The sequence below is a fragment of the Sphaerothrix gracilis Ecp01 genome (genome assembly GCF_030405905.1).
GTDB lineage: Bacteria > Cyanobacteriota > Cyanobacteriia > Phormidesmidales > Phormidesmidaceae > Sphaerothrix > Sphaerothrix gracilis.
Genome location: NZ_JASATW010000008.1, coordinates 115344 through 173014 on the forward strand (window position 1 = coordinate 115344; position 57671 = coordinate 173014).

The following is a 57671-nucleotide window of genomic DNA, read 5'->3' on the forward strand; positions in this document are numbered from 1 at the left end:
GGCTTTGATCAAAAAACTTATTTAAATGGGCACTCTGTATGAGGTGAGTACAGATGTTGCGCAAAATCAGTTTATCTGTTCTGCTCCTTTAGATCTAATCTTCTGACATCAAAGATCTCCGTGATTTGAAATTCTTATGATTAAGGACAAAGCTTAGGTGTACGAAAATATGGGTCAAATTGCACAGTGCAGGAGCTTAGAGTTAATGTAATCAGGATAGATGTTAAGGCTTGATGCTCACTCTACGAACGGCTATCGATTGACTAATGGGTAAAGCCTCTCCTAAGTCAGGATGTGAGGGAGTGCACTTTTAGAACCCGTTAGAGCGGCGACCGACAGCAAAAGCCTACTGTTACTCGGTCCCGTCAGATGCACTCACATAGATAGATTGGCTGCGCTCCGGATAACTAGATTGACGACTGACAGCAATGTTTTTCTCCAAGATGAGCTTTAATAATGACAACCTGTTCGCTGAGTTTCATCTACTCTAATCCCTTGACAGATTGACTGCGTAATTACCGCCGTGCTTATTGAATTTGGGCAATGAAAAGAATTTTAGTCATAGAAGATGAACCTCAGGTTCGGGCCAATATTCAGGAAATTCTCGAACTCAATGATTTTGCTGTAATTACGGCAAACGATGGTAGGGCAGGCATACAGGTTGCCAAGCAAGAACAACCGGCCATCATCATCTGTGACCTTATGATGCCGGAGCTAGACGGATTTGAAGTTTTAGCCGCCCTGCGCCAGCAGCCTGAAACGGCCCTCGTGCCTCTTATCTTTCTCACGGCTCGCAGCGATCGCGCTGATATGCGCCGTGGGATGGAGTTGGGCGCAGACGACTATCTAACTAAGCCCTTTGAGCCATCTGAACTGCTGCGAGCCGTAGTGGCACGTTTGGAAAAGCAAGCGTCCTTGGTTCAGCACTACAGCGAGCAGGTAACAGCGGCCAAGAATCAGCTAGACTATGCCATGCATCACCATGCCATTACCGATCTGCCCAACTGGCTGGCGCTGCAGAAAGATTTCACCCAGTTGCAGAGCCAAGATCAACACGGTTCCCTGGCTCTCATCATCTTTCACATTCGCGAATTTAATGCAATTCGCACCAGTTTAGGGCAGACTTTTAGCGGCTTGCTGCTGAAAGATATTGCTTTTAGGATTCAGAGCTGCTGTCAAGCCTCAAAATTCAATATTCAATCTGTAAGCCATATCGAAGCGGATCTATTCAGCGTTCTATTAGATAATCAGCAGCAGGCTCAGCAGTTAGCTGAAAAGCTGCTAGCAGAGTTAAAGAAGCCCTATGACATCAACAATCATCACATCTCAATTGAGATACTGGTTGGACTGGCGGCTCACACGCAGGAAAGCGATGGCTTAGAGGCTTTGGTACGTCAAGCTGAGTCGGCAATTGCTCAGACAGCTAATTCAACCGTCGAGGCCGGCCAAAATGGCTCAAATTACTCCAGCTTGCTATCGACTCCGTTTTCTTTAGTTGACTATCTCAAATATGCGCTTGAAAAAGACGAATTTACCATTCACTATCAGCCCCAGGTCGATCTAAGGTCAGGGCATATCATTGGCGCAGAAGCCCTGTTGCGCTGGCACAATCCAGAGTTGGGCATGGTTTCCCCAGCCCAGTTCATTCCAGTCGCCGAAGAAAGCAATCTCATTGTGCCAATTGGGGAGTGGGTTTTAAGTACCGTTTGTGCTCAGCTCAAGCAGTGGCAGTCACAGAAGCTCAAGCCAATTACAATTGCCATCAATCTCTCGGCTCAGCAGTTCAAGCAGCCCGACCTTGTAAGCAAAATTTGCCAGTTTCTGGGGGAAAATGATCTCGACCCATATTTTTTAGATATAGAGCTAACAGAGAGTCTCTTAGTTAAAGACATTGATCTGACACTGAAGACTCTACATCAGCTCAAAGAGCTGGGAATCAACGTAGCAGTAGACGACTTTGGTACAGGATATTCTTCTCTAAGCTATCTGCAACGATTTCCCTTTGACACCTTGAAAATTGATCAGTGCTTTGTTCGCAATATTAACAGTAATTCTGGCAATATGGCTATTGTCAAAGCCATTATTCAAATGGCCCACAGCCTAAATCTCTCAACTATTGCTGAAGGCGTAGAAACGCCTGAAGAACTGGCCTTTTTAAGAAAAAATAGCTGTGAAGCCATTCAAGGCTATCTTTTCAGCCCTCCTTTAATGGCCAGTAGCTTTGAAAAAATGCTGCTTGCTGAGGCGTCCTAAAAGCGAGTGCAGTGCAGCTCTTCTCGCAAAACCGCGACGTCGCAGAAATTAGCTTTAATCCTATTTGGTGAATCCTCTTGTTTGCAACAGTCGCTTGCGGCGCTGACGGGCGATCGCCTGCAGATCGACGCTCCGATCGGTTTCATCGACAATTTCGCCCGTCAGCACCTCTAGCACATCTTCTAAAGTGACGACGCCGGAGACCCCTCCATACTCATCGACTACGACCATCAGATGCTCTCGGTTCGCCTGAAAGGTCTTGAGCAAACGATCGGCCCGCTCAACCTCAGGCACAAAATGAGCCGGACGCGCCAGTCTAGCCGCTGACTGCTCGCCTTGCCCCTGCACGAGCGCGGTCAAAAGCTCATACTTCAGCGCCACCCCAATTACATGGTCAATATCTGATTCAATAACTAAAATGCGGGAATGCTGCGAAGCAATAATGTCTTGCTTAAGACTAGCTAGGGCCTGATCTCCCGGAATATAGGTGAGCGCAACGCGGGGCGTCATCAGATGCTCTGCTGTCAAATCGTTGAGCCGAAAGACTCGCTGAATCATGTCGGCTTCGTCATCTTCAATCACGCCTGCCTGCAGACCCAGTTTAGCCAGCAGCTTGATTTCTGCTTCGTTGGTGATGGGGCGCTGGCTGCCCTGCGTAATGGGCGCAGTGATATGCTCTAGCAGCCAAACCAGTGGCGAAAAGAGCCAGGTGAGCCAGCGTACGGGCAGAGCTACCGTTAAGCCAATTGGCTCGGCATAGCGTTCACCGATGGTTTTAGGCACAATTTCGGCAAAGATGATGATCGTAAAGGTAAGCATTCCTGAGAAAATCCCTAGTAGGGTGTCTCCCAAAACGCTGCTTGCCATGCTGCCGATAACAATGCTGCCAACAATATTGAAAATATTGTTGAGAATCACAATAGTTGCAATTGGTCGGTTGACCTTTTCGCGGATGGCTAGCAACGCCGTAGCAGCGGGCTTCCTAGACTGAGCAATTTGTCGAGCTTTGAGAATTGAAATGGAAAGGAGAGCGGTTTCAGTCCCAGAACAGAGAGCAGATCCAATGATGACGATTAAAACCGCGATCGCAAGTTGCAGCATAATAAAGGCTATTCGTTAGTTAGCAGCTAATCTTGTCAGTCAGCACAAAATGAACATTCGTCAGGGTGAGGCACTGCTATGATTCTGCTAACTCCACTGTACGACTTTCAATCAGCGCTTTTATCTTTTCTCAATGAGTGAACCTGTTTTAGACGTTCGCAACCTCAAAGTCCAATTTCAATCTGATGACCAGGTAATTACCGCCGTCGATGACATTTCTTTTCAGGTTAACCGGGGTCAAACCTTAGGGATCGTGGGCGAATCTGGTTCTGGCAAGTCAGTAACCTCCCTAGCCGTGATGGGACTGGTGCCCAATCCCCCCGGCAAGGTTGTCAGCGGCGAAATCTGGTTTCACCCTGATGCAGCGGCAGCCGTCGATCTAAAAAGCCTACCAGAATCACAGATGCAGCGCTATCGAGGCGGTCAGGTCTCGATGATTTTTCAAGAGCCGATGAGTTCCCTAAATCCGGTCTATACCTGTGGTTTTCAGCTCATAGAGGCAATTCGGCAGCACCAGGATATTTCCAAAGCTGAGGCCCAGCAGCAGGCGATCGCCCGCTTGCAAGAAGTCAAGCTTTTGCCCAGTGACGAGGAGCTGCGCCAAAGCCTGAAACAGCAGGGTAATCTGAGTAATCACCAGATTTCTCAAGAAATAGAGCGTCGCCAGCGCACCCTGCTCAATCGCTATCCCCATGAGCTCTCTGGCGGCCAGCTCCAGCGGGTGATGATTGCGATGGCGATCGCCTGTAATCCCTCAGTGCTGATTGCTGATGAACCCACAACGGCTCTAGATGTCACCGTGCAGGCCACGATTATCGATCTGCTGCGGGAGCTGCGCGATCGCCGGGGCATGTCGCTGATTTTCATTACCCACGACTTGGGCCTGATTGCCGAAATTGCCGATCAGGTAATCGTCATGTATCAGGGCCAGATTCTAGAAGCTGGCTCGGTGTGGGAAATTTTCTCTAATCCCCAGCATCCCTACACTAAGGGACTGCTGGCCTGTCGGCCTCGCCCTGACCAACAACTCCGCTTTTTGCCCACTGTTTCCGACTTTATGGAGGTGGAGCAGACTGAAACAGGCGATCTCAAAATTAAGTCTAAGCCGCTTGAGGTGACTCAGGCCCTTAACCAGAATGCTCAGATGGAGGCAGGCGAAATGGGCGATCGCCTAGCGCGTCTAGAAAAGGAAGGCCCCTTGCTGACGGTGCAGGATCTGCGGGTAGGCTATCCCATTCGCGGCATCTTTGGTCAAACCCAGCGCTATGTGATGGCGGTCAACGGCGTTTCCTTTGAGGTTTACCGGGGAGAAACCTTTGGCCTAGTGGGAGAATCAGGCTGTGGCAAAACCACGCTAGGGCGAGCGCTGCTGCACCTGATTAAGCCCATGCAGGGGCGAGTGCTGTTTGATGGCCGCAACATCTATGACCTCAGCGCCAAGCAGCTGCGGCAGCTACGGCGCGACATGCAGATTATTTTTCAAGATCCGTTCAGCTCTCTAGATCCGCGTATCAGCATTGGTGCGGCGATCGCCGAGCCGCTGAAAATTCACGGCGTCATCAAAAGCAAGCGCAACCAGCGCGAGCGGGTTGCCTACCTTTTAGAACGGGTAGGACTGCCCTCAGACTGCATGAATCGCTTTCCCCATGAGTTCTCAGGCGGTCAGCGGCAGCGGGTTTGCATTGCCCGTGCCCTAGCGCTCAATCCTAGATTCATCATTTGCGACGAGTCGGTTTCAGCCCTGGATGTGTCCGTACAGGCTCAGGTGCTCAACCTGCTGAAAGAGCTGCAGGCTGAATTTAACCTCACCTACATTTTCATCTCCCACGATCTGGCAGTGGTGAAATTCATGAGCGATCGGATCATGGTGATGAATCAGGGCAAAATCGAAGAGCTGGGTTCGGCTGAAAAAATCTACCGCCAGCCCCAAGAAGCTTACACGCAGAAGCTAATTTCTTCCATTCCCCTTGGCAATCTAGAACGGATCAAAGAAATTCAAAGCGGGCGATCGCTAGTGAGCGGCTGAGCTGCGCTCATATCTTACCGGTCACAGGTGTCTAAGCCCCAAAAGTCTGTGACCAGAATCACAGTTTGCCTGTGATTTAATACATCTGCTTGACATATTTTTACGGGAATACTGGGTAGGCTTCCTGAAAATTTAAAACTAAAAAGCTGGTGTTCCTAACTTCTTTTAGGTGGTCAAGGTTTAACCTTGGCATTCAGCTTGGTTTGGCCTTTGGTGCCGTCACGTTACTGTTCACACTCCTACTCGGCATTGTTACGGGTCAACTAGCCCAAGCGCAAATTAAGCGAGATGTGGGACAAGAGCTGCAATATTTGGCTCACAGCATGTCGCGGGAACTAGACCAAGTCTTATTTGAGCGCTATCGAGAAATTCAGGTGATCGCCGGATTGGCGCCCTTTCGTCGGCCAGAAGCGTCCTCATCTGAGCAACAAGCCCTTCTAGAAACACTGCAAGGTAGCTATCCCGACTATTCCTGGATAGGCTTCACTGATCAACAAGGCACCGTTCAAGCCAGCACTCAGGGTCTATTACAAGGGCAAAGCGTCGCTGAACGCCCCTGGTTTCAGCAAGGACAAATTCAACCCTATTTAGGAGATGTTCACGAAGCCCAGCTTTTAGCTAAACTACTGCCTAACTCTGATTCTGAGCCTCTGCGCTTTGTAGATGTAGCTGCCCCGGTTCTAAGTCCGTCGGGCGAACTACAGGGCGTCTTGGGCGCGCACTTAAACTGGCAATGGGCTGAAAAACTCAAAGAATCTTTGCTCAATTCTCCCCACGCCCAGGGCAAAGAGCTGTTTATTCTCAGCGAGACGGGGCAGGTGCTTTTAAGCCCTGAGAATTGGGAAGAAACAGACCTCGATCTCAAAAGCATTGCTTTGGTTCAGGCGCAGCAAAGTGGTTATCAAGTTGAACCTTGGCCTAACGCTAGCGTTTACCTAACAGGTTATGCCCAGAGTCTGGGTAACCCGGACTTTCCAGGCTTACGCTGGATTATCTTAGTCCGGCAGCAAGCCAGCACGGCTTTTGCCCCCGCTTACCAACTGCGCCAGCGAATCTTGGGGAGCGGGGTTTTATTGGGAATCTGGACTGTTGCTCTGGGCTGGCTGATTGCGGTTCGCGTATCTAAGCCTATGCTCAAGCTGGCTCAGGTAGCCGACCAGATGCGCCAAGGGCAGCGAAATATCTTTATTCCCAATCTGTTGGGGACGAATGAAATTGCAAGGCTAGCAAAAGCGTTAAGCCAGCTAGGCTCAGATTTAGCTGAGCGGGAAGCCAAGCTGAAAGAAACGAACCAGAAACTGCAGCTACAGCTAAACCACAGCCTAAAAATGGAGCGATCGCTGCGTCGCGGTGAAGAACAGCTCCGGCAAGTGGTCGAAAATATCGATGATGCCCTGCTGCTGAAAGCTATTCATACTGGACAAACCTTATACGCCAATATCAGCTATAAACGGATTTCTAGCAGCCTGGCTCATAACGCAGATCAAGACTCTACGGGCTGGTTGGCATCAGTTCATGCAGAAGATCGAAGCCAGATTGCGCAGAAATTTCAGGCAGAACTTGCGGGCAAAGCGTTTTCTAGTAACGAGTATCGAGTTGTAAAATCCGACGGCTCTATTCGATGGATTTTAGATCGCTCTTTTCCGATTCGAGACGAGACAGGGCAAATCTATCGCTATGTCGTTATTAAACGAGATGTTACTGAGCAAAAGCATTCTGAAGAAGTTTTTAGAACGCTGACGGAAAGAACGGCGGCGGCGTTAGGCAAAAACTTTTTCTCTACCTTGGTTCAGTACCTATCAGAAATTTTAGAGGTTGAACATGTGCTCATTACTGAGCAAGTTGGTCAGCAGCTTGAAACCCTGGCCTATTGGTCAAACGGTAAGCTACAGCCAACTTTAATTTATCCGATTAAAGGTAATCCCTGCGATCGCGTCTTAGCAGAAGGCAGCTATATCTGCACCGAAAAGATTGCCGAAAAATTTCCTCAAAGCCCGCTTTTATCTCGTTTAGGCGCAAATGCCTATTTCGGCCTAAGCTTGACCAACACATCCGGCCAAGTTCTGGGACACCTGTGCATAGCCACCAGTCAAAAGCTGCCCCGTCCAGAACGCTATTCTAGCCTGCTACACGTCTTTGCAACGAGAGCAGCCGCAGAGCTAGAGCGGCAGCGCCTGCAAGAATGGCTCAAGTACGATGCTATGCATGACGTTCTAACCGGCTTGCCCAACCGCAACATGCTGATAGAACGCATTGAACTGGCGTTCAAGCGAATTCAGCGATATGCGAACTTCAAGTTTGCGGTGCTGTTCATCGATTTAGATCGCTTCAAGGCCGTCAACGACAGTCTAGGCCATGCGGCTGGCAACCAGTTGCTTCGAGTCATAGCAGAGAGACTTAAAGAAATTACTCGACCACTAGATCTAGCCGCAAGGCTGGGTGGTGACGAATTTGTGCTCTTACTGGAAGAAATTAATAGCTATCAAGACGCCATTCAAATCGCTCAGCGCGTGCTAAAAGCCATTAGAACGCCTGCCGTCATTGAGGAAAATGAAGTCGCTATTTCCGCCAGCATTGGCATCGCTGTTGGCTCCTCTGATTATGTAGACAGCTCAGATCTGTTGCGCAATGCTGATATTGCTATGTACCGGGCGAAAGATCAGGGCAAAGACTGCTACGAGATTTTTAATCCCACTATGCATATTCGCGCCATTAAGCAGTTGCAAATGGAGAATATGCTGCGCCAAGCGATCAAACAGCAGGAGTTCTCCCTGAGATATCAGCCGATTGTCAACTTAGCCACAGAACAGCTAGTCGGCTTTGAAGCTTTAGTGCGGTGGGAGCATCCCACACGAGGCATTGTTTCTCCGACTGAGTTTATTCCCGTTGCTGAAGAAACAAATCTAATTGTGCCTTTAGGCAAATGGATCTTGCGAGAAGCGTGCCGTCAAATGGTCGCCTGGCAAACTCAGTTTCCCTTTGCTGCCTCGCTCAAAATCAGCGTTAACCTGTCTGTGAAGCAGCTACGAGAAGCCAATCTAGTTCAAGAAATTCATCAAGTCCTGACCAGTACAGGCTTACCGGGCCGCAATTTAGCCTTAGAGATCACCGAAAGTATGCTGATGCAGAATGTTGAAGCCATGGGCAGGCTACTGCAACAGCTTAAAGATTATGAAGTGCAAATTAGCATTGATGACTTTGGCACGGGTTTTTCATCCCTGAGCTATTTGCATCAGCTACCGGCAAATAACCTAAAAGTCGATCGCTCTTTTGTCAGCAACTTGTTTAAAAGCCCTAGAAACCAGAAAATTGCTGAGACCGTAATTACGCTAGCCGATCAGCTAGACATGAATGCGATCGCCGAAGGTATTGAAACTCCAGAACAGCTAGAACAGCTCAAGGCATTTGGCTGTGAACTAGGGCAAGGTTATCTATTCGATGCGCCGCTAACGGTCCAGGCTGCCACGGAAAAAATAGCCGGTGTTTTGGCGGCAGCTTAAACCAGCCAACAGCTGAGTAGAGTAGAGAAATAACCGAGGCAGCCCAATGCCGTCCGGGGCTAGGGTAGACATGGTTTGTGATGGCAAAGGAAATACATTTCTCGCTTACTGGCGATCGCTAAAAAATACCCCTGCATCAGGGGATGAACCTAATGCAGGAGGGTGCTTTTCTCTATTAGCTTTTAATAAATGCTTTGCTTGACTGCCAAGCCCAACATTGCCAGCCTATCTAAAGCCAACGGCTGCCTGCCAGACAAAAGCCAGAAGTAGAAAGAAAACCGGAATCACAGGTAGGACATCCACCAGGGGATCAAACAGAGAATAAGCCTCAGGCAACTTTGCCAAGAGCATAACCGCTTCCATAGATGACTGACCTCTTCAACACAAGATTAATAATTGCGATAGATCTTAACATGAACTGCGGGCCGAAACTTTAAGGATTTACCGCTGCAGGCTGAAGCCAATGAGCAAATTCTTCCGTAAAGCGATCGCTCAGAATGGCAGCGCGGATGCGCTGGGTGAAGCGAATCAGCTCGGTGATGTTGTGAATGGACAGCAGCGTAAACGCCAAAATCTCGTGGGCGTGGATCAGGTGGCAGAGATAAGCGCGGGTAAAATTCTGACAGGTGTAGCAAGGACAAGCCGCATCTAGCGGCGTAAAGTCTTCTCGAAAGCGCGCGTTTTTCAAGTTCCAGCGATCGCCTGCCACCAAGGCGGCTCCGTGACGAGCCAGCCGGGTCGGTATCACACAGTCAAACAGGTCAATGCCAGCGGCGATCGCCTGAGCCATCTCTCGGTACGTCCCCACCCCCATCAAATAACGGGGCTTATCCTGGGGTAACAGCGGCGTCGTTGCCTGCACAATTTTCTCAATTAGCGCTGGCGGTTCTCCTACGCTGACCCCGCCAATAGCGTAGCCCGGTAGGTCAAAAGTGGTAATGGCCTGAGCTGACGCCTGCCGCAAATCCAAATGCACCCCGCCTTGAACAATGCCAAACAGAGCCTGATTCGGTTGCTGATGAGCCTGAACGCAGCGCTCTAGCCAGCGGTGAGTGCGCTCAGTTGCTGCCGCCACCGCCGCTTTTTCTGCCGGATAGGGAGGACACTCATCAAAAGCCATAATCACATCGGCCCCCAAATGGTTCTGAATCTCCATTGAGCGCTCCGGCGTTAGATGGATCATCCGGCCATCACGCGGCGATCGAAATGTGACGCCTTCATCGGTAATGGTGCGCATTTTGCTGAGGCTAAAAACCTGAAATCCGCCAGAATCCGTCAGAATCGGCCCCGACCAAGCCATGAACTTGTGCAACCCCCCAGCCCGCGCCACAATATCTTCCCCCGGCTGCAGGTGTAGGTGATAGGTATTTGCCAACACCATTTCAGCTCCCGCTGCTTGCAGATGTGCGGGTGTCACCGTTTTGACATTTGCCAGCGTGCCTACGGGCATAAAGCGAGGCGTATGCACTGGACCATGAGGGGTTGAAAAAATGCCGGCTCGCGCTTGTGTGTGAGAACAGCAGGACTGACAGTGAAATGAAAACAAGGCTGACAAAGGGCTAAACAACGAATGCTGCAGAGTAACAAAGCAAAAGGCTGCGCTGGAAGGGCACAGCCTGCAGATGAATTAAATTAACGCAAACCTAAAGTCGAGAGCAGCCGGAAAAACTCTATGTAGAAAAGTTATCGTCATCCATGCAGACATCCCAACTGGCTGAAAGCGCTTCTGCTACCATCGCCTCTAAAGCCGCAGCATTGAGACTGCGGGCTGTTTGCTCCTGTAGCGGGTTGGAGAGGGGAAACAAGCAAAAACGGCGACTTTCTTGGACAAGCGTAAGACAAGCTTGCTGTTCGTCAGAACGGCTGAGTTCTAGGTAGTCAAAGCTTTGAACGTTGATATAAAGCGTGTGGTTGGCAACTAAAGTAGACTGCTGCGGATCGTTGAAGACTTCTAAGACATAGCCTTCGCCTTCGCTGATTTGCTCGTCGTGCTGATAGATATAGCGGACGCGACCGAGGTCATTGAGTAACCTCTGCATGTCTATTTTGTTAACGACTACACCTGTGTCTACTAGACAAGGTGCAGGTAAACTTGTGTTGCCAATGGGGTCGTAGCTCATAAATTTGTAAGAATGCGGCGGCTAAATGAACTCGGCATTCAGGATCAACAATCTGTAAACAGGTCTAAATCCACGATAATCGAATTTTGCCGTTTGATCCCCTCTAAATAGAATTTTGTTAAGTGAGATACGTCAATTGTGGCAACTTTAGCGGGATGTCGAACTCAGCCAAAACACGGAAACTCCAGCTAGTTTTATACTTTGGTGAGCCGATTAATCATCCTTATTAAATAAGGGCTAAGTAGGCGACTAAATTATTTGTAGGATGGGTAAAGCTCTCCGGGCATAGCTGTGCTAAAGCGACAGCGTAACCCATGCGGGTGTTGGTTTATGGCCTCAGGTAAGGCTACGCCAGCGTTTCTCAACCGCAACCTACATTTACTCATGTTCAACTGCGCCTACTTACTTAGCGGCTGTGCTGAATTCAAGGTTTAACGATCTGCAAGCTTAAGTCTGCCGGGCAGTTGGCACTAGCGCAGCTAGGCGGCGCCCTTGTCTTTTATACGACTCTGCCGCTGCCTCAAAACTGGCCGCTAGATTTTTTGAGGATTGCTCGGTTTGCCCCCCTGATTGGTTTGCTGATAGGAGGTGGTTTAGGACTGGTAGATTTTGGCCTCTTGCAGCTAGGGCTGCCGCTGCTGACTCGGAGCGTCCTAGTAGTGGCTATTTGGCTCGCGTTTACAGGTGGGCTGCACCTTGACGGGGCTATGGATACGGCTGATGGCCTCGCCGTTCAAGATCCTCGGAAACGATTGACGGTGATGGCGGACAGCGTTACTGGTGCTTTTGGGGCGATGACGGCGGTGGTGCTCATTGGTTTAAAGGTGGCGGCTCTCAGTGAACTCGCCTTAGACCGCTGGCTAGCCTTGATGATAGTAGCGGGCTGGGGTCGCTGGGGACAGGTCTTAGCGATCGCCCTCTATCCCTACCTCAAGCCCACGGGTAAGGGGGCGTTCCACAAGCAACACATCCGTTTTCCCTGGGATTTGTTGCCGGGACTGCTAGCCCTAACGCTTTTGGGACTGGGACAGTGGGCGATCGTCCCCGACTTAGGTTGGCAAATCCTGGCCAATCATTTGGCGGGTTTAGCGATCGCTCTGCTGACGGGGGCCTGGCTCAACTACAGGCTGGGCGGACACACCGGCGACACCTACGGGGCCGTGGTGGAGTGGACAGAAGCCCTGCTGCTCTGCTGGCTAAGTCGCGGCTAGAAAAACAAGCACTAGGATAAAGAAAGATCTCTCAATCGCTTCTATGGCACAGGTTGTCTTAATTGCCGGGTTTGAGTCTTTCAATGCCGATCTCTACCGACAGGCGGCAAAACTAGCGCGATCGCGCTGCCCGCAGCTAACGATAGACGTTTTTAGCGATCGCGATTTGACTGCCCAGCCGGAGGCCGTCGCCGCTGCCCTTGCCAGCGCTGACGTTTTCTTTGCCAGCCTCATTTTTGACTACGATCAGGTGCTCTGGCTGCGCGATCGCGTCCAGCAAATTCCCATTCGCCTGGTATTCGAGTCTGCCCTAGAGCTGATGGCGCTGACCCAGCTTGGCAAGTTTGTCATCGGCGCTAAGCCCAGGGGCATGCCCAAGCCGGTGCAGTTCATCCTCAGCAAGTTCGGCAGCGGCAAGGAAGAGGATAAGCTGGCGGGCTACCTCAGCTTTTTGAAAGTCGGCCCCAAGCTGCTGAAGTATATCCCGGCCCGCAAAGTTCAAGACCTGCGCAACTGGCTGATTGTCTATGGCTACTGGAACGCGGGCGGTACGGAAAACGTGGCGGCAATGCTGTGGTACCTGGCCCAGCAGTATTTGAGCTTAGAAGTGGGTGAAATTCCGGCGGCGATCGACATTCCGGCGATGGGGCTGCTGCATCCAGACTATCAAGGGTATTTTGAGTCGCCAGTGGCGTATTTGAACTGGTACGGGGACGCGGGGACGCGGGGATGCGGGGACGGTGGAGAAGAGGGGGGAGATAGGGACGGTAGGAGAGATGAGGAAGATAAGGGAGATAGAAGCAGCATCTTATCTACTACGCCCTCTCCGCGTCCCCGCGTCTCCCCCTCTATCCCTTCACCCTCCTCTCCCACCATTGCCCTCCTCCTCTACCGCAAGCACGTCATCACTCAGCAGCCTTACATTCCTCAGCTCATTCGCCGCTTTGAGGCAGCTGGGCTTAAACCCCTGCCGATTTTTATCAACGGGGTGGAAGGCCATGTGGCAGTGCGGGACTGGCTGACGACAACTAGCGAGCAGGCGCGGCGATCGCGAGGACAAATAGAGACCCCTTCTCTCTTACCGGAGGCCGTTCGGGTAGATGCGATCGTCTCTACTATCGGCTTTCCGCTAGTGGGCGGCCCTGCCGGGTCAATGGAAGCCGGGCGACAGGTGGAGGTGGCAAAGCGGATTTTAGCCGCTAAAAATGTGCCCTATCTTGTGGCAGCACCGCTGCTGATTCAAGATATTCACTCTTGGACGCGGCAGGGCATTGGCGGGCTACAGAGCGTGGTGCTGTACGCTCTGCCAGAGCTGGACGGAGCGATTGATACGCTGCCGCTGGGCGGACTGGTGGGCGACAAAATCTATCTGGTGCCAGAGCGCTGCGATCGCCTCACCGGACGGCTGAAAAAGTGGATTACGCTGCGGCAAAAGTCCCCAGCTGAGCGCAAAGTGGCGATTATTCTCTACGGCTTTCCCCCGGGCTACGGCGCAACGGGGACGGCGGCGCTGCTGAACGTGCCGAAGTCGCTGCTAAATTTGCTGCGATCGCTCAAAGCTCAGGGCTATAACGTCGGCAATTTACCCCAAGACGGTGAAGCCCTGATTCAGCAGGTGAAAGCGGCTGACGAAGCCTATCCTAGCCCTGACGGGACTCATGGTATGACCACTGTACCCGCTCAGCAGCTAGAAAAGTGGCTGGGCTATCTGCTCACCAGCCGGGTGAAGAATCAGTGGCAGTCCCTGACCGAAACGGGCATCAGAACCTTTGGCGATGACTACCTGCTGGGCGGCGTGCAGTTGGGTAACGTTTGGATTGGCGTCCAGCCACCCCTGGGAATTGCCGGGGATCCGATGCGGCTGATGTTTGAGCGAGATCTGACGCCCCATCCCCAGTACGCTGCTTTTTATAAGTGGCTCCAAAATGACTTTCAGGCCGATGCGATCGTTCATTTCGGTATGCACGGTACCGTGGAGTGGCTACCGGGATCACCCTTGGGCAATACGGGCTATTCCTGGTCAGACATTTTGCTGAGCAATCTGCCCAATCTCTATATCTATGCGGCTAATAATCCCTCAGAGTCAATCTTAGCCAAGCGGCGTGGCTACGGCGTGCTGATTTCTCACAACGTACCGCCCTATGGTCGGGCCGAGCTGTACAAGGAATTGGCCGCGCTGCGGGAGCTGATTCAGGAGTACCGCGAAGATCCGCAGAAAAATGCGCTGCTGCTCGACGCCATTTTGAAAAAAATTACCGACAGCGGCCTGCACACCGACTGCCCGCTGCCAGAGGCTAAACAGCTCGGCATTGAGTTTACGCCGGAAAATGCGCGCCTATTTAGCAAAGAGGTACTGAACCGCTACTTTGTACAGCTTTATGAGTATTTGCAGGTGCTGGAAAATCGCCTGTTCTCATCCGGGCTACACGTTTTGGGCGAACCGCCCAGTGCCGAGATCCTAGAGCAATATCTCAGCGCCTATTTTGGCGAGGCTCTGACCCCAGAAGCGCTGCAGGCTATTAGCCACCACGCCGTTAAAGCTGAGTTAACCGATATTCAAACAGCCGCCGAATCGATTCTCAAGCAGTTTTACCGGCAGGCCGCCGACAGCTTTAAACAGCAGGTTTTGCGGCCCAAAATCTGCGAAGCCTTTGAAATTTGCGATCGCCTGCTGCAAACCCCAGACGAGCTCACCAATCTGCTGCGGGGCCTCAACGGGGAGTACATTCCTCCTGCTCCCGGCGGTGACCTGCTGCGCGACGGGCCAGGAGTGTTGCCCACAGGCCGCAATATTCACGCCCTCGACCCTTACCGGATGCCTTCCCCCGCCGCCTATGCCAGAGGACAGGCGATCGCCCGCAAGCTAATCGAGCAGCACCAGGCAGAACACGACAATGCCTACCCAGAAACCGTAGCCGTTATGCTCTGGGGCTTAGACGCGATCAAGACGCGGGGTGAGTCTATCGGCATTTTGTTAGAGCTGGTGGGGGCCGAGCCAATTAAAGAAGGTACCGGGCGGATTGTCCGCTATGAGCTGAAGCCTTTGGCCGAACTGGGGCATCCCCGGATTGACGTGTTGGCCAACCTATCCGGCATTTTCCGCGACAGCTTTGTCAATATTTTGGAGCTGCTGGACGATCTGTTTCGCCGCGCGGCAGAAGCAGATGAACCTGTAGCGCAAAATTTCATTCGCAAACATGCTTTGGAGCTGCAGGCCCAAGGAATTGAAAATGCCTCGGCGCGGCTGTTCTCTAATCCGGCTGGCGACTATGGCTCGTTGGTGAACGATCGGGTCGTTGATTCGAGCTGGGAGTCGAGTGAGGAACTGGGCCAAACCTGGCACGATCGCAATGCCTTTAGCTATGGCCGTCAGGATAAGGGCCAAGCCCGCCCAGAAGTGCTGAAGACGCTGCTGCAAAGTACCGATCGGATTGTGCAGGAAATTGACTCGGTAGAGTATGGCCTAACCGATATTCAAGAGTATTACGCCAATACGGGCGCGCTGAAGCAGGCGGCAGAACAGCAGCGGGGGCGAAAAGTCACTGCTAGCTTTGTCGAGAGTTTTTCCCAAGACAGCACGCCCCGCAGGCTAGATGACCTGCTGCGGATGGAGTATCGCACCAAGCTGCTAAATCCCAAATGGGCCGAAGCGATGGCAGATCAAGGGTCGGGCGGGGCCTACGAAATCTCCCAGCGGATGACGGCGCTGATTGGCTGGGCCGGAACGACACGGTTTCAGGACAACTGGGTGTATGACCAAGCGGCAGAAACTTACGCCTTTGATGCCGAGATGGCGGCGCGGCTGCGGCAGGCGAACCCGGAGGCGTTTCGCAACATTGTGGGCCGGATGCTGGAGGCGCAGGGGCGAGGCTATTGGCAGGCGGATGAGGAGAAGCTGCAGAAGCTGCAAGATCTCTACGAGATGGCGGACTCAGAACTGGAGGGGGTTGAGGTGTAGCTGGGATGGATTGGTTGCGATAGAGACTGAGGCAAGATGCGGGGAAGGGGAGACGCGGGGAGACGATGAGAGGAATCAATAGCTTAATTACTCAAGCTTGTATCTTCGTACAGATCACGAATACTCATTTGGCAATCGCAACTTTTGAAAGTAAGGGTTATATCCAGTGAGCTGTATTCCGATAGTAACCACTGATTGGGTGAGGTTTTAACGTGGTGCTCAACGTGAACAGTGTATTGATCAATTAACAGATATTCCTGGAAGGCGGGAAGGGTGCGATAGGCAAGAAATTTTTCGCTGCGATCGTAGTCTTTAGTGGATTTTGACAGGACTTCAGCGATGAAGCAGGGATTGGTGAGGGTGTCAGTGCGTCCGGTTTGAAACTGGAGCGGTTGGGGCACCACCATGACGTCGGGATAAGTGTAGAGGTTGCAGGCGGGAATCCAAAGACGCTGATCGGCCACAAAGGTACGATAGGGTTTGCCGCGCAGAGCAAGCTTGAGAGCAACTAAAAGGTTCCCGGCAATTCCGTTGTGATCGGGAGTGCCGCCGGTCATGAGTTTAATGACTCCGTCCAAGAATTCATGGCGTTCGGCTGAGGCGGTTTCGAGTTCTAGATATTCTATGGCGGTGTAGGTGCGATCGGCAGCTTGAATCATGGGAGATTGCGGAAGATCGTGTATTATCAGCTACCAGGGTGCTCTTTACTTATCTTTACTTAGCCAAAAGTTTCAGGCAGGGGCTGATCAAAGTCTTAACTATTACAACTCAAGTGTTTGAATTTAGCATTGTCTCTAGCCATTCTCTCTTAACTTGATCTCCTTGTCCCTTCTTATAAACACAGAATCTTGCATATGCCAATGCTGCTGCAGAATACTCAGAACCTTTGTCAATCAACCTGAGTAGATCCTTTTGCCGATTTTTGTAGATTCTTCTAAACTCAGGATCTGTGATTTTAGAAAAATAAGTATCAAGCTCTTCTACTAATCTCCTGACTTCTGAAGCTTTATTCTTACGATCTCGGACTAGTTCCTGAGAATGGAGATGGTAAACCTCAATGGATACTTGGGCTCTTTGATATTCTCTGGTTTCTGGGTTTGATGCAGGGACAGGTTCACCATTAGGTCGAAATGTTAGAAGTTTCCAATCACCGGGATCGGTTGGATCGAGTAAATCTATATCCTCTAGTTCCCAATCATCGGTTTCTTGGCTAGCTCTGAAACTTCCAGAGACGGGAAACCGATAAGACTTTCCTCCTTTAGTACCGCCAGGTGTATTTACTCGGCGCTGATTACACCACTGACAGGAATAACGATAGTTTTTCCAGTGAAAAGCTAACCACCAGTAACCCTCATGATTGGGATCTTCGTCAACGCGATTTTTTGGACGAAAATGATCAATATCTTTATCCGAACCTGGATTCAAGCTTTCAGAATACCAGCATTTCCCATTTGAAAGAGCTGATAAGTGAGGGGCTAACCTTCTCCAAATATCAGGGCGAGACGACTTCTTTAAGCCATCGGTGATTGCATCCTTTCGCGCTTTTTTTACGCCTTGGGCATCTTTGCCGTCAGCTAAAGCTTGTTGCTCTGCTTGTTCGATTTCATTCCGCAAGTCATTAAGTGCAGCTTCTGCTGTCTCTTCCCAGTGATCTGGAATTTCTAGCCTATCGATATCAACCCAGCGCATCAGTTAGTCGCCTCTGCCTGTAACTCGGCTAATACTTCCTCAAGAACTTCACGTGATATACGATCAATTTCTTCTTTCTGCTCAGAATTGATGAAGCGAGTACCAGCCATCAAGTCTTTGTATCTTTGCCCCCAAGCCCGAACGAAGGCAGCATAGTAGGGATCGCTAAATGCCTTCTCAAATCCAGCATGTTCCAATCTCTTGTTGATCTCTTCAAGTTCCTCGGCCTCTTCCGGAGTTAGTGAACCCTCTTGAGCAACTAAACGAACCTTATTGTCTAAATCAGTCAGCGTTTCTTCATCTAAGTCGCTCCGCATCCCAAACATCTCACTTGTTAAGATGCCTGTGAAGCCTAATCCACGAGGATTGACGGTGGGTTGCTCCCATATGCATGCATCAGTTTGCCAATCGCGCTTTAAGAGATGGATTTGTTCCTTTAATAGACTCGCAATCACAAGCGGGTCGTGTGTTGACATGAGAATTTGGCTTGTTTTTTGCTCCTCTGACTCATCGCCAGGAACTTCGCTCATGACGCTGGACAGCAACTTCAAGTAATCCACGCTCCAATGTGGATTGAGATGTGTATCAGGTTCATCTAATAAAATTAAAGACTGATGTGATTTGGTAAACCGCATTAATCCTAGTACCATCAGCAACTGCTGTTCGCCCTCGCTTAGCTCATGGAATGTAATAGCTACTTGTTCTGTTTTGGTAGCTTGTACCTTGACCTGAATCTTTAGGTCATAAATCAACTCTGAAAAATCTATGCTTTCAAGGGCCAGAAAGAATGTGCGTGCATCTTGATATTCTGCTGCAAAGGCGTGCAAGCTCCGAAGGTCAGGTAGAAAGAAGTAATAATGGTCTTCGTTCTGAGAACTGTATCCTTCCCTTACATTTTGAGCGACTACCATTGGAGCGATCGAAAACCGTCGAAGCCGTTCCAGGACTCTTCGCATCACACCTCTAGCACCCCAAAAGTCGTCTGCTTTAGCTCCTGACTTTGCCCAGCGGGGCTTGCGAATCACAAACAGTGCTGACTCAAAACCAACAATTCGCAATCGCTTTTCGAGGAACTCGCTGATAGCAGGGTCTTCTTTATGGAAAAACGCTAACAAAACATACTTAGCATGATGATTCTCCGCACAAAAGAACTTTCTCTCTTCTAGCAAATTAGAAAGCGTTTTTGGATCGTCAGAGGTCGCATCTCTCAGCCTATTATAGTGCCTTTGATTCATAGGCAAGAAGTGCCCCGCTAGACGATTAGTTGGGCCTGAATAGTAGCCAAAAACAAATCTTGGCAGAGGCAGTTTACTTTTAGCTATCTTTTTGAATTCTTTGATTTCTTCTAAACCTTCCTGAAAAGTGCCAACCTTTAGGAGTGGACTTCGCATTTCTTCAGGATGCCATGTGATTTCTACTATCTGCTCCCTAATTTCATAACGCAGACAAAAACCTTTAATTGAGTTCTTATCCCATGTTTTACCATTTGACCAATCATGCAAGTCTCGAAAGATTACGACTAAAGATTCAAACAGATTAGATTTACCCGTACCGTTCCAACCCAACACGATGTCTATGCTATGTGAATCATCAAAACGGACTGTGTAGTCAACGAGGTTTTTGAATTCTTCCAGCCAAAGATAGATTAGGCGAAATCTACCGTTCTCTGATGCTGTCTCGTCTGTTATTTGGATTTCTAGCTGTTCTTCTTGCGATGGTAGGGCCTGCCGCACTTCTTCAAAGGCACTGCGAACTTCAGGGGAAACTCGCAAAGCCTCATAGAACTCTATAACTTCTTCCGGTCTAAAACCCGCTTGATCGAATAGCTTACGGATGTCTATTTCTCCTGATTTTACGAAAGTAGATGAGAGGCTTTCAAGATAATCTGTGGGAGTTGCCATAGAGACTCTATTTGTCTTTTTGACTGAACGTCGAATCGTACGCTGTGCTTTACGCTCAGCTTCTAGCTGAACTCTTTGAGCTTTAATTTTTTTAAGAAGAACAGCCGCTGGCTCATCTCCAATATTTTGGGAACAAAGTTGTCCAAGAAAAGCTTTTTTGAGCGTTGAAGATATTAGTCTCTCCACTTTAGCGAGAGTACTTTGGAGTTGATTTCCCAGGGAGTTAGTATGAGCCAGCAGAGTATTAGATTGATTAACTATTGCCCGCTGTATAGGTATATTCGGGATTGGTATTATTAGGTTTAGAAGTATTTTTTGATTTAAGTTGGTCATCGTCGAGCCAACTGCATTTGCTTCCAAAGCATTTACGATGTCCGGGCTTGATAAAACTATTTGCAAATAATCTGGCAAAATACGATTATTTACGCGGATGATCATTGAACCGCTGCCACAAAGCCACCCTTGTTCTTCTTCTCTAACTACAGCACAACGCCCCATTACTCCCCGTCGCGCAAAAACTATATCCCCTTTTTGTAAAATATATTCACGAAGTGCGTCAGCTTTTTCCTCAGAAACGGTCATCTCATTAGTTGGTACGATGCGCCCAGAATTAATATGCATAGGATTAATTACTGGCACACCGTTTTCAATGTAATCAGACTTGTGAAGTGAACTTCCAAATGGGCCTGTCTTTAAGTATATCAACCGGATTTTCTTGGCAGTATGGTACCGATGACCAATCAATTTCACCTTTAGTAATATCAGTAGTGCGTAGAAATTTAACAGAGCCCTGATCTGAAGCTCTAGTCGTCCACCCATATTGACCACCATCGCAGATACTTCCGAAAGTAGTTCTGACCCAATTTTCTGGAAGATTACTCAAATTGCAGCCTCCCAATCTTCAAGCTGTAACCCATCAACACGCTCAAACTCTCGCGTATTGTGAGTCACTAAAGTCAGATTGTTTACCACAGCGATCGCGGCAATCTGCAAATCATAAAACCCAATCGGAGTTCCTGCACTGGCCAGCTTTGCCCTAATCTCACCTGCCAACAAAGCTGCCTCATCCTGAAACGACAACGAGACAAAACAAGATAGGAATGCCTGCTGTCGCTCCAGCGTCCGTTTTGGGTTGTTGCTCCGAAACGCACCATAAAATAGTTCAGCCTTCACGACCGAGCAAACCGCAATCTCCTCAGTAGGCGTAGCCAGCAAGCGATCGCGCACCAATGATGAGCGACCATTCAGATACACCACACAGACATTGGTATCCAGCAGATAGCGCATGCTTACTCAAACGCTCCTGCCAAGTCTTCGTCTAGCGCATCCGCCACGCCCGACTCATCAATCCTGATCGGATCATCTGCACAAATGCCGTAGAGATCTGCCAGGGACAACTCGGTAAGAGTATCCAATTGAACAGCTTGGTAAATCACCATAACCTCTACATCTCGGTCAGCTAACCCGACCGGAATATCCAGATGCAAGACGCCATCTTGACCAGTTCGTTGGCGTACCTTAATGCTTTCCATCATGGCTATTACCTCCTAATCGACTTCCTCACCCAGTTCTTTCAAGATGCCGTGCAATTCCGCCAAAGCAGCCTCTAACTCAGTGATAGCTTCTTTCGCCAGAGTTGCGGGATCGGGCAGCTCTTCCTCTTCCTCTTCGCGATCGCCATTTAGCCAGGTGATATCTAAGTTATCGCCCTGCTCAGCAATCCACTCTCGCGAAAACCTGCGAAATTTTCCACTTTCCCCTTCATCTTTACGCTTGGCAAGACTGGCCGCACTCCCCAGCGGATTATCACCAAACGCTCCTTCAAACGGCTCAAAATAATCACGGGTAAGAGAGGTTCGCTTACCAAACTGAGGGGCATGGGTGCGTAAGTCATACACCCAAACTTCTTTCGTATTACCAGTCACCTTTTTGCCACGAGTAAAGAACAGCACATTGGTTTTCACTCCCTGAGCGTAAAAAATACCTGACGGTAAACGCAAAATCGTGTGGAGGTTGCATTTGTCCATCAAATCTTGACGGATCTGACGCCCCACATTACTTTCAAACAGCACATTATCCGGAAAAATGGCGGCTGCCCGTCCTCCTGGCTTCAGCCCAAGGTAAATGTGCTGCAAAAAGCACAACTGCTTGTTGCTGGTCGGAAACTCAAAATCTGGACGGTCCGGGATTCCGCCCCCCTTCTTACTGCCGAAAGGCGGATTTGTCAGAATCAGCGATGCTGGCGGCAAGGCTTGCCCTTCAGGTGACAGCGTATCTCCGCAACGCATACCCGCCTTCGCCGGATCAGACTCGATGCCGTGCAGCATTAGATTCATGCATCCCATACGAAACGTATCGGGTACAAATTCCATGCCATAGAAGGTATTAGTTTCATACTTCTTTTTCTGTGCTGGCGTCCATCTAGCAGGATTTTCGTGCTTGCGAATATAGCGATTCGCTGCAATTAGGAAGCCTGCCGTGCCTGCCGCCGGATCTTGAATCACATCCTTCAAAGTTGGGCGCATCACGTGTACCATGCTGTCGATTAGTGCCCGTGGCGTGAAATACTGTCCGGCTCCTGCCTTAGACTCATTTGCGTTTTTCTCTAGCAGTCCCTCATAGATATCACCCATGCCTTCTTGCTTGGCGTTGTACCAGTCGAGTTTATCGATTTCAGTAACGAGGGTGTTAAGGGTGTTGGCCTTTTTGATGTTAGTGCTAGCGTCAGCAAAAATCTCCTTAACAATCGCGGAGCCTTCGCTGCCCAGATGCGCTAGAAGTTTGTTGTAAAATCCAAGCTGTTCAGTGCCGTCGTAAGCCTCCAAATCATCCCATCGGTATCCCTTTGGAAGCTGATGATCGATCTCAGTCTCCTTCGCCATCTTCAAGAAAAGGAGATACGTCAGCTCAGTTACGTATTGGTGATAAACGATTGCCCCATCCTTGAGGATGTTGCAAAGATTCCAGAGTTTAGCAACAATGTCATGGGTTGTATTGTTCATAGCCCTGACATTTTACCGCTGCATGGCTTTACTTTCGCCTCGTCACAAGCATTTATCAAAGACCTGACTCGATACGAAGAGCTGAGTTTCTCAAATCTTTTTACTTGTAAGTATTTTTCGTAAGCTGCTTGATCGACGACTACATCGCCAAAGTCTGTTAAGTCACATCATTGTTAACGCGATCGCCCAAATGCGGTCATTTCCTATCTAATGCAGATTGCTGCTGCAGCGACCCGAACAATTAGCCGCACGACTCGAAGCTGAGCTGCTTTATCTGGTGTAAGCCGAAGGGTGGACAGGTACTTTCCCACTCATGCCTGCCCTGCCGCGCTTTGCACCAAACGGCAAATCCGCTGCCGCGAAGTCCAAATAATCGCGCTCAGCACCGCCAAAACTACTCCCGCCAATCCATAGGTCGCTGTCAGTCCCACCGCCTGACTCACCGGCTGACTCACAATTGGCGACAAAAACTGTCCCAAAAAGAAAAACGTCGTCAAGCCCCCCAGCGCCCGCCCGCGCAGGCTATCGGCCACCTCCGTCGCCGTCCATACGCTCAGATTCGGCATCAGCAGACCCAGACCGCACCCCGCTGGAATCAGCACTAGCAAGATCAGCCAATAATTACTCACCAAACCAATCCCCATATAGCCTAAGCCCATCAGCCCCAAGGCGATCGCCAGAATGCTGATATGGCTAAACTGCCGCTTGATCCGGCCATAGTTCATCGAAGCTAGCGCGCTGAACAAGGTTGAAAACGCGATCGCCAAGCCGCTGCGACTGGCATTTGCCCCCGTAAGCTGCTGCAGGTAAAACGGCATCTGCACCGGAATTAGATAAAAGATAATCTGCATCAGCAGCGCCGAGCCGTAGATTAAAACTAGCAGCTTGACAGGCAGTTGCGAGACACTGGCGCGATCGCCCGTTCCCTGCGCACCCAGGCGATCGCGCTGCGGCTCATACAGCGTCAGCCCCATTGTCGGCAGCAGCAGCCAGGCAAACAGATAGATTAAAAATGGTAAGCGCCAGTTCAAATCTGCCACAAAGCCGCCCACCGTCAGAAACAGCACGCCGCCAAACCCCATAAACGCCGCCTGCAATCCCATGAAGTTAGCTCGCTGATCGCCGCTGAAATAGTCGGCAATCAGCGTTGTGGCGCTCACCATCACCCCCGCCACTGCCAAGCCCAGCAGCGCCCGCCCCGCCAAAATGGCAAACAGCGAATTTAAGCCAAGCCCCGACGCGCCCGCCATACCATAGAGAACTGCCGAGCCAATCAGCAGCGGCTTGCGCCCAACACTATCTACCAGTTGCCCCGCCACAGGAGAACCCATGACAATAAACAAAGCTGGCACTGTCAGCACCAACCTGACCCAAAACTCCGCGTTAGCAACATCACTGAAGTGAGCCTGCATGGCTGGCAGTGAAGGAGCAATCGTTGCTCCAGACATCACCGTCAGGGTGCTGGCAAGCAGTAACGTCACTTTGAGAATCCAGTTATCGGCAGTTTGAGACGTAGCCATGATGGATTTCCCTAAATCTTCTCAGTCTTCTAGCTAAGCTTAGGGCAAAAGATCAATTCAGCTAGTTACATCTGCTGGAGGCGCTAAAAATATGTCTATCAACAACGCCCTTGAAGCAGCTCTACAGCATTTCTGGACAGCTCTCTATGCCAAGATCATCGCGATCGCCCTGCTCTACGGCGCGGCTGTTCATATCGGCAACATGTTGGGGCTGACGGGCACTCCCTGGCTGTCAACACCCCTACTATGGCGGATCTTAGACAGTCTATTGCTGATTTTCAACGTCGTAGCGGCAGTCGGGCTGTGGCAGGGGTTAGCTTGGTCAGTCTGGCTAGTTTTTGGTGGTATTCTGCTGCTACAGTTTGTGCCCTATACGCTATGGCGATCGCAGTTTGTACTCAAGCCAGAGGATGCCCAAACTTTGAACAGCCTGCTGGGGACAGAAGCCCTACTGCTGTTGATTTTTGCCCTTTTATTGAGCAAAAACTCTTGGGTCCGCTAAGGAGCCTCTACCTGATACAGATGAAACCCTTCACTGCGAACAATGCGAGGGCCATTAAAGCTTTTTAGTTTATGAACAGTCGGAAAAGCCGACGTATCAATCGCTTCAGTGACAACTATCAGCACTGCAGAATTTTGCTGCTGGGCCAAGCGAATCGCATCCATTAGAATATCTTCTGTTTCAACTTCAGGACTGCGAGTTGTCCAAAACGATTCAAACTGATCGCTGCCTGGATTGTAAAGCGGTTTGTTTAAGTAACCAGATAGCGTAGTCGTCGGTCGCTTTTCGTAGCCAACAACGGGTAGGGACGACAGCCCCTGGGCTTGGATAAATTCCGCCACGTCGCGGCTAGTAGAAAACGGATAGATAATGTCAACCGTATAGGCAAAGACACCTGCGATCGCCTGGGCGATCAGAAGGCTAGTGATAAAGTTTTTCTCGAGGGTCTGACTCAGCCCGCTGATACCTAGCAGCGGAGTTTGAGAAATAGCATACTTAGAAATCCAAACGCAGCCTAGAAATAAAAAGAACAGATGCCCATAATGCCTGAGCTGCGAGGGATATAAAAAACAGAGAAAAGCAATTGCGAAGCTGCCCAAGCAATAGGCAGCGAGTATAAGGCGTTTGGCAATGAATAATCTAAGACACAGAAAAAACAAAATTGTAGAGGCAATGAGGGTCACAAATCCCCCAATCTGCCAGTTTTCTATACCCCAAGTCCTAAAAAAAACGCTGATTGAGTCAAAAATATTGCTGTTCCAAAAATCAACTTTAATGTTGGGTATAGGAACATAGCTTTCCCAAATGTAATTCCAGGTTCGCGATAGATCGCGACCTATCTTTAGCCAAGCGGGTCCTGAATCATTGGCCTGATTGATGGTGCTAACGCCGGAGAAAGCGGTTCCTCGCTCAACCACATCACCGATTCCTGACCAAGCTTGCAGGGCTGACCAAAAGATAGGCACTCCAGCTAATACCCAGCCGCTAAGGATAATAAATCCGCTGATAGGAAGCTGCCACCTATGTTTATCAAATAGAGGCTTAAGCCCATAACTGCTGATTAAATCAAACGCGACCAGTAGGCCAAAGACAACGCTCAGGATAAAAGCAAATGTGCTCGAATTGGCTAAAAAAGCTAAACAGACCGAAAGCGATAGTATTTGATAATTGCGAAACTGATACAGGATACAGAATAAAAACAAAAACAAGATGCCCATTGCATAATTGCGAGCAATCAAACCATATTCATAAAGAGGATAATAGCTAAAACAAAATAGAAGCTTTTGCAGTTTTGTAAAAGGGGAGTATTTAACAAACAGGTAAACAATTCCAGTTACAATTAGCCAGTTGAAGATTTGAATAGCGGCTAAGCTCTTAGTAAAACTTTTAATTAAAAATAAGCAGAAATACCATAGAATTGGATGGCCTTCGTATTTGAAGTTTTCGTAAAAATCAGTGAGAGAGGAGCTGTCACGCACCAGTAGCCAAGCCTGTATTTCATCGCGCCACATTTCGTGATGAAATATACCGAACCCTCCTAAAATTAGAAAAACTGCGATAGGCAAAAAGTCGCGAAGCTTTAAACTCCAGCTTTTCTGTATTGCTTGAAGCCAAGTTTTTCTCATTGAGAATAACGGTTAATTAGAGAAAACTGTATTGATTTTTAGAATCCTAGCGATCGCGAATACATGAAAATCCAGTGCAATGGCGTCTTATGAATACATCCAATAGCCCTCTACAGTTATGTATACGGCAATCGCCTTGCTTTAATCTCATTGCGACTGATAGGTTTAGCGTTTCACAGAGATAAATACTATTGCTTTAGTCAAGTATGCCCGCTGCAGCTAAGGTCTGAGCATCTGCAGAGGTCATAAAAAGCTAAGCGTTCTGGTTAAAAACCCGACAGAACAGCAGCTTTCCATACCCATAAAAGCTGTAATGGGCGAACGGGTTGCTCCAGTAGTTGCAGCCAGTAATACCTAGTCCAGTTTGAGCGTATCCTAGTCAAGCTACAGGCGTACTGTCACAACACAGCGAAAATAAGGCATTAAGTAGGGTGTTGTATAGCCCGAAGGGCATAAAAGAAAAGCCCTAGCGTAACGCACCGAATACAAGAGTTTCAGCCCTTTGAAAATTTTGCTGTTTTAAACGTGTCAGTCCAGTAGATGAACGTGCTGATACACAAATAACTTTGAATAGCGACGAATAATAACCCAATTGGTTCCGCTACTAGGAAATTTTCCCTGAACGGAACCAGTCAGACATTCTGCGATCGCCGCTAAGAAGCAATAAACTCATTCCATTTTTGGACGAGGTAGACCTGCTCATCCATCGTTGAGTTCCAGACGACAATATTGCCGAAGCGTTCATCGAACGAGCCACCGTCGCGGATTGCTCCTTCTTTCTCCAGGGTTTTACCGAAGGGATCAACCATATCTTCAGCCGCAGGCTTGCCTTCATACCAGAAAGCCCATTCCGCCTCCGACATGTATTTCTTGGAGTTTTCGGGCGCAGCACTGTAGTAGCCCTGCCGTCCCAGGAAGGCTCCTACCCAGCCTTCTAGCATCCAGTTGAGATATTCGTAGGCGGCATCCAGCTCAATGCCGGAAAGATTGCGAGACAGGCCCACGCCTCCACCCCAGCCGCGATAGCCTTCTTTCAGTGGCGCATAGATACACTCGATGCCCTGAGACTTGACGGCAGTCACCGCAGGCGACCACATCGACTGCAACACCACTTCACCGGAGGTCATGAGGTTGACAGACTCATCAAAAGTCTTCCAGAAAGCTCTGAACTGACCCGCTGCCTTTTGCTGCTTCAGAATGTCAGTAATCTGATCGATTTCCGCCTGGGTCATATTGCCCTTGTCGGCAAAGGACATTAGCCCCCTGGCTTCCGCTACCATAGCCGCATCCATAATGCCGATGGAGGGAATATCCAAAATCGAGGTCTTGCCCTTAAACTCCTCGTCAAACAGCTCCCCCCAACTCTCAATCGGGCGCGTGACTAAGTCGGGACGATAGCCTAGGGTATCGGCGTTGTACTGGAAGGGAATCAGCGTCACGTACTCCGTCGGCGTCGCTGAAAACTCAGTGGAATCTGGGCCGGTGAGGTACATCACCTTGTAGGGAGCCGTTCCCTGGGAGTTTTCAACTGGCATACCATCAAATTTACCCGTGGTGAAGAAGCTGACAATCTTGTCAAAATCTCTGATTCTGCTCACTTCGACAGGCTGTAGGTTACCGGAGGGAACGACTAGCGGCAAGCTGAAATATTCACCGTCAAAGATGTCATACTGCTTGGGCTGAGTAATGGCGATTTGATTGTTCTCTTCGGTACTCAGCGCCCGCATTTCCAGCTTGAATCCCAATTCTTCCTGAGCGCGATCGCGGATCTCGTTAATCTGCGAGACGCCTGTGCCAATGAGTCGCAGGGTGACATCCTGGATTTTGTTGGCATTCACCTGAGGTCCTGGGGCTGGGTTATTAGGCGTACCTTTGGGAGCCGAACTACAGCGAGTGGCTGTGATAAAAGCCCCCGCAGCGAGGCCAGTCCGGAGCATTTGCCGACGCGAGATTTTAGTCATAGAGCTGAATAAATCGGGAACGAGTAAGTGAACAGTAGGAACAGCAAACCTGATGATAGCTGGGGCAAACAGCTAGTGAGCTAGGAAAACGCAGTCTTCAGCCGACCATTCAACTGAGACAACCTGCCCCTCGGCTAGCGGTGTCTCAATTAGGTCAGTAGTGCGAGATTTGTACAACATTTCGGCCCCGGTTTTCTCCACAATCAGGGAGACGCGGGTAATGTAGCCGGTAAACTCAATGGCGGTAATTTTAGCCGTGAGGCGATTGGTAGCAGGCATCGGCTCTGAGGTTAGCGGCAGCGATCGCAGTTGCAGATGATCCGCCCGAATGCAGCAGGCCGCCTGCGTGCCCGTCTGGGCAAAGTCGCCGCGACACAGCAGTTTTCCTAAGCCCTCCACCGCTAGCTGAATCAGGTAGCCCTGGGTATCTTTGACCACCCGGCTGACCTCTCCCTGAAAAATATTGTTATCCCCGGTAAAGTAGGCCACAAACTGAGAAATGGGCTTAGCAAAAATTTCCTGAGGCGTTCCCACCTGATCAATACGACCGTGATCCATCACCACGATCTGATCGGCTAGGGCATAAGCTTCATCCTGATTGTGGGTGACCTGAATAAAGGTCATACCAAACTGCCGCTGTAGCTTGCGCAGCTCTCCCCGCGTTTTCACCCGCAGCGACTCGTCCAAAGCACTCAGCGGCTCATCTAGCAGCAAGACCTGGGGCCGCGTCACCAAAGCCCGCGCCAAAGCCACCCGCTGCTGCTGGCCGCCGCTCAGCATATGCGGATTGCGATCGCTAAACTGACTCAGCCCCACAGTTTCCAGCATTTCCTGCACGCGCGGCTGCCGCTCAGCTTTTGACAGACCCCGCATCTTCAGGCCAAAGTCCACATTTTGCCAAACGGTTTTATGAGGAAACAGAGCATAATTCTGAAACATCATGGCCGTGTTGCGCTTGGCCGGTGGCAGGTCATTGATGCGAGTCTCCCCAATGAAAATATCCCCCTGAGTGATTTCCTCGTGACCGGCAATCATGCGCATGGTCGTTGTCTTACCGCAGCCGCTGGGTCCCAGCAGGCAGCAGTAAGATCCAGCTGGAATGTGTAGGGTCAGATTCTCTACGGCAGTCACCGGGCCGTAGCGCTTAGTCACAGACTGTAGCGTCACTCCCTTGGCCTGGACAGCAGGTAGGCCCGGTTCTGAATCAGCGACCGGGGCCGAGATTGATTTAGTCTCTTGCATAGATTGGCTCCTAGCGATCGCCCCACTCATCAAACCTCTATGGCAAACAGGCACTGCAAAGATTGAACACGAGTTAGGACTCACATACTTGACGAGGTTTCAACTAATCGCGAGATCCCCGGCTGTCGCCCCTGGATAACTGGTTCTGTTCATTCATAAAGTCTTGAACTAGAGGTTACTGTATCTCTCTATACTTTTCGAGCTGATGCGAACTGAGGATTCTTTACATCTAGATGCGATTTTCAATCTCTCCCAGTACAGTAGGGTGAATTGTCCAAAAGCTAGCTCAACTAGCCACTCATCCATTCGCCCCCGCTTTATCTAGATATGACCCGTTCTGACGATTCCAAGCTCGTATTCATCTGCGGTTCTGCCCTGCGCGGCCAGCCCGACCACCAAAATCTCCAGTCTGCTACTTTTGTCCGTCCGGCCAAAACCGCTGCTAAATATCGCCTACACTCGGTCGGCAACGGCTGGCACCCCGGCATCTATGCCACCGAGGCCAACGGTATTGCCATTCCTGGCGAACTCTACGAGATGACGGCTGAGCAGTACGAGTATTTAAAGGACAATGAGCCGCCTCACATGTATCCCGAAGCAATCGAGCTAGCAGACGGCGACAGCGCGATCGCCTTTCTCTATCCCCAAACGCTAATCGAGGAAAACAACTGGCCCGATATTTCTCACCACGGCGGCTGGGCGGCCTACAAAGCGGCAGCAGGATAGGTTCTACCTAGACTTTGGCAGGTTCAGAGGGGAGTTCTTCCCCCTGATACTCGCGGGTTGGAGCCGGGAAGCCGCAAGAGGTTCCATCGGTATAGACTACCTGATCTTCCCAGGGCAAACGATAGCTGCCGTTGACCAAGTCCTTCATATAGGTATAGGGGCAGTCTTGGGCACCACCTTTGACCGCCACGTACCCCCGGTGACCAAACTGGTAAATATTGTTTTCCACGCTCCAGTGCTGGCGGGCTTCGCGTACCAAGTCGGGGCGCACCTCGGCGGTAATGATTTCGTCTGGGCGATGGCTGCCCGTTGCCAGAGGCGTGCCGTCAAAGTTAACAATCATGCCCTCGCCCATCGAGTCAAAAGTGCCGTCCGTGCCGCACATGCAGACAGAGGCCGTCGCGATCAGGTTGCAGAAAGCATTAGCCTGGTTGGTGATCTGCCAGGAGTGGCGAATGGGAGCCGTGTAGCCCGCTGTGCGAATCATGATTTCCGCTCCCTTATAAGCACATTCTCGCGCCATTTCTGGGAACATACCGTCGTGACAAATAATCAGGGCTAGGGTGCTGCCGTTGGGCCCTTCACAGACAGGAATGCCTAAATTACCGGGTTCCCAAGGTTCGACGGGCACCCACGGGTGTAGCTTCCGGTAATACAGCTTCAGCTCTCCCTGGTCGTCAATAATCAGGCCGCTATTGTAAGGATTGCCGTGGGGGTTGTATTCCATGATGGAGAAGCAGCCCCAGATTTGATGATCGCGGCAGGCTTGGCGAAAGGCTGTGACCTCCGGCCCATCTAAGCGACACATGATGTCGGGATTGGTATCCATTGAAAGGCCGTGCAGCGCATACTCTGGAAACACCACCAGATCCATCGTCGGCATGTTGCGGCGGGCCTTAGCGACCATATCGCAAATACGCTGGGTCTGAGCCGCGAGATGCTCAGGCGTGACTACGTTGGGTAGCTGGAGCTGCACCATGCCGAGCACTACCCCATTTGGCGTTTTATTCAGACCGCCCAAACCGCTCATAGCCACTGCCTCATAAAAATCAACGGCTTCAGCAAACCATGTCTGCAGCCACAATTCTGTTATCTGCTATGCGGTAGCGATCGCCAAAAAGCGCTAATAGGTGAGCTTATCAGTCTTGTTAGCCCATTCTTTAAATGCAGCCACGGCTTTGTCCTGCATTAGCTGACTCATCGGCAGCGATCGCTCAGAAATCGGCAGCGCTATCTGCTCATAAATCGTGCCGCTGTTGAAGCCATAGTTGCTGGCATCTTCTTTGGAGTTGGCATAGTAAACCCGGTCGAGCTTGGCCCAGTAGATTGTCGCCATGCACATTGGGCAAGGTTCACAGCTCGTATACAGCTCACAGCCTTGAAGCTGCCAGTGCTGTAGCTGCTCACAGGCTTGCCGAATCGCCAGCATTTCGGCGTGGGCCGTGGGATCTTTTAGCGGCGCCACCTGATTCATGCCGCGCCCGATGATTTTCCCCTCTTTCACCACCACGGCCCCATAAGGGCCACCGTCACCGTGGCGAATACTTTCCAGCGAGAGGGCGATCGCCGCCTGCATAAACTCTGGATTGGGTTGAGGCATGGTCACACCTGAGAATTTTTTCCAGCTTACGCGGATAGTTGCTCAGAACCAAGCGCTCAGGTTGGCAGCGAGTCTATATAGGCCCGCCAGCCGCCAAACTGAGTGATTTCTAGGTGTCCAGCACAGGCGATCGCTTCTCCGATCACTCCAAGCACGATCTCGCCATCTGCCAGCTTGACCTTACCAATCGCCAGCCCCGGCGGCTCCTGCAGCAAAATTTGACCCAACCCGGCTGGGGGAACAGCCCACACCTCCACCGCGATCGCCACGCCGCCTGCTGCCACTCGCTGCATCGCCGGATACTGATCTGCGATTGACCACAACCGATAGACCGCTTCTGTTTTCGCTTCCCGTACAAACTCAGCATCAACAGCAAGCAGATTTTTATTCAGCGCTAAACCGCGCATCAGGGTGCCGTTGACAGCCAAATTGAGTCGAAGGGACATTAGCTTGGGGCGATCGCGCCAGAAAAAACACACCAGAATTAAGCCAATAGGCAGCTTCGGTAGCGATTGACTTTACAGTCACCGCAACCACGACCTCTCAGCAGTACTCATCTTTTGCAGCATACCGGGTTTGGGGCAGGCTGCGGGACTGCTTTAGGCAATACCGCAGCGCAGATCCTGGGTCAAACCCCAGCTGTAGCTAAGCGGTCTGGTACTTAAGAGCTTGGTTGTAGCAGCGATAGGCTTCATTTATCTGGCCTAGCCGGTGCAGCGCCACCCCTTTGAACAGCCAGGCTTGGGCTTGCTTAGGGGCAGTTTTCAAAGCCCGATCGCAAGCGGCCAGGGCTGAGCCAGGTTGATCTAAGTGTAGCCAGCAGACGGCTTCTGAAACGCTGGCTTCTGAAACGCTGGCGCTGAAAGCCAAGGCTCGCTGAAAACTGGCGATCGCCTCGTGATATTGGCCCAGATTTGCCAGCGCATCACCGCGCAGATACCAGATCTCCTCATCATCGGCTCCTTCACTCAGAAGTGCCTCTGCCGTGTTAAAAGCAGCCTGGTACTGCTGTAGCGCTAACAAAGCTTGAACAGAAGAATAAAGCGGATTAGAGACGCTGCGATCGCAGGCGAGAAATTTTTGCTGAAATTGCTGGGAAACTGAAGAAGTTGTAGACAATTGCTTTAAAAATTTTTGGGGCATCGGGAGCAAACACCCGGTTTTTCTAAACGCACAAATCGCTGACGAGACAGCTCTTACTAAAGAGACTGCCCGCTGATGAACCCTAATAGTTAAGGACTTAACATTCTTTAGCGATCGCTAAAGCTATTGCCTCACCTCATCCAGAATAGCGATCCTCTTATTGGTCAACTCAATCCTTTGCATAAGTTAATCATTTGGTTAAGGAGAAAGCTTTTCCCTTAACTATTTCTCTAGCTAGAGGTCATTTCTAGTACCGCTACCATTTGCCCCGCAATTTAGACGGCCATGTAAAGCAATGTTTCATTGTTGACGTCAAAACGCTTTGCCGTCTTGACAGCATCTAAAAAAAGCCGCTATTGTGTCATTCATACCCGGGGACTCCTTATTTAAGAGCAATATGTCAGATAAGCAAAAGGTCACACTCTATATTTCTCCAGACCTGCATCGTCAATTAAGGGTTCGGTCTGCCCTTGATGGAGAGGCGATGTCTGCTATAGCTGAGCGGGCCCTTGATTTTTACCTCGCCCATTCTGAAGTAGTCGATAACATTTCGGACGGCCTTGATGGTCACAGTCATCAGGTTTACAGTTGTCCGCAGTGCACCACCTCAGTTGTAGTGCGTGACGGGGACTTAGTTTCACTTGCCAGTCAGCCTGCCGTCGAGGATGAAGGACTATCTGAGGCAGTGCAGGGTTTAGTATCGAGTTCTCCCAGTTCTCATTCTCCTGACGGTGGCGAGCTTGTTCCCTGCTGAAGACGGCAGATCAGGTAAGCGTTGACCCATTGGGCGGCTAAGGTTTCACTGAAGGTCGAAATATTTCGTATCTAGTCTGAGAGTTAATCAAATTTATTCGTAGTCTAGGCGTAACTGCTACTTACGTATCAGATTTTTCCAAAATTCTCAGCTAGGTTTTCAATTAGTTGGTATTGTCTCTAGGGGCGATGGTTATGAGAGAAGAACTTAGTGTTCTAGTAAAGGCCCAGTATCCTCTAATTTATTTAGTCACATTTGAAGAAGAGCGAGCTGAGCAAACCATCGCAGCCTTGGCGCAACAGCAGCGGCCTCAGCGACGGTTCTATACCTGGACAATGACCCACGGTATTGTGGAGCACGGTCAGCCTCGCACGGCCACCCAGCACAACAACACGGTTTCTCCCGAAGCCGCTGTGGAGTGGGTCATGCGGCAGCGCGAACCCGGCATCTACGTTTTCAAGGATTTGCATCCCTTTCGAGATTCTCCAGCCGTGACCCGCTGCCTGCGCGATGCGATTAGCAGCTTTCGCGGTTCTCAGAAAACCATCATCCTTATGTCTCCGGTTCAAGAAGTCCCCATTGAGCTAGAAAAGGAGATTGTTGTACTTGACTATCCGCTGCCCAGCATGTCGGAGCTGAATCAGGTACTTTCCAAGGAGCTAGATCAGGCAAAGAGTACCAGCATATCCACCGAGGTACGAGAGAAACTGCTAAAAGCAGCCTTGGGACTCACTCGCGATGAAGCGGAGAAGGTCTACCGCAAGTCGCGCGTCATGACCGGCAAGCTCACTGAAGGCGAAGTTGATATTGTCCTTTCAGAGAAGAAGCAGCTCATTCGCCGCAATGGTATTTTAGAATACATTGAAGAGGATGAGACTATCGATTCCGTTGGCGGCATTGATATTCTCAAGCACTGGCTCAGGCAGCGTTCCAATGCTTTTTCGGAGCGGGCTAGAGAATATGGTCTGCCTCAGCCCAAAGGACTTCTAATTCTAGGGGTTCCTGGCTGCGGTAAGTCGCTAGTGGCAAAAACCACGGCGCGGCTTTGGGGGTTGCCCCTGCTGCGGCTAGACATGGGCCGGGTTTACGATGGCTCTATGGTGGGGCGATCGGAGGCCAACTTGCGTAATGCGCTAAAAACAGCGGAATCTATCTCTCCTACCCTACTGTTTATTGACGAGATTGATAAAGCGTTTGCGGGCGGAGCGGGTTCAGCTGACTCGGATGGAGGCACTTCCAGCCGTATATTTGGTTCATTCTTGACCTGGATGCAGGAAAAGACTTCCCCAGTCTTCGTCATTGCTACCGCTAACCGAGTTGAGCGACTACCGAGCGAATTCCTGCGCAAAGGGCGCTTTGACGAAATTTTCTTCGTCGATCTGCCCAATACCGAAGAGCGCAAGGAAATTTTTAGAATTCATCTGCAAAAGCGCCGTCGGGATATTTCACGCTTCGATCTCGACCAGCTCAGCAGCGTTTGTAAAGGCTTTTCGGGAGCAGAAATCGAGCAGGCTATTGTGGCCGCCATGTATGAGGCGTTTGCTCAAAACCGTGAGTTTACGCAGCTCGATATTATTGCAGCGATTAAATCGACGCTGCCGCTTTCGAAGACTATGGCAGAGCAGGTAACTGCCCTCCGGCAGTGGGCCAGCAAGCGGGCTCGCTCTGCAACTCCACCCGACGAACGGGAAGAACGCGAAATCGAATACAAGCGGATGGAGTTTTAACAGGCTTTCTCTCCTGCTCCCAACAGGAGGAAAGGCTAGCGCCAGCTAGCAGTTTGCGTCACTCAGTTCTACAGCTTTTAGCCAACGGCTGATGTGACTTGTATCAACTCTCAAACCTCGTTGTCTCTCTCAATTTCTCTACAGGAGGAAACAGAATGTCTCACTTTAGCACTTTACGCACCAAGATCACTGAGTCTGAGATTCTCAAGGCTTCTCTGCGGGATCTCGGCATTACGGTCAAGACCGAAGCTGACGTTCGTGGCTACAACGGTCAGCGGGTTCGCGCTGACATCGTTGCAGTTCTCGAAGGTGAGTACGATTTGGGCTGGTCTTGCAATGCAGACGGCTCCTATGACCTGATTGCTGATCTCTGGGGCGTTGCTAAGAAGCACAACCAGACCGAGCTAATTAACTCTATCAACCAGAAGTACGCCATTAACAAGACGCTGGCTGAAGTCAAGCGCCCTGGCCTACAGAACGCTAACGTCAAGCTGGTACTTCAGTAGTTTCCAAGCGTTCCCGACTTTTTTGGGGCTAGCCGATTGGCTAGCCCATTTTTTTGGCTGAATTCATATAGACTTGCCTTATGGTTTTACAGGTGGGGCTGGCAGCGCCACGACTCACCTCATAGCGGCTTTGTTTATGGCTATTGACTTGTCTTTGCACCAGCAGGAAAAGATTCAGACACTGATTAGAACCGCTGGTCAAAAGGCCCAGCAGTTTTCCAATCAAGAATTTCAGGTTTTTGAAAAAGGTGCTGAAGACTACGTTACCAATGTCGATCGCCTCTTAGACAAACTACTGGCCTCTGAGTTTGCGGCTCTATTTCCCCAGGACGGCATCATTACAGAGGAAAACGCGGCATCTCGTCGCATTTTCGGCCAGGAACAGCCACAGCTTTGGCTAATTGATCCCATTGATGGCACTGAAGACTTTATCCATCGCCGTCAGAACTATGCCGTTATGGTAGGGCTGCTGCGGCACTATCAGCCCGTCTGCGGTTGGGTCTATGCCCCAGCGCATCAGCGCTTTTATTGGGGCGGTCAGGGATGGGGCCTGTTTCGATCGCTCAACGGTCAGCCGCCTGAACCGCTACTGCCCCAAATGGCAGTGCTAGAACCTGAACGCTGTCCGATTATTCTGGGCGATCGCGATCAGCGGCGCTTTGGTGAGGCGATCGCGGCGCACATTCCGGCGGCTCAATTTTATTCACTCGGCAGCTTTGGCCTAAAGGTGCTTGAAGTGATTCAGGGCCGAGCTGGTCTGTATGTCTATCTCAATGGCCGAGTCAAGCTGTGGGACACGACTGGGCCAATTGCCCTAGCTAGAGCTGCCGGGCTGACCTGCTGCGATCTGACGGGTGCTCCCTTATCGTTCAGGCCAGCCGATATTGAAGCCGAGACGTTAATTCATCGTCAGGCCGTCGTCGTCGGCTGGCCTGACTGCGTCACGGCTCTACGACCCCAGATTCAGCAGGCAGTCGCCCAGGTTCTACAGTCTGAAACCGAGTCAAAATTTTAAAAAACCTGAGATTTTCCCATAAAGCTACCCAGTCTCGGCTGAGATGGGGCAACATAAGTAAGGAAGTCGCCCACCGATATCTACCGACCGTTTTTCCAAGTTCACGCTAGCCTAAATTTTTCCCATGCAGCCTGAAGCTTTCAGCGAGCTTTTTACCCTCTTTAATGCCGCCAATCCTGAAACAATTGATTGGCTCCTAACCGTCTCAACCACCCACGAATATCCGACGGGTCGGGCTGTCCTGATGGAGGATGCCTGGGGTAATGCCGTCTACTTTATAGAGTCGGGCTGGGTGAAGGTGCGTCGCCACGTTGGCGACGAGTTTGTGACGTTAGCGGTGCTTAGCAAAGGCGACTTTTTTGGCGAGATGGCCATTTTAGACGAGTCGCCGCGCTCAACCGATGTCGTTGCCTTGTCCCCCGTTAAGCTGCTCAGCATTTCCGCCCAGCGCTTTATTCAAACCCTATTTAAAGATTCGCAGCTACACCACCGCATGTTACAGCTCATGGTGCAGCGGCTCAGGCAAACAAATCTGCGCTTTCAAATTCGTCATCAGCCCCCTGCCGTCAAGCTGGCGAATACGCTGGTTATGCTCAGCGAGGCTTACGGTCAGACCACCGACCAGGGTACGGATATCTTTGATATCCCCACTGAAGACTTGGCAGATGTGACCGATATTTCAGATGACGAGACGCAAAAGATCATGCATAAGCTAACCGACAAAGGCTGGCTTCAGATCGACAACGAGCAGGGTAAGATTCATATCTACAATCTCAAGCAGCTTTCAGATTTAGCGGATAGGGGGTAAAGCAGGCTAACTTGTGCGGCTTACTAGCCAGCGCGGGGAATATCGGCTTAATTCTGTAGAGATTAAAAGGATTTAGCAGGCTTCAGAACCAGTATGGTAGCTTGTGAGCAAGTCCTGCGATCGCTTCATAGGACTGTGCTGGATTAGGACATATTTATGGCTTTGCAACCACCCCCCCCGCCCTCTATTTCGCCCCGTCAAATGACCATTGTGCGACTTGTGGCTTCGATGGCCTGGTCTGACGGCAACTTAGAAAGGAATGAGGTGGATCTGATGCTCAACCGCTTCAGCAGCCTCTTCTCAAATAGCCCCCAACAGCAACAGCAGCTTCAAGAAGAGCTGCACGCCTATTTGATCCAAAATATTCCGCTAGATGAGCTGACGCCCAAGCTAAAAACCCAGGCCGAGCGAGAACTTGTGCTGAGATTAGGGTATGAGGTGATTAGTGCTAGCGCGCGATCGCCTGGCGAAACGCCTATCAACAGTCAAGAAGCCAGAGCCTATCAGCACCTACTAGATTTGCTAGATTTGTCCCCTAGTGTTGTTAAACAAGTAGAAGCCGAAGCGGAAGCTGCGCTCAATAGCAAGACAGGCATTGTCGATCGGCTGACAGATGAGCTAAAGCAGTTTTTGCAGGGCTAGCTCTGTCAGAGCAGCAGCATTGCTGCCTGTCCCTGACGTTGATTCCAGTCAGGTACAAGGCTGCTAGGCACTCATCTCCAACATGCGCTGAATGGGCCGGAGAGCAGCGATGCGAATGTCTTCGGGCAGCGTAATTTCGGGCTGGCGATTTTTCATTGCTAAGTAGAGCTTTTCTAGCGTATTAAGCCGCATGTGGGGGCACTCGTTGCAGGCACAGTTGGTCTGGGGCGGAGCCGGAATAAACAGCTTACGGGATACCTGCTTCTGCATTTGGTGAATAATGCCAGGCTCAGTGGCGACAATAAACTGGTCTTTGGCGCTTTGCTGCACGTACTTGAGTAAGGCGGTGGTAGAACCAATAAACTGCGCCTGCCGCAGCACAGGCTCCTCGCATTCGGGGTGGGCCACGACTTCGGCCTCCGGATACTCCATCTGTAGCTGCACAATTTTCTTTTCAGAAAATGTCTCATGTACAATGCAGCTTCCCTGCCACAGCAGCAGCTCCCGCCCGGTTTGCTCCATGACATAGCGACCTAGATTGCGATCGGGAGCAAAGATGATAGGCCGCTCAGGTGGAATCTGATTGACAATTTTGACGGCGTTAGAGCTGGTACAGATAATGTCGCTCATCGCTTTGATTTCAGCCGTACAGTTGATGTAAGACACTACCCAGTGGTTGGGATGGGCAGCTTTGAACTGAGCAAATTCAGCGGGCGGGCAGCTATCTGCTAAAGAACAGCCCGCATTAAGATCAGGTAAAAGAACCAGCTTGTCGGGGTTGAGAATTTTGGCAGTCTCCGCCATAAAGTGAACCCCAGCAAACACGATGACATCGGCATCTGTGCTAGCCGCTTTTTGCGATAGCCCCAAAGAATCCCCAATGTAGTCGGCCACGTCTTGAATATCTGGCTCTTGGTAATAATGGGCCAGAATCACCGCATTCAGGTCTTTTTTCAGGGTTTCGATCGCGGCAAATAAGTCAGTCGATGAGGGGAGAGGACTCAGTTTTGGCGTTGCTGTAGTAAACACTAGATACTCGACTTTTTTGTGAAGTCCATGATTTGAACTATTTAGAATTATAGTTGTTTTCACCAAAAATGAATAGGGGGGGTTGACTGGCGAGCTAGCGACTGGTAGCAGCAAGCTGCTGATGGGGCTGGTGTATTCTTTAGACTTGCTGCTGCCAGGTTTTGTAGAGTTCCGCAACGGCGATCGCCCAGCCTGTCGCTCCCGGCTGCGGAGCGATTTGCCAGCCGCAATCCCTGAGCTGTGGATGGGGACCATCGGCTCCGGGAATGACAACGGCAATATCGACGTTTGCCAGCAGGTCGATGTCGTTGGGACTGTTGCCCAAACCAAGCGTGGTGATGGGTCGATGCGGCATAGCTGCCTGATAGAGCGCTTTGAGCTTGAGTACTGCTACCCCTTTGCCCGCCTCACTGCCAATGAGGTGAGAAAAGCGATCGCCCACGACGACCTGAAAGCCCATCTCAGCTGCGGCGGCTTCTAAATCGGCTGTGGCTACGTTTTTGGGGGTCAGAAATGGTTCGGTAAACTCGCGGGCCTTGGCTTCTTTGGCGTCCTGAGCGGATAGTCCGGTAAGCTGCTGAATCTGCTCTATGGAGAGATCGCCAAATCCTTTCAGCGGACGGCCAATAGACTGGGCTACTGCCTTCAGTCCGGCTCTGGCCATAACGTAGGCGCAACCGAGCTGTAGCAGATGGTAGCTGCCCGCAGGTTCAGCCTCCGGCGGCAGCTCAAAAGCGCCATAGTCGGCTGGGATGAAAATGCCGCTGCCGTTTTCGGTGATGAAGGGAGTTTGAAGCGAGAGCTGCTGAATTAGGGTTTCAACTTCGATGCGGGTTTTGCTGGTGACAGGAATTACCGGAATTGCTTCAGTCTTAAGCTGTTCTAGCAAAGGACAGGCCGCTGCGTAGCTGTAGGTTTCAGACTCTAGCAGGGTGCCGTCTAAATCAGTAAAAATCAGCAGCGCGGGGGAAGTAGTAGACATCGGCTTCAGCTAAACAGGAGCAGCGACCTTTTTATTATTGGGGATGAGGTCGCCCTAGATATGATTTTTAGCAAGTAAATTGACTGGCACTATGGCAATAGGACAATTCTTAAGAGTCAACCGCAAATACTGTCTCTTACCGGGGGTTTTAGCTGGGGCGCTGCTGGCTGGCTGTGGGGGAGCCGACGAAGCCGTCTCAGACGGCGCTGTCGAGCAGGCACTGGCGGCAGAGGGTCAGACCATTCTCAGTACCCTCAACCGAGCTCAAACAGCTTACTACCTAGAAACCGGAGAGTTTGCTACAGATATTGAGACACTAGATGCCAATTTACCCACCGCTACCGATCAGTATCGCTATGAAATCATGCTTACAGATCCTGGAAAAGCAGTGGCGATCGCTGTGGCCCAGCAGCCTGAGCTAGTTAGCTACACCGCAGCCGTCTATGTCGTCAGTGCCGATGGAGACACCCTAGACGGCATTTGCAAAACTGCTACGGCTTCTACAGTGCCTCCGGCAGTGCCCACTTTAGAGGCATCCCAAATTCGCTGCCCTAAAACAGCCCAGCCGATTCAGTCAGACTAAGGCTTTGAGCGAGCGCTTGCTCTAGGTTAGGACTTTGCCCTTTATCCTAGACAAAGGGAATACTGAAAGAACTTGCATGACTAGCCTGAAGCCACCATCCGCCAAAGCCACTCGCATTGCTGTTGTCGGAGATGTTCACGATCAGTGGGAAGCCGATGACGCCACCGCTCTCCAGCATCTTGGTGTCGATCTGGTGCTGCTGGTGGGAGACTTTGGCAATGAGGCTGTGGAAGTGGTGCGGGCGATCGCGGCGCTGAAGCTCCCCAAAGCCGTTGTTTTAGGCAATCACGATGCCTGGTATAGCGCCACGGAATGGGGCCGCAAAAAGTGTCCCTACGATCGCGCCCTAGAAGATCGGGTGCAGCAGCAGCTCGATTTGCTCGGAGCGGCTCACATTGGGTACGGCAAATTGGAACTGCCCCAGCTGAATCTCAGTCTGATTGGCGGTCGCCCTTTTAGCTGGGGTGGGTCTAAGTGGAAGCACGTCAGTCAGTTTTATCAAGCGCGCTACGGCATTGCAAGCTTAGAAGCTTCAACTGCCCATCTGCGATCGCAGGTAGAGCAGACCGAACATGAGCAACTGATTTTTGTGGGTCACTGCGGCCCGGCGGGGCTAGGGGCTGCGCCCGAAGACCTCTGCGGCAAAGACTGGAATCCGGTGGGCGGCGACTATGGCGATCCGGATCTGGCAGCGGCGATCGCCTCAGCACAGGAAATGGGCAAGCAGGTACCGCTCGTTACCTTCGGCCACATGCATCACCGCCTGCGTCACAACAAGGAGCGGCTGCGCCAGCGCTTAGTGCGCGATCGCTCTGGCACTGTCTATCTGAATGCCGCCAGCGTGCCCCGGATCATTAAAACGGAAACGACCTGTTTGCGGAATTTTTCCTTAGTCACGCTTGCCCAAGGCGAAGTGGTGCAAGCGGCCCTAGTGTGGATGGATGAAAATTTTGCGATCGCCTCTGAAGAGGTGCTCTATGCTCGCCCGGTTAAATCCCTCTCAGCTAGCTAATCCAGCCCGGCTTGTATAAAGCCTGGCTGCGGGTAAATTCTAGGTTTAAGCCAACAGGCTATCAGCAGAGCCTGCAATTTTAGGCTTTGGATCCTGCTAGCTGAGCCAGATGAGGCTACCAGCGGTTTTCAAATTCTAAGAGCAGACCAGAACGTTCGTTAAAGTCTTCATAGCTGGTTGTGCCCCTGAGGGTAAACTGATCGCTGATGCGGTAGCGCAGATTGAACTGGGGTGGATCGTCCGCAGTGACAATCTTCAGCAGCGAGGCTGAAAGATTATTAGAAAGGTTAAAGCCAACTTCTGCTCCCAATTCAAGACTGCCCCCGGTTTCTTGGGCCGACGAGCTATTAGCTGGAAATAGCCTGAACTCGCTGAGGCTGAGAGCACTGCCAATCGTATCCTGCACGGCAATCAAGAAGGCGCTGCCGGCCAGGGTCACCAACCCCTGAAACTCATCCCCCCCGCCAGAGCCGACCGATTCTAAAGCACTGACAAAGCCGCCGCTCAGCAAGGCTAGAATTTCGCCTTCGCTACGGGGGGGAGAACTGGAAAGCACGATATTGTCAGCTACGTTGCTGTTGAGCTGGCTAGCTGGCCCCATGACCTCAGCTCGAATCCGAATAGTTTGGATAGAACCCTGGTTGAGTCCTAGCAGCTCGGTTGGCGGTTCGCTGCGCTCAGAGGGTGGGTAAGGGGTGCTATCGGCAAACGTAAATCCGGGAGCGTTGGCCTCCTGCAACGAGGTCTGTAGCGTTACATTCAGATCCGGATCTAGCCCTTGACCGGGAGAGAAAGTCGCCGTATTGTCATCACCGACAACGCGGAACTGGGTCGTATAGAGATTGACGCGACCGCGCGGCAGAGAAATAATGCCATCTGGCTGCAAATTACTGAAGGTGCCGTCAATCGTCAGCGTGCCTTCAGCAATAAAGTTGAGCAGATTGCCCTGCACAATTTGAATATCGTCTCCTAAAGTCAGCTCCAAATCGCTGAGCTGAGGCGGTGAAACAATTGCGGCGGCCTGAGATTCAACACTGCTGGTGCTGGCAGTTTCCGCGCCGCCTCTTTCTGGCAAGAAGACGCGGCCATCTGAGAGCAGCACCTCGCCGCCAATCAGGGGAGCCAAAGCGCTGCCGCCCAGCACGACTGTTCCTTCCACGTTGCCGCTGTAAAGCCCCTTGAAGTTGATCGCCAGCTGCTCTAGGGCGATCGCCAAGGGCTGCTGAGCAGCAGGGACGTCGGGCTGAAAATCTTCAATGTCAGGATCAGTTGTAATGGGAACGAGCAAGGGGAAGACGCCCTGTCCGGTCACCTGCCCGTTGCTCAAATCGCCTGATAGATTTTGCACCACAATTTGATTACCTTCAAAGCTAGCTAGGGCTGAGAAGTTAGTCAGGTTTTCATCAGGCAGCAGGATAGAGCTGAGCGTGGCATTTTCCACCTGAGCCTGTCCCGTAATGCTGGTAATGAGCGGAAAAGGAGAGTAGTCAGGCCACACGCCAACGGCATCAAACTCCACCTCGCCGTCTCCTGATTCCCAAGTTACCTGCCGGGTGAAAAGATTGAGCAGGGCCAGTCCTTCGTCGCTAACCTGCGCACTGGCCTCAAAGCGATCGCTGTCAGGGTATACCGTCATAAAGTTGAAACGGTAGGGAAAACTGGCTGTCACCACTAGCGGATCGGGTTCTTCTACCACGACGCGGCTAATCAGGTTAAAGCGGGCTTCATTGTAAATAAAGTCGGCCTTAGCCGAGGCAATACTGCGATCGTTAATTTCGCCGTCTTCTAAGGTAACGGTGCCTCTCAACTGCGGATCCTGTAGGCTGCCGGTCAAGCTAGCGGTGGCGTCAAGTCTGCCATCTAGGCTCACTGGCAGGCGTCCTATCAGGCGGCGCAGCCGGGAAACAGGCAGATTTTCAGCCGTCAGGTTTAGCGTGCGGCGCTCGGCATCTGCGTCTCTCAGGGCCACATCGCCTACCAGGCTGAGGAAGATATCCTCTTCTAGCGATCGCAGACTCACCGGATTCAGCATCAAAATGCCGTCTGAATACTCCCCTTGGGCCACCACTTCGTCAATGGCATAGTCATTGCCCCAGCGCCATTGATCACCTGTCAGGTCAAATTCAACGTCTATCCCCGTCTGGGACGAGCTAGCGAGCTGTACCTGGCCGGTAAAAGTGCCCGTCAGTTCCGACAGGGGCGGGAAGGGAGCCGCGGCGGCTTCGGCGGCTTCAATATCTTCTAGGGCTTGAATTTCAGAAAAGCGCTGAAGCTGCCGCAGGAGAGAAGCGTTAGCGCTTCCGGCGGGCTGAGTTGCGAGGTAAGCTTGCACCTGTTCGGGCGAAAGTTCTGCGCCCAACGGTGCCCGGAAGCCCCGCCGAAAATCAGCAAAGTCAGAAATTTGCAGCGCCGCCAAAATATCTTGAATTTTGCCCTGGGTGACTTCTATATCAGCTAGCAGCGTCGGCGTTACCCCCGGCGCATAGCGACCGCTGAGCAAATATTCGCTCTCCCCTCGCAGGAGACGTGCCCCTGTTAGCTGAGCCACGCCGTTCTCGTAGGCGACTCGTCCGGTCAGGCGATCGGCAGTGATATAGCCGATCCCCGGCTGATCAACATTAAACTCAGCTACAAAATCCTGCTCTTGTAGATCGATGACCAGCAGGGCTTCGTCAATGCGACCGCTGATCTGACCGACATTGGCAATGCCGCCGGGGGGGAGATTTAGCGCTACCAGCGGGAAGTCTTCAATTTCGACCCGCAGCAGGTCGTCTTCGGTCGTCCGGCCCAGCGCGATCGCCTCGTCTAGCTCCACGGTAAAGTTCAAATTGCGATCGCTGAGGCGATAGTCTACCTGGATTTGATCTTCTGGCCCCAGCAGCGCCAGGTTGAACTGGTTGCTGTTGGTCAGGCTAATTTCCCCTACTAGGCGTGGATCAAAGGCTAGCTCATTTACTACTAAGTCAGAAAGAGCCAAATCCCCCTGCAGATTCAAATTGCTGGGAGTGCCCGAAAGCCGTCCCTGAAAGTCGGCCCGTCCGCCTAAAGCAACAAATTGGGGCAGATTGACGGGTAGGGCCTGTAGCGGGTAATCGTCAGTGCGCAAGTTGAGATCGATGTTGGCGATCGCCGGGGCGTTGGCGCCGCTAAGGCGAGGCGTAATCGTGCCGCTGGCCTGCAGCCCGGCCCCGCTGGCTTGGGCAATATTGATCTGGCTGCCATCCCAGGAGAGGGTGGCTGTCAGGGGCTGGGCTAAATCCCTGAGCTGGGCCGAGTAGCCCGCAAAGCTAGCCAATCCCTGTGAGAGAGCTACGTTTCCCTGTGCCCGAATGCCCGCCAGGCTGAGATTGTCAACGCTGCCGGAAAGCTGTACTCGACCGCTGGCATCGCCCCGCAGGGCCGAGGCGAACTGATTTAAGCCAACCCCGCCGCTGCGCACATCCGCGTTCCACAGACCGTTGGCTAGAGAGACATCGGCATCGAGCTGACCTGAGGCCAACTGCACCGCAATATCTCCCTGGCCTCGAATCGCCGCTAAGCTAAAGTCTGTAACGCTGCCAGAAACCTGAGCCTGACCGCTGGCGCGACCCTGCAGGGCTGAGGCAAACTGGCTGAGTTCTAAGCCACTGCCGCGAATATTGGCATCCCAAAAGCCATTGGCTAAAGCCGCATCTACATTTAAGCGACCTGCGGCGAGCTGTAGGGCCGCATCTCCTTCAGCCTGAATGCCCACCAGACTTAGATCGTTGAGGCTACCGGAAAGCTGAAACTGACCGTCAGCGGTGCCGTCTAGCTGATCGGTAAACTGGCCTAGCTGAATACCCTGTCCCCGCAGATTCGCCCGCCACTGGCGATCGACCAAAGTGCCGCTGCCGCTGACAGTACCTCCCGCCACCTGCACTACCGTATCGTTGAAGTTGATGCGATCGCCCGCAAATGCAATCGTGCCGCGACTGGGATAGGAGGCCCCCGGCGCGCGCCAGTTGACGGCTCCCCGCAGATTGTTCAGCGGCCCGGCCACTTCAGCGTCTACTGCCAGCCGCCCAATCTGCACCGCCTCCGGTAGCCCATAAGCCTGTCCGATGGCATCGGCGGGCAGCGCTTGCCCTTCTGCCTGCAAGAACAGTTCTCCTGTTTCCCCTAGACGATAGCGACCCCGACCGACTAGGCGTCCTCCGGCTGTGGGCAGAGCGCGAAACTGATTAATGGTGAGGGTCGGGCGATCGAAATCAAAGTCAAGGGCTAGCTCGGCAAAGCTGACTCGATCAATCAGAGCGCTGCCCAGAGAGTTAATCGTGCCGCTGACATTGGGATCGGCTAGCGGCCCGGTAACAGCGACCTCAGCCGTAAAGGCTCCTTCCGCTTCGATGGGTAACTCTACCGTCAGCGTATCAGCCACCTGATTGAGGGTGAAGCGATCAATGCTGCCTTCGAGGTCATAGCCTTTCTGCAGGTCAACAATGCCAGCGGCGGCGGCCTCAATTTCCCCGTAGCGAGCGGTGGTGTCCTCTAGGGCAATCTCAGAGCCGCTGAAGCGCAGCTGGCTGTCAATGTCCGTAATCGGCTGAGGTAGAGCATCAACGGCCACGCCCCCGTCTATAATTTCGGCTGTCCCCGACAGTTTTAGGGGCTCATCTGGGCGGACTTCAATCTCAGTATTGCCGCTGACTAATCCTGACTGAATCTCCAGCGGTAGCGGTGCTTTAACAAAAGAAAAAGCGAGCGGGGCAAAGTCAGCAATCCGCACTTCCTGAGCCGTCACCGCAATATTGGTATTAACGCCAGCCCCAAACTCCTCAGTTTCAACTCCTTCTGGCAGCCGCAACAGAGAACCTTTAACCTCAAGCTGCCCTCCCACAGTAGGTTTAGCCGCTACCTCAAAGTTAATTTCCTGGGGTTCTATCGCGATTTCCTCAGCTTCTTCTACCGGCAGCCTGTAAGCCTCAAACTCAACCTCACCGGCAATGTCCTCCAGCGAGATTAAATCATCTGTAGCATCAAGCTCATTGTAGGGCACCAAAATGAGCTGTCCGTCAGCGACGCTCACCTGGGTTAGCTTGACTTCGATAAAAGGTTCTTCTTCTCGCTCAGGCAGCTCTATGTCCGTCCACTGACGCGCTGGGTTCTGCTCTAAGTAGCCCCGCACCTCGTTTAGCTCTAGCTGCAGATCCAAATCGCGGGTCAGCAGCGTTTCTAGCAGATTGAACCTGACGACAACGGATTCAGCGAAAATTTCGTCTGGGTCTGTCTCAGTGGCGGGGACGGCAGATGGCCCAAAGCGAAGACTTGAAAGGGTTACTCGCTCAACCTCGCCTAGCTCAATTGGCCGATCTAGCAGATCGCTGAGAATTTGTGAAATTCGGGGTGACAGCCGCTCATGAATAAAAATCCAGGCCCATAGCGCTCCGCCTGTTACGACCAAAACGGCGATCGCCCCCAAAATCAGGCCGATTCTAGTCCAAACCTGACCTCTCGATGAATCATCGCCAGACGACTCAGGCTCAAGCTGGGGAGAATTTGTCATGACTGCTCTGTACCACCCACCTCGCCATACTCAATCAAACAGACATCCTGCTTCCTGCCAAGTCTAGCAGTCTAGGGATTCTTGTTAAGTCTGTAGTCAAAGAAAATTGATAGCCGCTGTAAAGGAATAATGAGTGACCTACAGGTAAGGGGTAGTCACTAGGCTAAAATCACATCGATGCCTGTGAAGCCGAGACGAGTCCATGCGCATTTTTGTCATCTTGTTTAACGCTCGCTCTGAAAACGAAGGAATTCACACTTTAAAGGCGGGCGATCGCAACGTCGTTCTAATGTTTGAGAATGAGGAAGACGCGGCCCGCTATAGCTTAATGCTAGAAGCCCAAGATCTGCCCTCTCCGAGCGTAGAAGCTTTTGAACTAGAAGATATTGAAGAATTTTGTGGCAGCGCCGGCTATGAATACAAGCTGGTCCCCGAAGGCACGCTGGCGATTCCACCTGAGCAGAACGTCGATAAAACCGACTGGGATCCTGACGCGGAAGCGGCTGATGAGTTCCCAGCAGCCGATGAGACAGGGCTATCTGAGGCAGAACTGGCCCAAATTCGCCAGCAGCTAGAGGGACTATTGTAGCCCCTATGCAGCTGCCCCAATGAGCAGCCAGTCTTAGTTTTTGAGAAACGCCGCAGGCCGAATGATTGCGATCGCCCGGCAGCGTAGACTGGTAGAGTCAAGGGCAGCAAGGAGATCCCCCTCTGTGAGTCAGCCTGAATCATTTTCTAAAGCCGCTAGCGATCGCGGTCATCTCCTGACCGAGCAGGCCAATCCGGCTAGCCAGCAGCTCGATCAGCTCTCGGCACTAGAAATCGTCGATCTGTTCAACCAGGAAGATCAAAAAACAGTCGCGGCGATCGCTGCGGCCCGCCTGCCCCTCGCAGCTGCTATTGAAGCGACGGCGGCGGCTCTACGTCAGGGCGGACGGCTGTTTTACATTGGCGCTGGCACCAGCGGGCGGCTGGGAGTTTTAGACGCGGCTGAGTGTCCCCCGACTTTCTGTACCCATCCAGATCAGGTGCAGGGCCTCATCGCCGGGGGGGCGGGGGCACTCATTCGCAGCTCAGAAGGACTAGAAGATATTGCTGCAGACGGCATGGAGGCGATCGCCCTGCACAAAATCACCCAGCGCGATGTAGTTGTCGGCATTACCGCCGGAGGCACCACGCCCTATGTGCACGGGGCGCTGCAGGCGGCTCAACAGCGGGGAGCCACGACGGTATTTATCGCCTGTGTGCCCTCAGAGCAGGTTGGAACCAGCGCTGATATTGACATTCGCCTGCTGGTGGGGCCTGAAATTTTAGCGGGTTCTACTCGGCTCAAGGCAGGCACGGCGACCAAAATGGCCCTCAATATTTTGTCTACCGGGGTGATGGTGCAGTTAGGCAAAGTCTATGGCAATCGCATGATTGATGTTTCTGTCACTAATAGCAAGCTGCGCGATCGCGCCTTGCGTATTCTTTGCGATTTGACTGACTTAGACCGGGCTGAGGCCGCCGTCTGGCTAGAGAAAAGCGGCCAGCAGGTGAAGCTGGCGCTGCTGATGTACTGGAGTCAGCTTGATAGAGCAACGGCGGAGCAATTGCTCGCAGAGCATCAGGGCGATTTGCGGCAGGCCCTGGAAAAGAGCTGAGGCTTAGAATCTTCTACGGAACTTGCATAGGCAGCCGGCCCTAAACGAGACGTTCTCGTTTGAGGGCTATAGCTCAAGCACGCAGGCCCACAGTCCATAAAAATAGGCTTTGAGGGCGATCGGCTACTGCCCTCAAAGCCTATTGGCGGTTAGATGATAATGGCTTAAACCGAAGTCGTCGTCTCGGAGGACTGCACCTCTAGCTGACGGCAGGCAATTTCTTCTACCAGTACAGCGTTGGCATACACTTCAAGCTGCGCCTCGGCAGGAGCCTCGAACATGAGCCGCTGACCGGGAAACAAGATTCGCTCAAAATACCAGTCGGAAACATTAGCAATGCGAACAACCCGAATTTGGCTGCTGGCGTTGAAGTAGTAGCAAGTGATTTTTTCAATGACCATCGTATTTTTTAATCGCTTTTTTCTTTTTTTAATTTCCGAACCTGTTTCAATCATTCCCCCACAGCCAGTAGTTCTCGTACTTTGCCGTGTTGGTATTCTTGCCCGGCGCTAACAGTAATTGAGCTAGAAAAACGCTGTTCTCCCTTCAGAGAAAAGGAGAAAGGCGGGCCAGCGGTTTGCATTAGCGCTGATAGAGCCGGAAGCGGAAAAGATTGCTCACATAAGTATGCTAAATAAAACCATAGACCAAACACACTATTGATAGCAGTGATCTATAGATGTGTCTTTGGGTATATCTTTTGCTAATCTCTCGCCCTGCCGAATCGCTCTAGAACTGCTTGCTAAAATCTCAGCGATGGCTGTTGCGCACGATCCAGTAGCTGATAGAAAGGGCCAGCAGCGCCGTTGCCAGGCCAATTAGGCTAAGGCCAGAAATTTCTTTGAGGTCTAGAATAATCAGCTTACGCCCAATGGCTGTGAGCGAAGTGGCCAGCACCAGCTCGACTTCAACGACGTGCTTTTTTAGGTACGCCATGACATTTTCAAGAATTTCCAGCGCGATCAGCACGCTGAGAAACAGGCCAAAAATTTCGGTCAGCGTGCTTTGAAAAAAGCCATAAGAGTCAAAGGTGAATAGCGATCGCACCAAAAAAATGCCTAAATCAATCACGGTGACCAGAATGACCACCACCATAGCGATCGAAAGAACCCTAGAGACTAGACCGACAATAGCCTCAACGCATTGAATAAACTTTTCATCTTCAAAACTGGTTTGAGCCTGCTTTACCAGCCTCTGCAACGGATGGGTCATTACCTTCTATCTCAGCGGGTGGCGGTTGCACCTGAGAGAATAGATGATTTTGGCGACTGGCGTAAAGCTTCTGTTTTCGCTGTAGACAAGACTTCGTGGGCTTCAGGCTGTTCGCCGCTGAGGGGGCGCACCTGAACAGCGCAGGCTTTCAGCTCTGGCTGCAGCGAGATGGGACAGCTCTCTGGATGGGTTAAAGCATTACATTCCGCCTCTTCAGCCCATAAAAAGCCCCAGTGCATCGGCATGAAGACGGTGCCCCGACGAATATTCTGCGTGACTAGAACTTTGAGCTTGGCACTGCCTCGCGGCGATCGCACCTCGACCCATTCTCCCGACTGAATTTCCAGCTTCTGCGCATCGCGAGGATTCATTTCCAGAAACGGCTTCGGATGCATCTTGGTAATTTTTTCAATCCGCCCGGTGCGGCTTTGGGTGTGCCAGTGACCGTAGAGTCGCCCTGTCGTTAGCACAAAAGGATAGTCGGGGCTGGGCGGTTCTGCCAGTCCCTTGGCGTGAAAAGCGGCAAACCGGGCGCGGCCATCGGGAGTGGCAAACCGCAAGTCGGTATAAAGCTGCTTGTCATACTTATCAGCCGCTGTTTCAGCCGTTTCTTCAGCAGGACACGGCCACTGAATTGGCCCCTCAGCCATCAATCGCTGATGGCTGAGGCCGCTCATGTCACAAAGCTGTCCTCGCGTTAGTTGAACAAACTCGTCGTAAACTGCGGCGGCAGACTGAAACCCAAACTGCTGCTCAAAGCCCAACCGCCGTCCGACCTCAGCAAAGATTTCCCAGTCTGCCTTGGCTTCTCCGGGCGGTATCCGAAAAGCAGGGCAATAAGTCACCATGCGCTCAGAGTTAGTCATGATGCCGGGTTTCTCACTCCACTGAGCTGCTGGCAGCAGTAGATGAGCGAACTCGGCTGTCTCGGTAGGAAAATAAGCGTCCTGATAGACCGTGAAGGGAGAATTCCGCAGGGCCGCTTTCGTCCGCTCGATATCCGGCATACTCACTGCCGGATTGGTGGCCGCAATCCACAAAAAGCCTATCTGACCATACTCCAAGCCCAGCATCATGTCCCAGGCGGCCAAACCGGGCTTTGAGCTAATACTGCCTGCCGGTAGCTGCCACGCCTGCTCTACCTCTCGGCGGTGCTGCGGATTTTTGATTAAGCGATACCCCGGCAAAATATGGGAGAGTCCACCAGCTTCTCGGCCCCCCATCGCGTTGGGCTGGCCGGTAAGAGAAAACGGCCCGGCCCCTGGCTTGCCGATGTTCCCAGTCATCAGGTGCAAATTAATAATCGTGCGCACTTTAGCAGTGCCTTCTGAGGACTGATTGATCCCCATCGACCACAGAGAGAGTACCCGCTGTGACTCAGCCCAGTATTGGGCAGCAGTTTCTAAGTCTTGAACGGTAATACCGCAGACTTCAGCAACTCGCTCTGGCGGATAGTGAGACACCACCTCCGCATAGTCAGCAAAGCCTGTGGTGCATTCGTCAATAAACAAAGGACTAATCTTGCCCTGCTGCAGGAGGATATGGGCAATACCGTTGAGCAGGGTAATGTCAGTGCCAGGCCGAATAGCCAGATGCAGGTCGGCATCTTTGGCCGTTTCAGTACGGCGCGGATCAACCACAATTAGCTTGACTTTGCGCTTATTTTTTTTGTGATATTTACGGAAGCGATTGAAAACAATGGGATGGCATTCCGCTGTATTCGTGCCAATTAGAAAAGCACAGTCGGTCAGCTCTAAATCGGCGTAGCAGCAAGGGGGACCGTCAGAACCAAAGCTTTGGATATAGCCCGCTACGGCTGAAGACATGCACAACCGCGAGTTGGCGTCAAAGTTATTCGTGCCTAGACAGCCCTTCAGCAGCTTTTGAGCAGTGTAGTAGTCCTCTGTCTGTAGCTGCCCAGATCCGTACATACAAATAGCTTCTGGCCCCTGAGTTTGTCGGACGCTCTGGAGCTGCTGCACGATGCGCTCAAACGCCGCTTCCCAGCTCACCTGGCGAAACGGCTGATCAAGAGAGTCGCGCATCATGGGGTGCTTGAGCCGATCTTTGTCGAGGGACTCTGCAATCGTGGCCCCCTTAACACACACCATGCCTTGACTAGAAGGATGGGCGCGATCGCCTCTGGCTTGCCAAACAGGATTACCTTGACTATCTCGGTTAACGGCTTTTCCAGGCAAAGCGGGCGGCAAGACTTCCAAACCGCAGCCGACACCGCAGTAAGGACACAGGGTTTTTGCTGCTTCCGTCATGATAGTTTTTCCTAGGCATCTACTAAATCAACCTCTCACCCGCCAAACGGCAGTCCTGGTTGTACAGGACAAGGGTGAGAGGTGAGGCGGAACTCAATTTATCTGGTAAGCACTGACAAAAACGGCTTACCCCCTAAGATCTGCATCTAGAGCTATAGAATCCGAGCAGACTGGTCTTCAGGCAGCGTCGAAGTATGTCCGTGGGCGGCAACCACTTCGCTTTCACCTTCATGGAACTCCGCAAAGGAACCCTTAGGCTCTTTCAGGATGAAGAAGCAGAGGAAGGCTACAATCAGAGCGGCAATACCCAGGGTTTGGAAGAAGATGCGGTTGCCAATATCGCCATCGGGCAGGAGGCTGTATAGCGTCAGGTAGGCGACCGCGCCGACGTTACCGTAAGCACCAACGTTACCGGCTACTTGTCCAGTGATACGCCGCTTAATCAAAGGCACAATCGCAAAGGTGGAACCCTCACCCGCCTGCACAAAGAAGGAGCAGGACATGGTCAAGATCAGCGCCAGTACCACCATGAAGGCGCCACCACCGCCCAGCGCGTCTCGGATGGAGGGAATGCTGCTCATAACCAGATAGCCAATCCCCATGCAGAGGGTTAGCACACCCATCGTCATCTTACGGCTGCCCAGCTTGTCTGAAATCAGACCGCCCCCCGGACGGGCCACTAGGTTCATAAAAGCGTAGCTGGCAGCCAGCATCCCGGCTAAAGCCTTGCTCAAGCCGAAGGTCCCTTCAAAGAAGGCAGGCAGCATAGAAACAACCGCTAGCTCAGAGCCAAAATTAACAATGTAGGTTAATTCCAGAATGGCCACCTGTTTGAAGGCATAGCGATCTTCAGCCGAATACTGCTTGCGACCGGCCAGGAGGTCTTTGTTTACGACCCAGCAGTTATACGCTTGGAAAAGATACAAACCGATAAGGGCAATAATGGCTATTGTGAAAGCAGTCGGAGAAAAGAAGCCAACTTTCATTAAGCGCCAGGCCAGCACCATGAGGATGCCAGAGAGGGGCACATTCATCAGCATCAAGAACCAGAAGTCCCGGACAGTAGTCACTTCGATGCCTCTAGCACTGCGAGGCCGCTGATAGACTCTGCCAGGGGGCGTATCTTCTACGCTGAAGTAATAGAGAATGCCGTAGAGAGCGGCAATGATGCCTGTAGCTGCGATCGCGAAGCGCCAGTTTAGCAGCGGGCCATCGGGAACCGGAAAAGCACCGGGGAAAAAGCTGAGGAAGCTGGCGACACCTACTAAAGTAAAGGCCGAAAAGGCTGAACCAAAGTTCCCCCAGCCGCCATAGATACCCTCGGCTAGGCCAATCTCTTTGGGCGGGAACCACTCAGCCGTCATCCGAATACCAATGACGAAACCGGCTCCAACAATGCTGAGGGCCAAGCGGGCCGCCACAAGCTGACCAAAGTTTTGGGCAGCGGCAAAGGCCACACAGGGAATAGCTGCATATATTAGCAGCAGTGAATAGGTAAGACGGGGGCCATATCTGTCCAGCAGCATCCCGATAATCACCCGGGCCGGAACCGTTAGGGCTACATTACAAATTGCAATTGTACGAATTTGACCTTCATCTAAGCCAAAGTCTGCTTTGATGGCAGTAGCAAGCGGAGCCAAATTGAACCACACCACAAATGACAGGAAAAAGGCAAACCATGTCATGTGGAGAATCTTATAGCGGCCCCTAAAGGACAGCAATTCAGTGAGCATCGAGGCTACTCTCCTAGTGAATCAACTAACTAATTTGTGCCAGCTCTTGGCGGAACGCCTACCAAGAGATTTCAGCAGATCAAACGGGATTTCTCAGCACTGCTGAGCTTCATGTCTGAGGCAGCCAGCGCTTGACTGCCCCGACGAAGTCTGTTTAGTGATGGGCCATACTGCCGTTGGCCGTCGAGCCATCTTGCGGCTCGGCATTGAACTGCTCAACCAACAGCTCTTTCAGCACGTCCTTGAGTTCATCGCAAGGGACGGCTTGCCGCACGCGATCGCCCAGATGAGCATCTTTGCCCACTTTGCCCCCCATATAGATGTCAACGGCTTCTACCGTCTTGCCATCTTTGCGGGTCTTCGTACCCATAAAGCCAATGTCGGCTACCTGGGGCTGGCCGCAGGAATTGGGGCAGCCTGTCCAGTGAATGCGCACGGGCTGGTTAAGCGTTAGCTCAGCATCTAAGAGCTGAGCCAGGCCCAAGGCCCGCTGCTTAGTCTCAACCAGGGCAAAGTTACAGAAGCGAGAGCCAGTACAGGACACCAGCGATCGCGTCAGCGGGGCTGGAGCAATAGAAAACTTCTTCAGCAGCGGCTCTTGCAAAAAGGTTTCTACCCGCGAATCTGGAATATTGGGAATAATGACGTTTTGCTCAACCGTGAGCCGCAGTTCACCGTTGCCGTAAACCTCTGCCAAACGGGCTAAATCAAACATGTCTTCAGCCTGGAGGCGACCCACAGGCACATGTAAACCCACATAGTTTAGGCCCGACTGCTTTTGAGCATAAACGCCAATGTGATCGCGCTTATCCCAATCCATTTCGTCTTTAGGTGCCTCTGACAGCAGGGGCTTGCCGAAAACTTGCTCTACCTCAGCCCGAAACTTGTCTAAACCCCACTCGTCAATCAGCCACATCAGCCGCGACTTTTGGCGGTTAGCCCGCAGCCCGTGATCGCGGTAGACCAGTAGAATAGCGCGGCAAAGCTCTACCACATCGTCATTGGGCGGCACCCAAGCCTTGAGAGGGATGGCGGCTTCGCAGCGCTTAGCTGAGAAGAAGCCCCCTACCAGGACATTGAATCCTAAAACCCCCTCTCGGTAGGCAGGGACGAAAGCAATATCATTGATCTCAGCGTGAATAGAATTGTCTCGCCCGCCTTCAATCGCAATATTGAACTTACGCGGCAGGTTGGTAAAAGCATAGTTACCGCTGCCGTTGCCCGTGATCATGTCCTGAACCTTCATCACCAGGCCCTGGGTGTCAATCAGCTCATCGGCATCGATGCCAGAAACTGGAGAACCTGTGATGTTGCGGACATTGTCCATGCCGGACTGCACCGAAGTCATCCCGGCATCGCGGAGCTGTTGAAAGATAGCAGGTACGTCCTCTAAGCGGACACCTCGTAGCTGAATATTTTGCCGGGTTGTCACATCGGCGCTACCTTCATCACCATAGCGCTCCACAATCTCGGCCAGCACCCGCAGTTTGTAGCTAGAGAGAACACCGTGGGGCATCCGCATCCGCAACATAAACTTGCCGGGCGTAACCGGACGGAAGAACACGCCTAGCCATTTCAACCGCTGGGTCAAGTCTGTTTCATCTACAGCTTCCCAACCGATCTCGGCAAAATGCTCTAGCTCGTCCTTGACATCGAGACCATCCTTAGCGGCTTTGAACTTTTCAAACTTGTTCAACTTAACGTCTTTTTTGGCTGTGTTAACGGCTGTATCAACCACGACTTCACCTAACAATGGCTGCAGTAAAAGGCAACTGAACAAATAACAATCTGCCTCTACAAAACTTGGATTTTAGAAAAGGGATTAAGCAGGCCCTTGAGAAAGCTAACAGCATCCTTAGCGATAAAGATTTGACATTAGCTTTGCCCCAACAACTATCGGAATAGCCAGTCAAAAACAGTAACAACAAACACTAAACACCTCTGTGACAGAACAAGAAGGTCATTTCATTCACTATTCAGATGCAAAACTCAGATTGACTTGATCAAGGAGATTTTTATATCTGATAGACAGAATTAAAATAAGCTGCTCGCAAGGTTTAGGCCCTAGCGTTTGTTCCCAATTGAGAAATAAGATTAACCAAGGTAAAACGGTTTTTTTGTATGCTTGAGCACATTTTTTCAGGCGTTTTGAAAAAATCGCATCGCTAAAATGCGCTATTAACATATAGGCTAGAGCAGCCTGATATTTTTAACGACAGCCACCGCAAAAGTGCATATTACGCATGGCATCGCCTATCGCTCCGCATTGTCTTACTGAAGACTCCTTGCTAAATAACGATTTTTTCCTAAAAATAGCTAATAGATCTAAAGTCCAAAAACGTTGGTCTTTGACTCGGCTTCTTTAGCTGATCAAAAAACAGTTAGATAACAGATCAATGCAGATCTATATAGATCTGCTCGATGTCAAGCTGAGGGTAGTCTGTCTAGATAGTTGTTGCCGCCTTGGTTTGTCTGCTTGGCAAAAACTTGTATATTCTGAAGAGGTTTGAAACTTTTGTCTCCCTCATTTGCTCAGTCTGAACAATTGGCGCCTTCAGGATCGGTAATCGCAGCAATTGCTGAATTAAAAGCAGGCGATTTTCAAAGTCGTTGGGAAATTGCTAAGCAGCTACGCGAGCTGGGCTTAGAAGCGGTTCCGGCCCTCATCGACCTGATGCACGATCAGTCTGTCGATTGGGAAATCCGCTGGTTTGCGGTGCGTATCCTGGGAGAATTTGACCAGCCGCCGGTTGTGATGGCGCTGGCCCAGCTTCTGGCTACCAGTGAGGATGAGGCTCTCAGGGAAATGGCGACAGCCGCTTTAGCCCAAATTGGCGCGAGTGCGGTCAGTGTCTTAGCTAATTTGCTAGCTGAGGAAGCGCATCGTTCGGCGGCTGTCTGCGCCTTGGCCCGCATTCGGACTGCTGCCACGATTAAGCCGCTGCTGACGGTGGTTGAGGATAGAGACGGCCTCATCCGTTCCCAGGCCATTGAGGCTCTGGGCAGCTTTCGCGATCGCCGGATTCCGCCAGTTTTAGTCAAAGCACTCACCGATCCCGTAGCCAGCGTCCGTCTAGAAGCGATCGCAACGCTGGGCCGCCGCAAAGACTTAGCTGAGTCTTTCAACCTAGTTGAGCAGCTACAGGCCCGG

44 protein-coding genes (1 of these 44 only partly in view) are annotated in these 57671 nt (G+C 51.5%); 18 read left to right on the forward strand and 26 right to left on the reverse strand.

Annotated features, from left to right (window positions below):
• Nucleotides 1-543 precede the first annotated feature (543 nt).
• Nucleotides 544-2253 carry a putative bifunctional diguanylate cyclase/phosphodiesterase gene (locus tag QJQ48_RS10795; protein ID WP_346291238.1) on the forward strand — a complete coding sequence of 570 codons (1710 nt, stop codon included), beginning with the start codon at nt 544-546 and terminating at the stop codon, nt 2251-2253.
• Nucleotides 2254-2313: 60 nt separating this feature from the next.
• On the opposite strand, the gene QJQ48_RS10800 is transcribed toward QJQ48_RS10795, so the two are convergent.
• Nucleotides 2314-3354, reverse strand: coding sequence for a hemolysin family protein (locus QJQ48_RS10800; protein ID WP_346291239.1), 1041 nt, complete (start codon nt 3352-3354; stop codon nt 2314-2316).
• Nucleotides 3355-3487: 133 nt separating this feature from the next.
• On the opposite strand from QJQ48_RS10800, the gene QJQ48_RS10805 reads away from it, so the two are divergent.
• Both QJQ48_RS10805 and QJQ48_RS10810 read left to right on the forward strand, forming a co-directional pair.
• Nucleotides 3488-5380, forward strand: a complete 1893-nt coding sequence (locus tag QJQ48_RS10805; protein WP_346291240.1) for an ABC transporter ATP-binding protein — start codon at nt 3488-3490, stop codon at nt 5378-5380.
• 203 nt (nt 5381-5583) lie between these two features.
• Nucleotides 5584-8880 carry a bifunctional diguanylate cyclase/phosphodiesterase gene (locus QJQ48_RS10810; protein ID WP_346291241.1) on the forward strand — a complete coding sequence of 1099 codons (3297 nt, stop codon included), beginning with the start codon at nt 5584-5586 and terminating at the stop codon, nt 8878-8880.
• Nucleotides 8881-9105: 225 nt separating this feature from the next.
• Here the strand turns inward: QJQ48_RS10810 and QJQ48_RS10815 are convergent, their stop codons facing one another.
• The 3 genes from QJQ48_RS10815 to QJQ48_RS10825 all read right to left on the reverse strand — a co-directional run bounded on the left by QJQ48_RS10815 (nt 9106) and on the right by QJQ48_RS10825 (nt 11000).
• Nucleotides 9106-9243 carry a photosystem II reaction center protein K gene (locus QJQ48_RS10815; RefSeq protein ID WP_346291242.1) on the reverse strand — a complete coding sequence of 46 codons (138 nt, stop codon included), beginning with the start codon at nt 9241-9243 and terminating at the stop codon, nt 9106-9108.
• 70 nt (nt 9244-9313) lie between these two features.
• Nucleotides 9314-10435, reverse strand: a complete 1122-nt coding sequence (gene tgt / locus QJQ48_RS10820; protein ID WP_346291243.1) for a tRNA guanosine(34) transglycosylase Tgt — start codon at nt 10433-10435, stop codon at nt 9314-9316.
• A 115-nt stretch (nt 10436-10550) separates the two neighbouring features.
• Complete coding sequence (locus QJQ48_RS10825) at nt 10551-11000, reverse strand: hypothetical protein (RefSeq protein ID WP_346291244.1); 450 nt, start codon at nt 10998-11000, stop codon at nt 10551-10553.
• Nucleotides 11001-11464: 464 nt separating this feature from the next.
• Between QJQ48_RS10825 and cobS the strand changes: the two genes are divergently transcribed.
• Together cobS and bchH are read left to right on the forward strand one after the other, a co-directional pair.
• Nucleotides 11465-12211: an adenosylcobinamide-GDP ribazoletransferase gene (gene cobS / locus QJQ48_RS10830; protein WP_346291245.1), complete on the forward strand. Its 747-nt coding sequence runs from the start codon at nt 11465-11467 to the stop codon at nt 12209-12211.
• Nucleotides 12212-12254: 43 nt separating this feature from the next.
• Nucleotides 12255-16169: a magnesium chelatase subunit H gene (gene bchH, locus QJQ48_RS10835; RefSeq protein ID WP_346291246.1), complete on the forward strand. Its 3915-nt coding sequence runs from the start codon at nt 12255-12257 to the stop codon at nt 16167-16169.
• Nucleotides 16170-16252: 83 nt separating this feature from the next.
• Here the strand turns inward: bchH and QJQ48_RS10840 are convergent, their stop codons facing one another.
• From QJQ48_RS10840 to QJQ48_RS10870, 7 genes are all read right to left on the reverse strand, one after another.
• A complete protein-coding gene (locus tag QJQ48_RS10840) occupies nt 16253-16828 on the reverse strand; it encodes a Uma2 family endonuclease (RefSeq protein ID WP_346291247.1) in 576 nt (191 codons plus the stop codon).
• Between the two features lie 109 nt (nt 16829-16937).
• Nucleotides 16938-17858 carry an HNH endonuclease family protein gene (locus tag QJQ48_RS10845; protein ID WP_346291248.1) on the reverse strand — a complete coding sequence of 307 codons (921 nt, stop codon included), beginning with the start codon at nt 17856-17858 and terminating at the stop codon, nt 16938-16940.
• Complete coding sequence (locus QJQ48_RS10850) at nt 17858-20590, reverse strand: AAA family ATPase (protein WP_346291249.1); 2733 nt, start codon at nt 20588-20590, stop codon at nt 17858-17860. Before QJQ48_RS10850 ends, QJQ48_RS10845 begins: the two co-directional genes overlap by 1 nt.
• Nucleotides 20591-20638: 48 nt before the next feature.
• Nucleotides 20639-21046: a type II toxin-antitoxin system tRNA(fMet)-specific endonuclease VapC gene (gene vapC, locus QJQ48_RS10855; protein ID WP_346291250.1), complete on the reverse strand. Its 408-nt coding sequence runs from the start codon at nt 21044-21046 to the stop codon at nt 20639-20641.
• 2 nt (nt 21047-21048) lie between these two features.
• Nucleotides 21049-21294, reverse strand: coding sequence for a hypothetical protein (locus QJQ48_RS10860; RefSeq protein ID WP_346291251.1), 246 nt, complete (start codon nt 21292-21294; stop codon nt 21049-21051).
• A 12-nt stretch (nt 21295-21306) separates the two neighbouring features.
• On the reverse strand, nt 21307-22761 hold the full coding sequence (locus tag QJQ48_RS10865) for a class I SAM-dependent DNA methyltransferase (RefSeq protein ID WP_346291252.1): 1455 nt from the start codon (nt 22759-22761) through the stop codon (nt 21307-21309).
• A 311-nt stretch (nt 22762-23072) separates the two neighbouring features.
• On the reverse strand, nt 23073-24281 hold the full coding sequence (locus QJQ48_RS10870) for an MFS transporter (protein ID WP_346291253.1): 1209 nt from the start codon (nt 24279-24281) through the stop codon (nt 23073-23075).
• A gap of 91 nt (nt 24282-24372) precedes the next feature.
• Between QJQ48_RS10870 and QJQ48_RS10875 the strand changes: the two genes are divergently transcribed.
• Nucleotides 24373-24783, forward strand: coding sequence for a hypothetical protein (locus QJQ48_RS10875; protein WP_346291254.1), 411 nt, complete (start codon nt 24373-24375; stop codon nt 24781-24783).
• Here QJQ48_RS10875 and QJQ48_RS10880 read toward each other — a convergent pair.
• From QJQ48_RS10880 to QJQ48_RS10890, 3 genes are all read right to left on the reverse strand, one after another.
• On the reverse strand, nt 24780-25748 hold the full coding sequence (locus QJQ48_RS10880) for a hypothetical protein (protein WP_346291255.1): 969 nt from the start codon (nt 25746-25748) through the stop codon (nt 24780-24782). The two genes, QJQ48_RS10875 and QJQ48_RS10880, sit on opposite strands and share 4 nt — an antisense overlap.
• Before the next feature lie 1313 nt (nt 25749-27061).
• The gene (locus QJQ48_RS10885) at nt 27062-28369 is read right to left on the reverse strand and encodes an ABC transporter substrate-binding protein (protein ID WP_346291256.1); all 1308 of its coding nucleotides are present in this window, start codon (nt 28367-28369) and stop codon (nt 27062-27064) included.
• A gap of 72 nt (nt 28370-28441) precedes the next feature.
• Nucleotides 28442-29611, reverse strand: a complete 1170-nt coding sequence (locus tag QJQ48_RS10890) for an ABC transporter ATP-binding protein (RefSeq protein WP_346291257.1) — start codon at nt 29609-29611, stop codon at nt 28442-28444.
• A 327-nt stretch (nt 29612-29938) separates the two neighbouring features.
• On the opposite strand from QJQ48_RS10890, the gene QJQ48_RS10895 reads away from it, so the two are divergent.
• Complete coding sequence (locus QJQ48_RS10895) at nt 29939-30337, forward strand: allophanate hydrolase-related protein (protein WP_346291258.1); 399 nt, start codon at nt 29939-29941, stop codon at nt 30335-30337.
• A gap of 7 nt (nt 30338-30344) precedes the next feature.
• Here QJQ48_RS10895 and QJQ48_RS10900 read toward each other — a convergent pair whose 3' ends face one another.
• The 4 genes from QJQ48_RS10900 to QJQ48_RS10915 all read right to left on the reverse strand — a co-directional run bounded on the left by QJQ48_RS10900 (nt 30345) and on the right by QJQ48_RS10915 (nt 33056).
• Nucleotides 30345-31367 (reverse strand): formamidase, encoded by a 1023-nt coding sequence (locus QJQ48_RS10900; RefSeq protein WP_346291353.1) that lies wholly within the window; start codon nt 31365-31367, stop codon nt 30345-30347.
• 93 nt (nt 31368-31460) lie between these two features.
• Nucleotides 31461-31937 carry a nucleoside deaminase gene (locus QJQ48_RS10905; RefSeq protein ID WP_346291259.1) on the reverse strand — a complete coding sequence of 159 codons (477 nt, stop codon included), beginning with the start codon at nt 31935-31937 and terminating at the stop codon, nt 31461-31463.
• 56 nt (nt 31938-31993) lie between these two features.
• On the reverse strand, nt 31994-32383 hold the full coding sequence (locus QJQ48_RS10910; RefSeq protein WP_346291260.1) for an allophanate hydrolase-related protein: 390 nt from the start codon (nt 32381-32383) through the stop codon (nt 31994-31996).
• Between the two features lie 199 nt (nt 32384-32582).
• Nucleotides 32583-33056 carry a tetratricopeptide repeat protein gene (locus QJQ48_RS10915; RefSeq protein ID WP_346291261.1) on the reverse strand — a complete coding sequence of 158 codons (474 nt, stop codon included), beginning with the start codon at nt 33054-33056 and terminating at the stop codon, nt 32583-32585.
• A 421-nt stretch (nt 33057-33477) separates the two neighbouring features.
• On the opposite strand from QJQ48_RS10915, the gene QJQ48_RS10920 reads away from it, so the two are divergent.
• From QJQ48_RS10920 to QJQ48_RS10945, 6 genes are all read left to right on the forward strand, one after another.
• Nucleotides 33478-33834, forward strand: a complete 357-nt coding sequence (locus QJQ48_RS10920; RefSeq protein WP_487247697.1) for a slr0373 family blue light stress response protein — start codon at nt 33478-33480, stop codon at nt 33832-33834.
• Nucleotides 33835-34028: 194 nt separating this feature from the next.
• Entirely contained in the window at nt 34029-35561 is a 1533-nt protein-coding gene (ycf46, locus tag QJQ48_RS10925) for a stress-responsive protein Ycf46 (protein WP_346291263.1), read from the forward strand.
• Nucleotides 35562-35716: 155 nt separating this feature from the next.
• Entirely contained in the window at nt 35717-36067 is a 351-nt protein-coding gene (locus QJQ48_RS10930) for a DUF1257 domain-containing protein (RefSeq protein WP_346291264.1), read from the forward strand.
• Nucleotides 36068-36203: 136 nt separating this feature from the next.
• The gene (locus QJQ48_RS10935; RefSeq protein ID WP_346291265.1) at nt 36204-37082 is read left to right on the forward strand and encodes a 3'(2'),5'-bisphosphate nucleotidase CysQ family protein; all 879 of its coding nucleotides are present in this window, start codon (nt 36204-36206) and stop codon (nt 37080-37082) included.
• 124 nt (nt 37083-37206) lie between these two features.
• Nucleotides 37207-37890: a Crp/Fnr family transcriptional regulator gene (locus QJQ48_RS10940; protein WP_346291266.1), complete on the forward strand. Its 684-nt coding sequence runs from the start codon at nt 37207-37209 to the stop codon at nt 37888-37890.
• A 156-nt stretch (nt 37891-38046) separates the two neighbouring features.
• Entirely contained in the window at nt 38047-38532 is a 486-nt protein-coding gene (locus QJQ48_RS10945) for a tellurite resistance TerB family protein (RefSeq protein WP_346291267.1), read from the forward strand.
• A 63-nt stretch (nt 38533-38595) separates the two neighbouring features.
• Here the strand turns inward: QJQ48_RS10945 and nadA are convergent, their stop codons facing one another.
• Together nadA and QJQ48_RS10955 are read right to left on the reverse strand one after the other, a co-directional pair.
• On the reverse strand, nt 38596-39561 hold the full coding sequence (gene nadA / locus QJQ48_RS10950; protein WP_346291268.1) for a quinolinate synthase NadA: 966 nt from the start codon (nt 39559-39561) through the stop codon (nt 38596-38598).
• 139 nt (nt 39562-39700) lie between these two features.
• The gene (locus QJQ48_RS10955) at nt 39701-40543 is read right to left on the reverse strand and encodes an HAD-IIB family hydrolase (RefSeq protein WP_346291269.1); all 843 of its coding nucleotides are present in this window, start codon (nt 40541-40543) and stop codon (nt 39701-39703) included.
• A 91-nt stretch (nt 40544-40634) separates the two neighbouring features.
• On the opposite strand from QJQ48_RS10955, the gene QJQ48_RS10960 reads away from it, so the two are divergent.
• Both QJQ48_RS10960 and QJQ48_RS10965 read left to right on the forward strand, forming a co-directional pair.
• Nucleotides 40635-41126: a type IV pilin-like G/H family protein gene (locus QJQ48_RS10960; RefSeq protein ID WP_346291270.1), complete on the forward strand. Its 492-nt coding sequence runs from the start codon at nt 40635-40637 to the stop codon at nt 41124-41126.
• A gap of 76 nt (nt 41127-41202) precedes the next feature.
• On the forward strand, nt 41203-42138 hold the full coding sequence (locus QJQ48_RS10965; RefSeq protein ID WP_346291271.1) for a TIGR04168 family protein: 936 nt from the start codon (nt 41203-41205) through the stop codon (nt 42136-42138).
• A 115-nt stretch (nt 42139-42253) separates the two neighbouring features.
• Here QJQ48_RS10965 and QJQ48_RS10970 read toward each other — a convergent pair whose 3' ends face one another.
• Nucleotides 42254-47662, reverse strand: a complete 5409-nt coding sequence (locus QJQ48_RS10970; RefSeq protein ID WP_346291272.1) for a translocation/assembly module TamB domain-containing protein — start codon at nt 47660-47662, stop codon at nt 42254-42256.
• A gap of 202 nt (nt 47663-47864) precedes the next feature.
• Between QJQ48_RS10970 and QJQ48_RS10975 the strand changes: the two genes are divergently transcribed.
• A complete protein-coding gene (locus tag QJQ48_RS10975; protein WP_346291273.1) occupies nt 47865-48251 on the forward strand; it encodes a DUF3110 domain-containing protein in 387 nt (128 codons plus the stop codon).
• A gap of 124 nt (nt 48252-48375) precedes the next feature.
• Nucleotides 48376-49305: an N-acetylmuramic acid 6-phosphate etherase gene (gene murQ, locus QJQ48_RS10980; protein WP_346291274.1), complete on the forward strand. Its 930-nt coding sequence runs from the start codon at nt 48376-48378 to the stop codon at nt 49303-49305.
• A gap of 164 nt (nt 49306-49469) precedes the next feature.
• Here murQ and QJQ48_RS10985 read toward each other — a convergent pair whose 3' ends face one another.
• From QJQ48_RS10985 to QJQ48_RS11005, 5 genes are all read right to left on the reverse strand, one after another.
• A complete protein-coding gene (locus QJQ48_RS10985; protein ID WP_346291275.1) occupies nt 49470-49706 on the reverse strand; it encodes a DUF1830 domain-containing protein in 237 nt (78 codons plus the stop codon).
• A 349-nt stretch (nt 49707-50055) separates the two neighbouring features.
• Nucleotides 50056-50517, reverse strand: coding sequence for a phosphate-starvation-inducible PsiE family protein (locus QJQ48_RS10990; protein WP_346291276.1), 462 nt, complete (start codon nt 50515-50517; stop codon nt 50056-50058).
• A gap of 11 nt (nt 50518-50528) precedes the next feature.
• Complete coding sequence (locus tag QJQ48_RS10995; RefSeq protein ID WP_346291277.1) at nt 50529-52787, reverse strand: molybdopterin oxidoreductase family protein; 2259 nt, start codon at nt 52785-52787, stop codon at nt 50529-50531.
• A gap of 152 nt (nt 52788-52939) precedes the next feature.
• On the reverse strand, nt 52940-54520 hold the full coding sequence (locus tag QJQ48_RS11000) for a NarK family nitrate/nitrite MFS transporter (protein ID WP_346291278.1): 1581 nt from the start codon (nt 54518-54520) through the stop codon (nt 52940-52942).
• Nucleotides 54521-54674: 154 nt separating this feature from the next.
• Nucleotides 54675-56258, reverse strand: a complete 1584-nt coding sequence (locus QJQ48_RS11005) for a ferredoxin--nitrite reductase (RefSeq protein WP_346291279.1) — start codon at nt 56256-56258, stop codon at nt 54675-54677.
• Nucleotides 56259-57065: 807 nt separating this feature from the next.
• Here QJQ48_RS11005 and QJQ48_RS11010 point away from each other — a divergent pair.
• A protein-coding gene (locus QJQ48_RS11010; RefSeq protein ID WP_346291280.1) for a HEAT repeat domain-containing protein crosses the window boundary here: on the forward strand, nt 57066-57671 show its 5' portion. 555 nt of this gene lie beyond the right edge of the window; the window shows 606 of its 1161 coding nt (coding positions 1-606); the start codon lies at nt 57066-57068; its stop codon lies beyond the right edge, outside the window.

What these genes read in the sequence shown, in the direction of transcription:
- QJQ48_RS10795 (WP_346291238.1), top strand. Translation starts at nt 544, where the DNA reads ATGAAAAGAATTTTAGTCATAGAAGATGAACCTCAGGTTCGGGCCAAT.
- QJQ48_RS10800 (WP_346291239.1), bottom strand. Translation starts at nt 3,354, where the DNA reads ATGCTGCAACTTGCGATCGCGGTTTTAATCGTCATCATTGGATCTGCT.
- QJQ48_RS10805 (WP_346291240.1), top strand. Translation starts at nt 3,488, where the DNA reads ATGAGTGAACCTGTTTTAGACGTTCGCAACCTCAAAGTCCAATTTCAA.
- QJQ48_RS10815 (WP_346291242.1), bottom strand. Translation starts at nt 9,243, where the DNA reads ATGGAAGCGGTTATGCTCTTGGCAAAGTTGCCTGAGGCTTATTCTCTG.
- QJQ48_RS10825 (WP_346291244.1), bottom strand. Translation starts at nt 11,000, where the DNA reads ATGAGCTACGACCCCATTGGCAACACAAGTTTACCTGCACCTTGTCTA.
- bchH (WP_346291246.1), top strand. Translation starts at nt 12,255, where the DNA reads ATGGCACAGGTTGTCTTAATTGCCGGGTTTGAGTCTTTCAATGCCGAT.
- QJQ48_RS10840 (WP_346291247.1), bottom strand. Translation starts at nt 16,828, where the DNA reads ATGATTCAAGCTGCCGATCGCACCTACACCGCCATAGAATATCTAGAA.
- QJQ48_RS10845 (WP_346291248.1), bottom strand. Translation starts at nt 17,858, where the DNA reads ATGCGCTGGGTTGATATCGATAGGCTAGAAATTCCAGATCACTGGGAA.
- QJQ48_RS10850 (WP_346291249.1), bottom strand. Translation starts at nt 20,590, where the DNA reads ATGGTGGTCAATATGGGTGGACGACTAGAGCTTCAGATCAGGGCTCTG.
- vapC (WP_346291250.1), bottom strand. Translation starts at nt 21,046, where the DNA reads ATGCGCTATCTGCTGGATACCAATGTCTGTGTGGTGTATCTGAATGGT.
- QJQ48_RS10860 (WP_346291251.1), bottom strand. Translation starts at nt 21,294, where the DNA reads ATGATGGAAAGCATTAAGGTACGCCAACGAACTGGTCAAGATGGCGTC.
- QJQ48_RS10865 (WP_346291252.1), bottom strand. Translation starts at nt 22,761, where the DNA reads ATGAACAATACAACCCATGACATTGTTGCTAAACTCTGGAATCTTTGC.
- QJQ48_RS10870 (WP_346291253.1), bottom strand. Translation starts at nt 24,281, where the DNA reads ATGGCTACGTCTCAAACTGCCGATAACTGGATTCTCAAAGTGACGTTA.
- QJQ48_RS10875 (WP_346291254.1), top strand. Translation starts at nt 24,373, where the DNA reads ATGTCTATCAACAACGCCCTTGAAGCAGCTCTACAGCATTTCTGGACA.
- QJQ48_RS10885 (WP_346291256.1), bottom strand. Translation starts at nt 28,369, where the DNA reads ATGACTAAAATCTCGCGTCGGCAAATGCTCCGGACTGGCCTCGCTGCG.
- QJQ48_RS10890 (WP_346291257.1), bottom strand. Translation starts at nt 29,611, where the DNA reads ATGCAAGAGACTAAATCAATCTCGGCCCCGGTCGCTGATTCAGAACCG.
- QJQ48_RS10895 (WP_346291258.1), top strand. Translation starts at nt 29,939, where the DNA reads ATGACCCGTTCTGACGATTCCAAGCTCGTATTCATCTGCGGTTCTGCC.
- QJQ48_RS10900 (WP_346291353.1), bottom strand. Translation starts at nt 31,367, where the DNA reads ATGAGCGGTTTGGGCGGTCTGAATAAAACGCCAAATGGGGTAGTGCTC.
- QJQ48_RS10905 (WP_346291259.1), bottom strand. Translation starts at nt 31,937, where the DNA reads ATGCCTCAACCCAATCCAGAGTTTATGCAGGCGGCGATCGCCCTCTCG.
- QJQ48_RS10910 (WP_346291260.1), bottom strand. Translation starts at nt 32,383, where the DNA reads ATGTCCCTTCGACTCAATTTGGCTGTCAACGGCACCCTGATGCGCGGT.
- QJQ48_RS10920 (WP_487247697.1), top strand. Translation starts at nt 33,478, where the DNA reads ATGTCAGATAAGCAAAAGGTCACACTCTATATTTCTCCAGACCTGCAT.
- ycf46 (WP_346291263.1), top strand. Translation starts at nt 34,029, where the DNA reads ATGAGAGAAGAACTTAGTGTTCTAGTAAAGGCCCAGTATCCTCTAATT.
- QJQ48_RS10930 (WP_346291264.1), top strand. Translation starts at nt 35,717, where the DNA reads ATGTCTCACTTTAGCACTTTACGCACCAAGATCACTGAGTCTGAGATT.
- QJQ48_RS10935 (WP_346291265.1), top strand. Translation starts at nt 36,204, where the DNA reads ATGGCTATTGACTTGTCTTTGCACCAGCAGGAAAAGATTCAGACACTG.
- QJQ48_RS10940 (WP_346291266.1), top strand. Translation starts at nt 37,207, where the DNA reads ATGCAGCCTGAAGCTTTCAGCGAGCTTTTTACCCTCTTTAATGCCGCC.
- QJQ48_RS10945 (WP_346291267.1), top strand. Translation starts at nt 38,047, where the DNA reads ATGGCTTTGCAACCACCCCCCCCGCCCTCTATTTCGCCCCGTCAAATG.
- QJQ48_RS10955 (WP_346291269.1), bottom strand. Translation starts at nt 40,543, where the DNA reads ATGTCTACTACTTCCCCCGCGCTGCTGATTTTTACTGATTTAGACGGC.
- QJQ48_RS10960 (WP_346291270.1), top strand. Translation starts at nt 40,635, where the DNA reads ATGGCAATAGGACAATTCTTAAGAGTCAACCGCAAATACTGTCTCTTA.
- QJQ48_RS10965 (WP_346291271.1), top strand. Translation starts at nt 41,203, where the DNA reads ATGACTAGCCTGAAGCCACCATCCGCCAAAGCCACTCGCATTGCTGTT.
- QJQ48_RS10970 (WP_346291272.1), bottom strand. Translation starts at nt 47,662, where the DNA reads ATGACAAATTCTCCCCAGCTTGAGCCTGAGTCGTCTGGCGATGATTCA.
- QJQ48_RS10975 (WP_346291273.1), top strand. Translation starts at nt 47,865, where the DNA reads ATGCGCATTTTTGTCATCTTGTTTAACGCTCGCTCTGAAAACGAAGGA.
- QJQ48_RS10985 (WP_346291275.1), bottom strand. Translation starts at nt 49,706, where the DNA reads ATGGTCATTGAAAAAATCACTTGCTACTACTTCAACGCCAGCAGCCAA.
- QJQ48_RS10990 (WP_346291276.1), bottom strand. Translation starts at nt 50,517, where the DNA reads ATGACCCATCCGTTGCAGAGGCTGGTAAAGCAGGCTCAAACCAGTTTT.
- QJQ48_RS10995 (WP_346291277.1), bottom strand. Translation starts at nt 52,787, where the DNA reads ATGACGGAAGCAGCAAAAACCCTGTGTCCTTACTGCGGTGTCGGCTGC.
- QJQ48_RS11000 (WP_346291278.1), bottom strand. Translation starts at nt 54,520, where the DNA reads ATGCTCACTGAATTGCTGTCCTTTAGGGGCCGCTATAAGATTCTCCAC.